Source organism: Agromyces sp. Root81, assembly GCF_001429165.1.
In the GTDB taxonomy this organism is placed as follows: Bacteria; Actinomycetota; Actinomycetes; order Actinomycetales; family Microbacteriaceae; genus Agromyces.
On sequence record NZ_LMIR01000002.1, the window covers coordinates 501,566 to 550,787 of the forward strand.

The window sequence follows — 49,222 nt, forward strand, 5'->3', positions numbered from 1 at the left end:
GCGCCCCACTCCACGACGACCACCGACCGTTCGAAGTCGAGGTCGAGGTCGTCGAGGAGCGCTGCGCTGCCGAGACGGTAGGCGTCGACGTGCACGAGCGGAGCGCCGCCCACGAGACTGGGATGCGTGCGCGCGAGCACGAACGTCGGGCTCTGCACCGGGCCGCGCACGCCGAGGCCGCCGGCGAGGCCACGGGTGAGGGTGGTCTTGCCCGCGCCGAGCGGCCCCGTGAGCACGACCACGTCGCCCGCGCGCAGCACGGCGCCGAGCTCACGGCCGAACGCCTCCATCGCCTCGGTGTCGGGCGCCTCGAAGCGCATCACTCGCCGCCCACGTAACGCCTCGGCACGCGCGCCCCGATGCGGGTGACGATCTCGTAGCCGATCGTGCCGGCGGCGTCGCCCCAGTCGTCGGCCGAGGGCGCACCCGTCTCTGGGTCGCCGAACAGCACGACTTCGTCGCCCGTCTCGACGCGGGCGTCGCCGACGTCGACCACGAACTGGTCCATGGCGATGCGGCCGACGACCGGGCGACGCGCACCCGCGATCCAGACCTCGGCGCGGCCCGACGCCTGCCTCGGGATGCCGTCGGCATAGCCGAGGGGCACGAGCGCGAGCGTCGTCGGACGCTCGGCGCGCCAGGTGTGCCCGTACGAGACGCCGGTCCCGGCTTCGATGCGCCGCGTCGCCGCGACCCGGCCGCGCAACGTCATCGCCGGACGCAGCCCCAGGTCGGCGGCGGTGGTCCCGTCGCCGAACGGAGGAATGCCGTAGGCGCCGATGCCGATCCGCACGAGGTCGAAGCGCGCGGCGGGGACCCGCAGTGCGCCCGCCGTCGAGGCGAGGTGCCGCACCTCGGGGTCGAGTCCGGCCGACGCGACCTGCTCGAGACCGCGTTCGAAGGCCTCGAGCTGACGTGCGTCCTCGTCGGAGGAGGTGTTGGCGAGGTGGCTGAACACGCCGCGCACGCGGATGCGCCCGTCGCGCTCCAGCTCCACGGCACGCGCGACCGCCCGGCCCCACGCCTCGGGGGCGACACCGCTGCGGCTGAGCCCGGTATCGAGCTTGAGGTGCACGGCGGCGACCCGGTCGACGGATGCCGCGGCGGCCGCGATCACCTCGAGCTGGTCGAACGACGAGACGCCGAGATCGATGTCACGGTCGATCGCGGGTGCGAAGTCGGCTCCCGGGTCGTGCAGCCACGCGAGGAGCGGTGCGTCGATGCCGGCGCCGCGCACCTCGAGCGCCTCGAAGATGTCGGCGACGCCGAGCCAGTCGGCGCCGCCTGCGAGCGCGGCCCGCGCCACCGGAACGGCGCCGTGCCCGTAGGCGTTCGCCTTCACCACGGCCATGGTGCGAGCCGGCGCCACCGTCGCCGCGAGCGTGCGGATGTTGTCGCGCACGGCGTCGAGATCGACGACCGCCTCGCGGAACGGCGACGCAGCGGCATCCGGCAATGTGCTCACGATGCGTCCCCGGTGCCGGTCTCGAGCACGACGAAGGCGCTCGCGATGCCGGCGTCGTGGCTCATCGTGAGGTGCACGCGGTCGATGCCGAGGCTGCTCGTGAGGTCGGCGATCGCGCCCGACAGCTCGAAGTCGGGGTTCCCGTGCTCGTCCTGCACGATGCGCATGTCGTGCCACCGGATCACGGGGTTGCCGCCGAGCGCCTTGATGAGCGCCTCCTTCGCGGCGAACCGTGCCGCGAGCGACCGCACCGGCCGCTCGCGTTCGCTCTCGGCGAACAGGCGCTCGCGGAGCGCGGGAGTGCGGGTCAGCGACCGCTCGAACCGGGCGATGTCCACGACATCGATGCCGATTCCCGCGATCACGGCGCCGCCTCCCGCACCCGCGCGCTCACTCGACCGTGACCGACTTCGCGAGGTTGCGCGGCTGGTCGACGTCGAGGCCCTTCGCCTGCGAGAGCTCCATCGCGAAGATCTGGAGCGGCACGACCGCGAGCAGCGGCTCGAAGAGCGGCGCAGCGAGCGGGATGCGCAGCACCTCGTCGGCGAACGGCAGCACTGCGGCGTCGCCGGCCTCGGCGATCGCGATCACCCGAGCACCGCGAGCGCGGATCTCCTGGATGTTCGAGACGACCTTCGGGTGCAGGGTCGCAGAGCCGCGCGGGCTCGGCACGACCACGAACACGGGCTGACCCGGCTCGATGAGCGCGATCGGGCCGTGCTTGAGCTCGCCGGCGGCGAAGCCCTCGGCGTGGATGTAGGCGAGCTCCTTGAGCTTCAGGGCCCCCTCGAGCGCGATCGGGTAGCCGACGTGACGGCCGAGGAAGAGCACCGAGCGGGTGTCGGCCATCCAGTGCGCGAGCTGCGCGACCTTCTCGGACTCGGCCAGCACGAGCTCGAGCTTCTCGGGCACCGCCTGCAGCTCGTGGAGCTGCTCCGCGATCTCGCCCGCCGACAGCGTGCCGCGCACGCGTGCGAGGTGCAGGCCGAAGAGGTAGAGCGCTGCGATCTGCGCGACGAACGCCTTGGTCGATGCCACGGCGACCTCGGGGCCGGCGTGCGTGTAGACGACCGCGTCGGACTCACGAGGGATCGTGGCGCCCTGCGTGTTGCAGATCGAGATCGTGCGCGCACCCTGCTCGCGGGCGTACTTCACGGCCATGAGCGTGTCCATGGTCTCGCCCGACTGGCTGATCGAGACCACGAGCGTGTGGTCGTCGAGCACCGGCTCGCGGTAGCGGAACTCGTGGCTGAGCTCGATCTCGACGGGCACGCGCGCCCACTGCTCGATCGCGTACTTCGCGACCATGCCCGCGTAGGAGGCGGTGCCGCAGGCCACGATCGTGATGCGACGGATGTCTCGGAGCTCGTCATCGCCGAACGACGCGAGTTCGGGGATCACCACGGCGTCGTCGACGACGCGGCCGAGGAGGGTCTTCGCGACCGCCTCGGGCTGCTCTGCGACCTCCTTGCGCATGAACGAGGACCAGCCGCCCTTCTCCGCGGCGGAGGCGTCCCACGCCACGTCGAACGGCTCGACCTCGACGGGCTGTCCGTCGAAGTCGGTGACGACGACGTCGCCCGCGGTGATCGTCACGATCTGGTCCTGGCCGATCGCCAGGGCGCGCTTCGTGTACTCGACGAAGGCCGCGACATCCGAACCCAGGAAGTTCTCGCCGTCGCCGAGGCCGATCACGAGCGGGGAGTTGCGACGGGCTCCGACGACGACGCCGGGCTCCGAGCGGTGCACGGCCAGCAGCGTGAAGGCGCCGTCGAGCCGCGACACGGTGTTGCGGAATGCCTCGCGGAGGTCGCCGGTCGACCGGTACTCCTTGCCGAGGAGCACTGCGGCGACCTCGGTGTCGGTCTCGCTCTCGAAGGTGTAGCCGTCAGCGAGGAGCTCGGCCTTCAGTTCGGAGAAGTTCTCGATGATGCCGTTGTGGATGAGGGCGAGTCGGCCCTCGTCTCCGAGGTGCGGGTGGGCGTTGACGTCGGTCGGACCGCCGTGCGTCGCCCACCGGGTGTGGCCGATGCCGGTGCCGCCCCGGTGCAGCGGGTTCGCCTCGAGTTCGTCGGCGAGCACCTGGAGCTTGCCGGCGCGCTTGGCCGTCTCCATGACGCCGTCGTCATCGACGATCGCCACTCCCGCTGAGTCGTAGCCACGGTACTCGAGGCGGCGAAGGCCTCCCATAAGGACGTCGAGGCTGTTCCGCTCTCCGACATATCCGACGATTCCACACATGGGTGCGATTCTACTGGCGCGCTGCTGGGTGCCCGCTCCGTCTGACTACACTGGCACGGTGCCCGATCCGCAGAGCCCGTCGTCGCACGCGGCGCAGATCTCCCCGTTCATCGAACTCGATCGGGCCGACTGGGCCGCGCTCGCGCCGTCGATGCCGTCGCCGCTGCGGGAGACCGAGATCGTGCAACTGCGCGGCCTCGGCGAGCCGCTCGACCCGCGCGAGGTCGCCGAGGTCTACCTGCCGCTCAGCCGGCTGCTGAACCTCTACGTCGGCGGCACGAAGTCGCTGCACAAGGTCACGAGCGAGTTCCTGCGCGAGCGTTTCGAGTCCACACCGTTCGTCATCGGGGTCGCCGGCTCGGTCGCCGTCGGCAAATCGACGATCGCGCGCCTGCTGCGCGAGCTGCTCGCGCGATGGGAGCACACGCCGCGTGTGGAGCTCATCACGACCGATGGATTCCTCTTCCCCAACGCCGAGCTCGAGCGCCGCGGCCTCATGGCGCGCAAGGGATTCCCCGAGTCCTACGACCGGCGGGCGCTGCTCCGCTTCGTGAGCGAGGTCAAGGCCGGGGCATCCGAAGTCCGAGCGCCCTTCTACTCGCATCTCGCCTACGACATCGTCCCCGACGCGCAGATCACCGTTCGCCGGCCCGACGTGCTCATCGTCGAGGGGCTCAACGTGCTGCAGCCGCCCGGCCCCGGACACCGCCTCGCGGTCAGCGATCTCTTCGACTTCACCATCTACGTCGACGCACGCACGAGCGACATCGCCCGGTGGTACGAGGAGCGGTTCCTGAAGCTCCAGCGCGGGGCTTTCGCGAACCCGCGCTCGTACTTCCACCGCTTCGCGAGCCTCACCGAGGCCGAGGCGAGAAACCGTTCGCGCGAGATCTGGCACTCGATCAACGAGCCGAACCTGCTGCAGAACATCCGTCCGACGCGCTCACGGGCATCACTCGTCCTGCGCAAGAGTTCCGATCACACGGTCTCGAGCGTCCTGCTCCGCAAGCTCTGAACGCGGAACATCCCCTCCCGGGCGCAGCGGCGCCAGGAAGGGGATGCTTCGTCGTCAGACGGTGGTGAGACGCTCGCGCACGACGGCGGCGAGTGCCTCGGCGTGCCGCTCGGCGACATCCTGTTCGGCGGCCTCGACCATCACCCGAACCATCGGCTCGGTGCCCGAGGGGCGCAGCAGCACCCGGCCGGTGTCGCCGAGCTCGGCCTCGACCGCTGCGACCGCTGCGGCGATCTCAGTGTCGGCTGCGAGGGCGTGGTGGTCGACACCGCGCACGTTCACGAGCACCTGCGGGTAGACCGTCATCACCGAGGCGAGCTCGGCGATGGTCTTGCCGGTGCGCGCCATCTCGGCTGCGAGGTGGAGCCCGGTCAGCACGCCGTCGCCGGTCGTGGCGAACTCGCTCATGATGACGTGACCCGACTGCTCCCCGCCGAGGGCGAGGCCCTCGGCTGCGAGTGCCTCGAGCACATAGCGGTCGCCCACCTTCGTCTCGACGACGCGGATGCCGTGCTCGGCCATCGCACGGCGCAGGCCGAGGTTCGACATGACCGTGACGACGAGGGTGTCGTCGGTGAGCGTGCCGCGCTCCTTCATCGAGACGGCGAGGATCGCCATGATGCGATCGCCGTCGATGATGTCGCCGTCGGCATCGACCGCGAGGCAGCGGTCGGCGTCGCCGTCGTGGGCGATGCCGAGGTCGGCACCGTGCTCGACGACGGCGGCCTGGAGCTTCTCGAGGTGGGTCGAGCCCACGCCGTCGTTGATGTTCATGCCGTCGGGGTCGGCCCCGATGACGATGACCTCGGCGCCCGCATCCTTGAAGGTCTCGGGCGAGACGCCCGCTGCGGCGCCATGGGCGCAGTCGAGCACGACCTTCAGCCCCTCGAGGCGGTGCGGCAATGTGCCGAGCAGGTGCACGACGTAGCGGTCCTCGGCGTCGGCGAAGCGGCGGATGCGGCCGACGCCGTCGCCGACCGGAGCGAGCTTCTGCTTGCCGAGGAAGGACTCGATGCGGTCCTCGACCTCGTCGGGCAGCTTGGTGCCGCCGAAGGAGAAGAACTTGATGCCGTTGTCGGGCGCCGGGTTGTGCGACGCCGAGATCATCACACCGAAGTCGGCGCGGATCGAGTCGATGAGGAACGCCGTCGCGGGGGTCGGGATGACCCCGGCGTCGAGCACGTCGACACCGGAGCTCGCGAGGCCGGCCGAGACGGCAGCGGTGATGAACTCACCGGAGACGCGCGGATCGCGCGCCACGACGGCGACCGGGCGCCGTCCGGCGGCGCGAAGCTCGTCGGCGTGGCGCCCCTGCGTGAGGACGGCAGCAGCCGCCTGGGCGAGGCCCAGGGCCAGGTCAGCCGTGAGTTCACGGTTGGCCAGGCCCCGGACCCCGTCGGTTCCGAAAAGCCGAGGCATGTACGGAGAACCGGACGCTGGGATCAGCGCTTCGAGAACTGCGGCGCCTTGCGGGCCTTCTTGAGACCGGCCTTCTTGCGCTCGATGACGCGAGCGTCACGCGTGAGGAAGCCCGACTTCTTGAGCGTCGCGCGGTTGTTCTCGCGGTCGATCTCGTTCAGCGCACGAGCGATCGCGAGGCGCAGCGCGCCCGCCTGGCCCGAGGGGCCGCCGCCCGTGATCTTCGCGACCACGTCGTACGAGCCGATGAGCTCGAGCACCGTGAACGGGTCGGTGATGAGCTGCTGGTGCAGCTTGTTGGGGAAGTAGGCCGCGAACTCGCGTCCGTTGACGGTGATGCTGCCGGCGCCGGGAACGAGGCGCACGCGGGCGATGGCCTGCTTGCGACGGCCGACGGCCGCGCCCGACACGTTGAGCACGGGGCGGGGGGTGCTGGGAGCTGCCTCGGGGGCACTCTCGGTGGTGTAGCTCTCGGGAGCCGCTTCGATCTGGTCTGCGATCTTCGCCATGGTGGTGTGAATCCTTATTTCGAGAACGTCGAGGGTGCCGGAATTACTGGGCGACCTGGGTGAGGGTGTACGGCTTCGGCTGCTGAGCCGCGTGCGGGTGCTCCGGTCCGGTGTAGACCTTCAGCTTCTTGAGCTGGGCCCGACCGAGCGAGTTCTTCGGGAGCATGCCGCGGATCGCCTTCTCGACGGCGCGGACGGGGTTCTTCTCGAGGAGCTCGGCGTAGCCGACTGCCTTGAGGCCACCCGGGTACCCGGAGTGGCGGTAGGCCTTCTTCTGCTCGAGCTTCTGGCCGGTGAGGGCCACCTTGTCGGCGTTGACGATGATGACGAAGTCACCGGTGTCGACGTGGTTCGCGAAGATCGCCTTGTGCTTGCCGCGCAGCAGGGCTGCGGTGTGGCTCGCGAGGCGACCGAGAACGATATCGGTTGCGTCGATGACGACCCAGTCGTGCTGGATGTCGGACGGCTTGGGAGTGAAAGTGCGCGTCACGGAAGTGCTGCTTTCTGATCGAGTGAGGGGTTCGTGAATCCCACTCCGGTGGGTGTTCGCCCGCGATGCGTTCGAACGCCCTGGTGGAGGGCTCAACTTCGGATGCCGCCGCAGAGGACGGCACCAAAGGGCAAGCTTAGCGGGTCGGGACCCGAGCGTCCAATCGGCGTCGTGTCACTCCCCCGCGCCCGGTTCGCCCCGTTCGGCCGGATCCTCCTGATCTTCCGGCTCGAGCTGCACGCGCAGCTCACGTCGCGCGCGAGTCTGGGCGGCGCGGATCTCGAGTTCGTGGTCGTCGGGGTAGCCGACCTCCGTCAGCACGAGCCCCTTCGCCGGCATGACCATGAAGGCGCTCGTGCGCTGCGCCGCTCGAAGCAGCGCGGCCGGCGCATCGGCATCGAGACGCCCCTCCCCGACCGCGACGGCCGCGCCGATCAGCGCGCGCACCATCGAGTGGCAGAAGGCGTCGGCCTGCAGCGACGCGACGAGCACGCCGCCCGCGTCGCGCCGCCATCGGTACGACTGCAGGGTGCGGATCGTCGTGGCCTCGGCACGCGGCTTGCAGAACGCGGCGAAGTCGTGGAGGCCGAGCAGCGTCTGCGCCGCGACATCCATCCGTTCCGCGTCGAGGGTGCGCGGATACCAGACCGTGCGCAGACGATCGAGCGGATCCCGCACGGCGGCGGAGTCCGCGATGCGGTACTCGTATCGTCGCCACACCGCCGAGAAGCGCGCGTCGAAGCCGTCGGGCGCGATCGCGGCGCCGGTCACCACGACATCGGCGTCGGATGCCCCGATCACACCGGTCAGGCGTCGAAGCAGCACCGCGGCTGGATCGCCGGCCCCCGGTTCGGTCGGATGGCCGCGCCGGGCCCGGGTAACCGCCGAGAGCGCGGATGGCGGGACGTCGAAGTGCGCCACCTGCCCCAGCGCATGGACGCCGGCATCGGTGCGCCCCGCGACCGTCAGCCGCGGGACCGTGCCGGTTCGCCGGAAGAGGATCTCGAGGGCGTCCTCGATGACGCCCTGGACGGTGCGCTGACCCGGCTGCCGGCTCCATCCCTTGAAGTCGGTGCCGTCGTACGCGATCGAGAGTCGCACGCGAACCGCGCGGTCGCCGGCGTCCGTGGGAACGGCCGAGTCGGCACCGGGGCCGAGCGACACGACGGATTCGGGTTCGACCATGCCCTCAAGCCTACGATCGAGCAGGGGACGAGGTCGCCGCGTCCCGCACCTCGGCGGGCGTCGCCGCGGCCCGGGTGCGCGGCCCGGGGCCGCCCACGATGAGTGCGACCACCGCGACGGTCACGAGCGCCCAGCCCAGCAGGCCGTTCTGCCACGGAACGTAGCCGAGTACGAGCAGCACGCCGACACCGGCCACGGCGCACGCGCTCCAGAGCAGCACCGCAGCGAGCGGGGTTCTGCGCTCGACCGGTTTCGGCCACCGCGACTCGATGCGCGGCACGACCACGCAGCATCCGGCCACCACGACCGCGATGGCGAGGATCCAGAGCGGACGCGTCGCCCACCACGCCGGCGACAGCACCGGCGGATAGGACAGGCCGGACGCGAGGTGCAACGCGGTCACGACCGCCATCGCGAACGTGTGCCAGAGGTAGATGACCATGCCGTACACGCCGAAGACGAACACCGCGCCGAGCATCGGCCGCCACTGCATCATGCGCCGGATGAGCGGTTGCACGAGCGCGAACAGGCAGGCCTGGCCGAGTGCGAGGGCGAGGATCGCCAGCGTCGGAGGGTTGAGGTTGTCGAGCATGTCGTGCGAGTACCCGAACCAGGTCACGAGCACCCCGATGACGCCGTACGACCCGACCGCGACGAGCGCGAGCACGAGTCGCGACCGACGCGCGAACCAGCCGTCGCGCAGCCCGAAGCCCAACTGCTGGGCGAACAGCCAGACGAAGATCCAGTTGAGCGCGCCGACCGGCGCGCCGAACCCGCGAACGAGGATGTCCACCGCGACCACCACGGCGGCGAGGCCGAGGTACGTGGGCCACGGCGCGTGCCGGTGCAGCCACGACATCGTCGGCACGAACGCCGTGCAGATCAGGTAGACGGGGATGAACCAGAGCGGCTCGGCGAGGCGCACCGCGAAGGTGCGGACGAACTCGGCGTCGACCCCCGCGAGGAGCATGAGCGCGAGCACCGCGCCGACCGCCGCGACGAGCACGACCACGGGCTGCGCCAGACGGATGGCGCGGATCCGGATGTAATGCGACACGGTCTCGCCGTGTCCGCGGAGCCGCCGCCACTGGGTGATCGACGCGAACCCGCCGCAGATGAAGAAGACGGGCATGATCATGAGCGGCCACGTCGCCCAGGCGAGCGGCTCGAAGCCGTCGAGCGCGTTGAACGCCCGCAGCGGGTCGCCGCCGATGCCCATCTGCAGTGCGTGCAGCAGCACCACGATCGGCAGGCAGAAGGCTCGAGCGAAATCGATCGAGAGATCCCGGTCGACCGGGATGCGCACGGCGGCCACGCTGCTCCTCTTCGAGCACCGTTGACTGCGGCGCCGAGAACAGATTCTGGCACAACGCGAACGGCCGCGGTACGCCAGCACCCGGGGCTGTGCGATTCGCATGTCGCCGAGGCATCCGCGGCGCGCGGCGACCCGCCTCAGACCACGATCGTGTAACCGGTCTCGGTGGTCGCCGCGCGGAATCCCATCCGCTCGTAGAGGGCGAACGCCCCCGTCGGGTTCGCGGCGTCCACCTCGAGCGTCGAGTACTCGAGTCCGTCGGCTCCTGCGGCGATGAGATGGGCCGCCAAGAGGGCTTTCGCGATGCCGCGGCCGCGGTGACCGCGCACCACGCCGACCAGCGGAACGTGCACGCTCGAGAACCCCTGCCCATCCCAGTCGTCTTCATTCACCTCAGCCAGCACGAACCCCACGACACGATCGCTCGCCTCGTCGACGGCGACGACGGAGAGGTCCGCGCGGAACACGGCGCTCGAGACGAAGGCGCGCCATTCCTTTTCCGATCTCGGCTGGCTGCCCCAGTGATCGCGGAACGCGTCGTTCCTGGCTGCTCTCACCTCGTCGACCCGCGTTGCCTGGGGAATACGCGACGCCCCATGCCACAGCACGGCCGTCGGCATCGAGCGCAACGATCGAGTCGCGCTCGCGGTCGACGAACGACATCCCGAGGTCGTCGGCGAGCTCTTCTCGCGGGACCGTGTCTTCGGGATGGTCGGCGGCCGCCATGGCCGCTTCGAGCTCCGCGATCCGGTCGAGTTCGTCGTCACGGACCGGACGCCACGCGTGCACGTCGGGATGAGCAAGGGTCGGGAGCGTCTCGGGAGCCGTGATGCGCTCGAAGAGCGGCGACAGTTCGTGCTCGGTCACGGTTCCAGCCGAGACGGCGGCTTCGCGGCGGAGACGGCGAAGGGCCCCGGTGCGATGCACCGGGGCCCTTCGTGATCGAACAAGAGGCTACTTGGCCTCGGCGGCCTCCGCCTCGTCGGCGGCGACCTCGGTCGTCTCCTCGGCGGCAGCGTCGCTCGCCTCGACCTCGGTCGTCTCCTCGACGACCTCGGCCGGAGCCTCCTCGGCGACGGGCGCCTCGGCAGCGGCGGGCTTCGCAGCGCGCTTCTTCGGGGTCACGGGCTCGAGCACGAGCTCGATGACGGCCATGGGAGCGTTGTCGCCCTTGCGGTTTCCGATCTTCGTGATGCGGGTGTAGCCGCCCTCACGGTCGACGACCTGGGGGGCGATGACCGTGAACAGCTCGTGCACGACGGTCTTGTCGCCGATGACGGCGAGCACGCGACGGCGCGCGTGCAGGTCGCCGCGCTTGCCGAACGTCACCAGACGCTCGGCCAGCGGACGGAGGCGCTTGGCCTTCGTCTCGGTGGTGGTGATGCGCTTGTGCGTGAACAGCGCTGCAGCGAGGTTCGCGAGCATCAACCGCTCGTGGGCGGGGCCGCCTCCGAGGCGGGGGCCCTTCGTGGGCTTCGGCATGGTTCGTTCTCTCCAGTAGGTGGGGGTTGGTGGGCGACCGCGAGGTCTGCCTAGTTCTCGTCGTCGAAGCCCGTGTAGAAGTGGGCGCCGTCGAATCCGGGGACGGAGTCCTTCAGCGACAGGCCCATTTCGGTGAGCTTGTCCTTGACCTCATCCACCGACTTCTGACCGAAGTTGCGGATGTTCATGAGCTGCGACTCCGACAGGGCGACGAGCTCGGACACCGTGTTGATGCCCTCGCGCTTGAGGCAGTTGTAGCTGCGCACCGAGAGGTCGAGGTCTTCGATCGGGATCGAGAGCTCGCTGGAGAGCACGGCGTCGACCGGCGCGGGGCCGATCTCGATACCCTCGGCAGCGGTGTTCAGCTCGCGGGCGAGGCCGAACAGCTCGGTCAGCGTGCGGCCGGCCGAGGCGATCGCGTCGCGCGGCGTGATGGCCGGCTTCGACTCGACGTCGACCACGAGGCGGTCGAAGTCGGTGCGCTCGCCGGCACGGGTGGCCTCGACGCGGTAGGTGACCTTCAGGACCGGCGAGTAGATCGAGTCGACCGGGATCTGGCCGGCCTCGGAGTACTCGTTGCGGTTCTGGCTGGCCGAGACGTAGCCGCGGCCACGCTCGATCGTGAGCTCGAGCTCGAACTTCGCCGAGTCGTTGAGTGTCGCGATGACCAGCTCGGGGTTGTGCACCTCGACGCCCGCGGGAGCGGAGATGTCGGCGGCGGTGACCTCACCGGCACCCTGCTTGCGCAGGTACGCGGTGATCGGCTCGTCGTGCTCGCTGGAGACGACCAGGTTCTTGATGTTGAGGATGATCTCGGTGACATCCTCCTTCACGCCCGGAACGGTCGAGAACTCGTGGAGCACGCCGTCGATGCGGATGCTCGTCACGGCTGCGCCGGGGATCGAGGAGAGGAGGGTGCGACGGAGCGAGTTGCCCAGGGTGTAACCGAAGCCCGGCTCGAGGGGCTCGATCACGAAACGCGAACGGAACTCCGAGATGTTCTCTTCGGTGAGCGTCGGGCGCTGTGCGATCAGCACTGTTGATTCCTTTCGGCAGGGTGTCCGCTATATGACACCTGCGAGTACGAGGATCTTGAGTTGTGTGAGAGAACGGATGTCCCGGCGATCGAGGAGAGCCCGGCTGAGCCGGACCGCTCCTCGATCACCGGGAGGGAATCAGACGCGGCGACGCTTGGGCGGGCGGCATCCGTTGTGCGCCTGGGGCGTCACATCGTTGATGCTGCCGACCTCGAGGCCTGCGGCCTGGAGCGAGCGGATCGCGGTCTCACGGCCGGAGCCGGGGCCCTTGACGAAGACGTCGACCTTCTTCATGCCGTGCTCCTGCGCCTGGCGCGCAGCCGACTCGGCGGCGAGCTGCGCGGCGAACGGGGTCGACTTGCGCGAGCCCTTGAAGCCGACGCCACCGGAGGAGGCCCAGCTGATCACTGCACCGTTGGTGTCGGTGATCGAGACGATCGTGTTGTTGAACGTCGACTTGATGTGGGCCTGGCCCACGGCGATGTTCTTCTTTTCCTTCTTGCGCGGCTTGCGAGTAGCCGCCTTGGGTGCTGCCATGATTTCTCCTGAATCCTAGGGGCGCTGGATCACCGGGCCGAGGCCTAGCGAGCCTTCTTCTTGCCGGCCACGGTGCGCTTCGGGCCCTTGCGGGTGCGAGCGTTGGTCTTGGTGCGCTGGCCTCGGACCGGGAGACCGCGACGGTGGCGGATGCCCTCGTAGGAGCCGATCTCGACCTTGCGGCGGATGTCGGCGGCCACCTCACGGCGGAGGTCACCCTCGACCTTGAAGTTGCCTTCGATGTAATCGCGGAGGGCGACGAGCTGCTCGTCGCTGAGGTCCTTCACGCGGATGTTTCCGTCGATGCCGGTCTCGGCGAGCGTGGTGAGCGCTCGCGTGCGGCCGACGCCGTAGATGTAAGTCAGTGCGATCTCCACGCGCTTCTCGCGCGGGATGTCGACTCCTGCCAGACGTGCCATGTTTGGCTTCTCCTGTTTCGAAGTGGAGGTGTGGAACAACGCCGGTGCCCGGGCCTCCGACCCGAGGTGTCCCCGCGGCATCCGATGATGCCGGCGGTTCTGGCGCTGCCGATGTATTCAGTTGTGGGATGCAGGCGCCTAGCGCCCTTGTCTGGTGACTAGCCCTGGCGCTGCTTGTGGCGCGGGTTCGACTTGCAGATGACCATGACGCGGCCGTGGCGGCGAATCACCTTGCAGTGGTCGCAGATGGGCTTGACGCTGGGGTTGACCTTCACGATTGTTCCTTGATGTCGCTGTCCTCGTACCCGCGGGACGCCGCGGGCCGTTACTTTCCGAACAGCCCTTACTTGTAGCGGTAGACGATGCGGCCGCGCGTCAGGTCGTATGGGCTCAGCTCGACGATCACGCGGTCTCCGGGGAGGATGCGGATGTAGTGCTGGCGCATCTTTCCCGAGATGTGCGCGAGGACCTTGTGACCGTTCGTGAGTTCCACCCGGAACATCGCGTTCGGGAGGGCCTCGGTGACCGAGCCTTCAATCTCGATGACGCCGTCTTTCTTGGCCATAGCCTCACTATCGCTTGGAGTTTGGGATGCTGGTCGTGCGATGGTTCCGCTCGCCGAGCCCGTGGAACCGTGAGGAATCACGGTTCGTCAGGCATGCCGAAGCAGGCGTGCAGAACACCAAGGGTCAACTCTAGGTGATTCCGACCGTTTTCGCCAGTCGGGCCCGTATTCGCCGCGCTACGACGATGCACCGCCGGCGTCGAGGCGCTCGGCGGCGGCCGTCTCGGCCGCAGCCCTGGCCTCGGCGGCTCCCTCAGACGCCATGGCAGCCCGCGCGAGCTCCTTCGCGTCGCTCAGGCGGTAGCGCGAGAGCGAGGCGCGCACGTCGGCGAGCGCCGACGGCGACATCGACAGGCTGGTGGCGCCGAGGCCGACGAGCACGACCGCCAGCAGCGGGTCGGCTGCGGCCTCGCCGCAGATGCCGACGGGCTTGCCGAGCGCTGCGCCCGCGGCCCCGACATCGGCGATCAGGCGGAGCACCGCTGGGTGCCAGGGGTCCTGCAGTGCCGCGACGGTGCCGAGCAGCCGGTCGGCGGCCATCGTGTACTGGGTGAGATCGTTCGTGCCGATCGAGGCGAAGTCGCACACGGCGAGGACCCGGTCGGCGATGAGCGCGGCCGACGGCGTCTCGACCATCACCCCGGCGACGGCGACGCCGAGCTCCTTCGCGAGTGCGGTGAAGTACCGGGCCTCCTCCACCGTGGCGATCATCGGCGCCATGACCTCGAGTTCGGCGGCGGTCGCGGCATCCGCAGCCGCGAGCGCGGTGAGCTGCTCCCGCAGGATCGCCTCGGTACGCCGAAGGGCGCGGATGCCCCGGAGTCCGAGCGCGGGGTTGGCCTCTGGTGCGTCGTTGAGGAAGGCGAGCGGCTTGTCGGCTCCGGCATCGAGCACTCGCACCACGACCTTCCGGCCGGCGAACGCCGTGAGCAGGCGCGTGTACTGCACCTGCTGTTCGCGCACGCTCGGCGCGACCTCCGCATCGAGGAACAGGAACTCGGTTCGGAACAGTCCGACGCCCTCTGCGCCGAGTCGCAACGCCTCGGCGGCGCCGTCGGCCGAGCCGAGGTTCGCCAGCAGCGGCACCGGTGTGCCGTCGGCGAGGGCGCCGGGCCTGAGCGGTGCGGCGGCCCGGGCGGCGCGCTCGGCGATCCTCGCCCGCGCCGCGGCGAGCTCCTGGTCGGTGGGCGCGGCGACGACGAGCCCGTGCGCCGCGTCGACGATCACGGTGTCGCCGTCGGCGAGGCCGGCGGCATCCGCTGCACCGACGACGGCGACGATCGACTTCTCGCGCGCGAGGATCGCCGTGTGCGAGGTCGGTCCCCCGTCGATCGTGACGAGCGCCTGCACCTGGTCGAGGTCGAGCATCGCCGTGTCGGCGGGCGCGAGGTCGCGGGCCACGAGCACGAACGGATGCCCCGGGTCGGGCACTCCCGGCTCGGGCAGCTTCAGCAGGTGGGCGATGACGCGCTGCGCGATGTCGTCGAGATCGGCGGCCCGCTCCCCCAGGTACCCGCCCATGCCGGCGAGCACGTCGCGGTAGTACGCGAACGCCTCGAACACCGCGCGTTCGGCGGTCCTGCCCGTCGCGAGCCTCGTCGTCACGTCATCGATGATGCTCGGATCCTCGGCCATCATGGCCTGCGCCTCGAGCACGTCCTTCGCCGCACCACCGGCCTTCGCGCCGCGGCGTGCGAGTTCGGCGGCCACGACCGAGAGCGAGGCCCTCGCCCGTTCCCCCTCGCGGTCGGGATCGAGATGGCTCGGCCGGTCGACGGGCTCGGGGAGCGGGTCAGCCATCCGCACGACCGATCCGACCGCAACGCCCTGGCCGATCCCAGCGCCCGTGATCTCCCCCATCAGCGCCGCCCGCTCACCGGTGCGCGCAGCTCGGATGCCGGTCCGATTCGGACTGTGCGTTCCTGCATGTGCCCGGCCTCCGTCGCGAGTATCCGTCGCTTTCACCCTAGCCGTCCCATGGGCAGCGGCCGAGTCGATCGGCGCGGGGCGCAGCCGCCTGAGGGCGCGACCCATCCCGTACATGCCACGGTGTTCGCACGGGCACTGAAGCCGCTCGAGCGCGAGCGCCCCTCAGGCGCCCGCTACTCGATGGGAACGGGTCGCACACCGAACGGTGCGAGGCCGGCCGCCCCGCCGTCTGGCGCGGTCAGCACCCAGACCCCAGCGGCGTGCACCGCCACCGAGTGCTCCCAGTGCGCGGAGTCCGAGCCGTCGGACGTGGTGACCGTCCACTCGTCGTCGCGCGTGAACGTGTCGATCGATCCACCCACGATCATGGGCTCGATGGCGACGACGAGACCGGGCTTCACGGCAGGGCCGCGACGATCGACGCGGTAGTTGAAGACCGGCGGCTCCTCGTGCATCGAGCGGCCGATGCCGTGACCGACGTAGTCCGTGAGGATGCCGTAGTCGCCCTCGCTCCGCACGTACTCCTCCATCACCGCGCCGACCTCGTTGAGATGCCGCGCGCGAGCGAGCGTGGCGATGCCGAGCCACAGGGCCTGCTCCGTGACCCTGCTGAGCTCCTCCCGCGACGCCACCACGTCGGGACGCGCTGCGTCGGGCAGCACGACGGTGAACGCCGAGTCGCCGTTCCAGCCGTCGACCTCCGCACCGCCGTCGACCGAGACGATGTCACCGGCACGGAACGGACGATCGCCCGGAATGCCGTGCACGACGTCGTCGTCGACCGAGACGCACAGCGTGTGCCGGTACCCGGGGACGAGCTGGAAGTTCGGGACCCCGCCGGCCTCGCGGATCACGCGTTCGGCCGCGGCGTCGAGCTCCAGCGGGGTCGCGCCGGGCACGAGCAGGCTGCGCACCTCGGCGAGGGCCGATGCGGTCACCTCACCGGCCGCCCGCATCGAGCGGAGCTCGGCGGGCGACTTGTAGATCGAACGTCGGAACACCGAAACGGCTCAGGCGGAGACGGCGTCGCCGGCGTCGGGGGCGAGTCCGCGCTCTGCGAGCGCCGAGAAGATCCGCCGGGTGACCTCGTCGAGCGTGCCGACGCCGTCGATGCGCACGACGACGCCGCGTTCGCGGTACACGTCGAGGATCGGGGCGGTCTCGCGCTCGTAGATCGCCAGCCGGTTCGCGATGACCTCTTCGGTGTCGTCGGTGCGTCCCTGCTGGGCGGCCCGCTGCCGCAGGCGCGCGATGCTCTCGTCGCGGGGCACCTCCAGCTCGATCACGGCGTCGAGCGCCTCGCCGCGGGCGGTGAGGAACGCGTCGAGGTCGTCGACCTGCCCTCGGTTGCGCGGGTACCCGTCGAGGACGAAGCCGCTCGCGGCATCCGCCTGCTCGAGGCGATCGCGCACGAGTTCGCTCGTGAGCTCGTCGGGGACGAGGTCACCGGCCTCGATGATCGACTGGACCCGCTTGCCGAGCTCGGTGCCGCCCGAGACATTCGCTCGGAAGATGTCGCCGGTGGCGACCTGGGGCACTCCGAACGCCTCCGCGACGAGCACGCCCTGCGTTCCCTTGCCGGAGCCCTGGGGCCCGACGATCAGAAAGCGAGCTGAGCCGGTTGCGGAAGCCGTCATCGGAGAAGTCCTTCGTAGTGTCGCTGCTGGAGTTGGGCGTCGATCTGCTTGACCGTCTCGAGACCGACACCGACGATGATCAGGATCGAAGCGCCGCCGAACGGGAAGTTCTGGTCGGCGCCGACCATCGCGAATGCGATGAGCGGGATCAGGGCGATGAGACCGAGGTAGAACGAGCCCGGGAGCGTGATACGGGTGAGCACGTAGTCGAGGTACTCGGCGGTCGGCCGGCCGGCGCGGATGCCGGGGATGAAGCCGCCGTACTTCTTCATGTTCTCCGACACCTCGTCGGGGTTGAAGGTGATCGCGACGTAGAAGTACGTGAAGCCGACGATGAGCAGGAAGTACATCAGCATGTACAGCGGGTGGCCGCCCTGCGTCAGGTTGTTCGTGATCCACACGACCCACGGCTGCGGCGTCTCGCCGGCCGCCGGGGTGTTGAACTGCGCGATGAGCGCGGGCAGGTAGAGCAGCGACGAGGCGAAGATGACCGGCACGACGCCCGCCATGTTGACCTTGATCGGGATGTACGTGTTGTTGCCGCCGTACGTCCGCCTGCCGACCATGCGCTTGGCGTACTGCACTGGGATGCGCCGTTGCGACTGTTCGACGAAGACGACGGCGACGACGACGAGGAGTCCGATGCCGAGCACGATCGCGAAGACGTCCCAGCCGCGGGCGATGCCGATGGCCCAGAGCGAGCCGGGGAACGTCGCGGCGATCGACGTGAAGATGAGGAGCGACATGCCGTTGCCGATGCCGCGCTCGGTGATGAGCTCGCCCATCCACATGATGAGGCCGGTGCCGGCGGTCATGGTGATCACCATGAGGAGGATCGCGTACCAGGCGTCGTTCGTGATGAGCTGCGAGCACTCGGGGGCGCTCGACGGGAACAGCGCGCCGGAGCGGGCGACCGTGATCAGCGTGGTCGACTGGAGCACGCCGAGCGCGATCGTGAGGTAGCGGGTGTACTGGGTGAGGCGGCTCTGGCCGGCCTGGCCCTCTTTGTACAGCGTCTCGAAGTGAGGGATCACGACGCGGAGCAGCTGCACGATGATCGACGCGGTGATGTAGGGCATGATGCCCAGCGCGAAGATCGAAAGCTGGAGCAGGGCGCCGCCCGAGAACAGGTTGACGAGGTCGTAGAGCCCGGCCGCGTTCGATTGGTTGGCCGCGAGGCAGGCCTGCACGTTGCCGAAGTCCACGAATGGCGCGGGAATGAACGACCCCAGCCGGAAGAGGGCGACGATGCCCAGCGTGAACCCGAGCTTGCGGCGAAGATCCGGCGTGCGGAAGATCCGCCCGATGGCGTTGAACACTCGTCCTCCTGTTGCTCCGTGTGGAGTCAGTCCATATGCGGCTCGAGCCAGTCGAGACCCCCGTGAATCATACGCGAGGTCCCGACTGGCTCGAACAATCGGTGCTGTTTCCGGTCTTACTTGACCGAGCCGCCAGCGGCGACGATCTTCTGCTCGGCCGAGCCGGAGACCTTGTCGACCGCGACGTTGAGCTTCACCTGGATGTCACCGTTGCCGAGAACCTTGACGCGCTCGTTCTTGCGAACGGCGCCCTTCTCGACGAGGTCGGCGATCGTGACGTCGCCGCCCTTCGGGTACAGCTCGGCGAGCTTGTCCAGGTTCACGACCTGGAACTCGACGCGGAACGGGTTCTTGAAGCCGCGCAGCTTCGGCGCACGCATGTGGTACGGAAGCTGGCCACCCTCGAAACCGGGGCGGATGTTGTTGCGAGCCTTCGAGCCCTTGGTGCCTCGACCGGCCGTCTTGCCCTTCGAACCCTCACCGCGTCCGACGCGGGTCTTGTCCTTCTTGGCACCCGGAGCCGGGCGGAGGTGGTGGACCTTCAGCACCTGCTCGCGCTTCTCCGCGACGTCCGCCTTGGGGGCTGCCTTCTTCGCGGGGGCCTTCTTCGCCGGAGCCTTGGGGGCTTCGGCCGCGTCGGCCTTCGCTGCAGCAGCCTTTGCGGGCGCCTTCTTCTCGGCGGCGGCCTTGGGGGCTGCCTTCGCGGCGGCGGGCTTGTCGGCCGTCTTCTTCGCCGGAGCCTTCTTGGGGGCTTCGGCGGCGACGTCCTTCTTCTCGTCAGCCATTAGTCAATCTCCTCAACCTTCACGAGGTGCGCGACGGTGTTCACGTAGCCGCGGTTCTGCGGGTTGTCCTCGCGAACGACCGACTGGCCGATGCGCTTGAGTCCGAGGCTGCGCAGCGTGTCGCGCTGGTACTGCTTCTCGCTCACCTTGGACTTGATCTGGGTCACCTTCAGCTGCTTGGCCATCAGGCACCTGCCTTCGCTGCTGCGGCGGCCTCGGCCGCCTGTGCCTCGGCACGCAGCAGACGGGCCGGAGCGACCTCGTCGTAGGCGAGGCCACGACGGGCAGCGACTGCGCGCGGCTCTTCGAGCTGCTGCAGGGCCGCGACCGTGGCGTGCACGATGTTGATGGTGTTCGACGAACCGAGCGACTTGCTCAGGACGTCGTGGATGCCGGCGCACTCGAGCACCGCACGCACGGGACCACCGGCGATGACACCGGTACCGGCCGAAGCGGGGCGGAGCAGGACGACGCCGGCTGCAGCCTCACCCTGGACGGGGTGCGGGATGGTGGCGCCGACGCGAGGAACGCGGAAGAAGTTCTTCTTCGCCTCCTCGACGCCCTTCGAGATCGCGGTCGGGACCTCGCGCGCCTTGCCGTAGCCGACGCCGACGAGTCCGTTGCCATCGCCCACGACGACGAGCGCCGTGAAGCTGAAGCGACGGCCGCCCTTGACGACCTTCGACACGCGGTTGATGGTCACGACGCGCTCGAGGAACTGGCTCTTCTCGGCGTCGCGGCCACCGCGGTCGCGGCCGCCCTGGTTCCGGTCACGACCGCCGCCACGACGGTTGTCGCGCTCGTTGCGAGCCGGCTCCGAAGCTGCTGCCGTCTCGACGGGTGCCTCTGCGGTCACCTCGGTCTCCTTCGTAGTGTTCTCGCTCACAGGTTGAGCCCTGCCTCTCGCGCTCCATCGGCGATCGCTGCGACGCGACCGGCGTACTTGTTGCCGCCGCGGTCGAAGACGACGGACTCGATGCCGGCCTTCTTCGCACGCTCTGCGACGAGCTCGCCGACCTTCTTGGCCTTGGCGGTCTTGTCACCGTCGAATCCACGGAGGTCTGCCTCCATGGTCGAGGCGCTGGCGACCGTGAGGCCCTTGCTGTCGTCGACGACCTGCACGAACACGTGACGGGCCGAACGGGTGACGACGAGGCGCGGGCGCAGCTCGGTGCCGACGACCTTCTTGCGAAGGCGGGTGTGGCGGCGCGAACGCGCAGCCGTCTTGGTCTTCACAGCCATGATTACTTACCTGACTTTCCGGCCTTGCGACGCACGACCTCGCCGGCGTAGCGGATGCCCTTGCCCTTGTACGGCTCGGGCTTCTTGATCTTGCGGATGTTCGCGGCGGTCTCGCCGACGGCCTGCTTGTCGATGCCCGCGACCGTGATCTTGTTGTTGCCCTCGACGGTCAGCGTGATGCCGGCCGGCGCCTCGACGACGACGGGGTGCGAGAAACCGAGCGCGAGTTCGAGGGACGAGCCCTTCTGCGCGACGCGGTAACCGGTGCCGACGATCTCGAGTGCCTTCGAGTAGCCCTGGGTGACGCCGATGATCTGGTTGGCGATCAGGGTGCGCGTGAGGCCGTGGAGCGAACGCGAGGTGCGCTCGTCGTCGGGGCGGGTGACGAGAACCTGGTTCTCTTCGAGCTTGACCTCGATGGGGGCGGCGACGGTGAGCGCGAGCTCACCCTTCGGGCCCTTGACCGAAACGGCCTGGCCGTCGATCTTGACGTCGACGCCCGCGGGGATGTCGATGGGGAGTCGTCCGATTCGTGACATGGAACTACCACACGTAGGCGAGGACTTCTCCGCCTACGCCCTTCTTCTCGGCCTGACGGTCGGTGAGCAGACCGCTGGAGGTGGACAGGATGGCAACGCCGAGGCCGCCGAGCACCTTGGGGAGCTCCGTCGACTTCGCGTAGACGCGGAGGCCGGGCTTGGAGACGCGCTTGATGCCAGCGATCGAACGCTCGCGGTTGGGGCCGAACTTCAGCTGCAGCGTGAGCGTCTTGCCCACGCGAGCCTCGGTCAGCTCGAAGTCCGCGATGTAGCCCTCCTTCTTCAAGATCTCGGCGATGTTCGCCTTTAGCTTGGAGTTGGGCATCGACACGGAGTCGTGGTGTGCGGAGTTCGCGTTCCGCAGACGGGTCAGCATGTCAGCGACCGGGTCGGTCATCGTCATGACGAGTGTTTCCTTACGTTCACCAGGTTTCAGCGCCCGTTACACGAGCGATGACCTGTGGTGTCGGTTTCCCACGGATGCGGGAGACCGGGTCGGATGCTGCGGGCGCGAGCCCGCAGCATCCGGGGTTCAGTTGGCGGACTCGGCCGCCTTGAAGGGGAAGCCGAGCTGCTTGAGCAGCGCGCGACCCTCTTCATCGGTCTTGGCGGTGGTCACCACAGTGATGTCCATGCCGCGGACGCGGTCGATCTTGTCCTGGTCGATCTCGTGGAACATCGACTGCTCCGTGAGACCGAAGGTGTAGTTTCCGGTGCCGTCGAACTGCTTGTCCGAGAGACCGCGGAAGTCGCGGATACGGGGCAGTGCGAGCGAGAGCAGGCGGTCGAGGAACTCCCACATGCGGTCGCCGCGAAGCGTGACGTGGGCACCGATCGGCTGACCCTCGCGCAGCTTGAACTGCGCGATGGACTTGCGAGCCTTGGTGACCTGCGGCTTCTGGCCGGTGATCTTGGTGAGGTCGGCGATCGCGCCGTCGATGACCTTGCCATCGCGCGCGGCCTCGCCGACGCCCATGTTCACGACGATCTTCACGAGACCCGGAACCTGGTGCACGTTGGTGTAGCCGTGCTCCTCGGTGAGGGCCTTCGAGATCTCGTCCCGGTACTTGGTCTTCAGTCGCGGCTGGATTTTGCCAGCCTGCGTAGCCGTGTCGGTCATTACAGGTCCTTACCTGACTTCTTGGCGTAGCGGACGCGGACGGTCTTCTCGACACCGTCCTTCGTCACGGTTTCGATGCGGAAACCGACGCGGGTCGGCTTCTTCGACTCGGGGTCGACGAGCGCGACGTTCGAAACGTGGATCGGGGCCTCGACGGTCTCGATGCCGCCGGTCTTCGTGCCGCGCTGCGTCTGGCCGACGCGAACGTGCTTCGTCACGAAGTTGATGCCTTCGACGACGACGCGGTTCTCGGCGACGAGCACCTCGAGGACCTTGCCCTGCTTGCCGCGATCTCCGCCGCGAGCCTGGCTGCGGCCCGAGATGACCTGAACGAGGTCACCCTTCTTGATGTTGGCCATGACTAGATAACCTCCGGTGCCAGCGAGATGATCTTCATGAACTTCTTGTCGCGAAGCTCGCGACCGACCGGTCCGAAGATACGGGTGCCGCGGGGGTCACCATCGTTCTTCAGGATCACTGCGGCGTTCTCGTCGAACTTGATGTAGGAGCCGTCGGGACGACGGGTCTCCTTGACGGTGCGGACGATGACGGCCTTGACCACATCGCCCTTCTTGACGTTGCCGCCGGGGATCGCGTCCTTGACGGTCGCGACGATGGTGTCACCGAGGCCGGCGTACCGGCGCTTCGAGCCACCGAGCACGCGGATCGTGAGCAGCTCCTTGGCGCCGGTGTTGTCGGCGACCTTGACTCGTGATTCCTGCTGAAGCACTTTGAAACTCCTTCTTTCAAGTAAGCCCGAGGCTTACTTGGCCTTCTCGACGATCTCGACGAGGCGCCAGCGCTTCGTGGCGGAGAGGGGACGGGTCTCGCTGATCACGACGAGGTCGCCGATGCCGGCGGTGTTGGTCTCGTCGTGCGCCTTGACCTTCGAGGTACGGCGCATGACCTTGCCGTACAGCGGGTGCTTCACGCGGTCCTCGACCTCGACGACGATGGTCTTGTCCATCTTGTCGCTGACGACGTAGCCGCGACGAACCTTGCGGTAGCCGCGGACGAGCTCGGCCGCGGTGTCGACCTCGGCCGAAGCCTTCTTGGTCTCAGCCATGATCAGGCCTCCTTCGTCTCTTCGACCTCGGCTGCAGCATCAGCGGATGCCTCGGCCTTGGCCTTCTTCGTCTTCTTCTCGGCCTTGGCCGGAACCTCGACCGGCGCGGGCGTTGCCCGGATGCCGAGTTCGCGCTCGCGGATGACCGTGTAGATGCGCGCGATGTCGCGCTTGACCGCCCGGAGGCGGCCGTGGCTTTCGAGCTGACCGGTGGCCGACTGGAAGCGCAGGTTGAACAGCTCTTCCTTGGCCTTCTTCAGCTCATCGACGAGTCGCTCGTCTTCGAAAGTGTCGAGCTCGGCGGGGCTGAGCTCCTTGGTGCCGACGGCCATTATGCGTCGCCCTCCTCGCGCTTGATGATGCGTGCCTTGAGGGGCAGCTTGTGAATGGCACGGGTCATTGCCTCGCGAGCGAGTTCCTCGGAGACGCCGGAGACCTCGAAGAGGACTCGACCCGGCTTGACGTTCGCGACCCACCACTCGGGCGAACCCTTACCGGAACCCATGCGGGTTTCGGCCGGCTTCTTCGTGAGCGGACGGTCGGGGTAGATGTTGATCCACACCTTGCCGCCGCGCTTGATGTGACGCGTCATGGCGATACGAGCGGACTCGATCTGACGGTTCGTCACGTACGCGGGGGTCAACGCCTGGATGCCGAACTCACCGAAGGTGACCTTCGTGCCGCCGGTGGCGTGGCCCGAACGGCCGGGGTGGTGCTGCTTGCGGTACTTGACTCGACGGGGAATCAACATGGTTATGCCTCAACTCCTGCTGCCACCGGCTCCTGCGCCTTCGGCGCACGACGGGGACGGTCACTGCGCTCGGGGCGCGACGACTTCTGGTTGGCCTGCTCGCGGGCGAGCTCCTTGTTGGTGATGTCGCCCTTGTAGATCCAGACCTTCACGCCGATGCGGCCGAAGGTGGTCTTCGCCTCGTAGAAGCCGTAGTCGATGTTCGCGCGCAGGGTGTGCAGGGGCACACGGCCTTCGCGGTAGAACTCCGAACGGCTCATCTCGGCGCCGCCGAGGCGGCCGGAGACCTGGATGCGGACGCCCTTGGCGCCGGCGCGCTGAGCACCCTGCAGGCCCTTGCGCATCGCGCGGCGGAATGCCACACGAGCGGAGAGCTGCTCGGCGATGCCCTGAGCGACGAGCTGAGCGTCGGCCTCGGGGTTCTTCACCTCGAGGATGTTCAGCTGGATCTGCTTGCCGCTGAGCTTCTCGAGGTCGGCGCGGATGCGCTCGGCCTCGGCGCCGCGGCGGCCGATCACGATGCCGGGACGTGCCGTGTGGATGTCCACGCGGACGCGGTCACGGGTGCGCTCGATCTCGATGCGCGAGACACCGGCGCGGTCCAGCGACGTCTGGAGCAGTCGACGGATCTTGATGTCTTCTGCAAGGTAGTCGGCGTAGCGCTGACCGGGCTTCGTCGAGTCGGAGAACCACCGCGACACATGGTCGGTGGTGATGCCGAGACGGAAGCCGTACGGGTTGACCTTCTGACCCATTACTTCGTACCCTCCTCGGGCGTGGCGAGCACGACGGTGATGTGGCTCGTTCGCTTGTTGATGCGGAAGGCACGACCCTGAGCACGCGGCTGGAATCGCTTGAGGGTGGTGCCCTCATCGACGAATGCGCTGCTGATGTAAAGGTCCTGCTCGTCCAGGTAGGTGTTCGTTGCATCGGCCTTGACGCGAGCGTTCGCGATGGCCGAGGCGACGAGCTTGTACACCGGCTCGCTCGCACCCTGGGGTGCGAACTTCAGGATGGCGAGTGCCTCCTGTGCCTGCTTGCCGCGGATCATGTTGACGACGCGGCGGGCCTTCATGGGGGTGACGCGGATGTGTCGCACGCGTGCGATCGACTCCACCATTTCTTCTCCTCCTTCACGTCACCGCTTAGCGGCGACGGCCCTTCTTGTCGTCCTTCACGTGTCCACGGAAGGTGCGGGTGGGTGCGAACTCGCCGAGCTTGTGACCCACCATGGTCTCGGTGACGAACACCGGGATGTGCTTGCGACCGTCGTGCACCGCGATGGTGTGACCCAGCATCGCCGGGATGATCATCGATCGGCGCGACCAGGTCTTGATGACGTTCTTGCTGCCGGCCTCGTTCGCCGTGATCACCTTGCGAAGCAGGTGGTCATCGACGAAGGGGCCCTTCTTCAGACTGCGTGGCATCTTCTACAACTCCTACTTGCGCTTCTTGCCGACGTTGCGACGGCGAACGATGAGCTTGTCGCTGGGAAGATCGCGCTTACGCGTGCGGCCTTCCTTCTGACCCCAGGGGCTGACGGGGTGACGTCCACCGGACGTCTTGCCCTCGCCACCACCGTGCGGGTGGTCGACCGGGTTCATGGCGACACCGCGGACGGTCGGGCGGACGCCCTTCCAGCGCATACGGCCGGCCTTGCCCCAGTTGATGTTCGACTGCTCGGCGTTGCCGACCTCGCCGACGGTCGCGCGGCAGCGCGCGTCGACGTTGCGGATCTCACCGGAGGGCAGACGCAGCTGGGCGTAGGGGCCGTCCTTCGCAACGAGGCGAACGGATGCACCGGCCGAGCGGGCCATCTTGGCACCGCCACCGGGACGCAGCTCGATGGCGTGCACCACGGTACCGGTGGGGATGTTCTTCAGCGGCAGGTTGTTGCCCGGCTTGATGTCGGCGTTGGGGCCCGACTCGACGATGTCGCCCTGGCCGAGCTTGTTCGGAGCCAGGATGTATCGCTTGGTGCCGTCGACGAAGTGCAGCAGCGCGATGCGCGCGGTGCGGTTGGGGTCGTACTCGATGTGAGCGACCTTGGCGTTGACGCCGTCCTTGTCGTTGCGCTTGAAGTCGATCACGCGGTACTGGCGCTTGTGGCCACCACCGATGTGACGGGTCGTGATGCGACCCTGGTTGTTGCGACCACCGGTCTTCGACAGCGGGCGGAGCAGCGACTTCTCGGGCGTCGAGCGCGTGATCTCCGCGAAGTCGGCGACCGACGAACCGCGACGACCAGGGGTCGTGGGCTTGTACTTACGAATAGCCATTCTTATTCCTCTGCTCCCTAGCCGACAGCCGTGAAGATGTCGATCGAGCCGGACTTGAGGGTGACGATCGCGCGCTTGGTGTCCTTGCGCTTGCCCATGCCGAACCGGGTACGGCGGGTCTTGCCCTGACGGTTCAGGGTGTTGATCGACGCCACCTGGACGTTGAAGATCTTCTCGATGGCGAGCTTGATCTCGGTCTTGTTCGAGCGGGGGTCCACGATGAACGTGTACTTGCCCTCGTCGATCAGGCCGTAGCTCTTCTCCGAGACGACGGGCGCGATGATGATGTCGCGCGGGTCCTTGTTGTTCGCGGCGGCGGTCATGCCGAGACCTCTTCCTTCTTCGCCGACTTCGAGGCCACGAACGCCTCGAGTGCGGCGGTGCTGAAGACGATGTCGTCCGAGACGAGCACGTCGTATGCGTTCAGCTGGTCGACGCGCAGCACGTGCACGGTCGGGATGTTGCGGACGGCGCGCTGCGACATCTCTTCACCCGGTGCGAGCACGATGAGGAAGCGCTTGGCCGGAGCGATCGCGCCGAGCAGCGCGATGGCGTCCTTGGTCTTCGGCGTCTCGCTGGCCGCGAAGCCGGTGACCGCGTGGACGCGGCCGCCGCGTGCGCGGTCGGAGAGCGAGCCGAGGAGGGCCGCTGCGATCATCTTCTTGGGGGTGCGCTGCGAGTAGTCACGCGGCTGCGGGCCGTGGACGACGCCACCGCCGGTCATCTGAGGAGCGCGGATCGAACCCTGACGGGCGCGGCCGGTGCCCTTCTGCTTGAACGGCTTGCGACCTGCGCCGGAAACCTCGCCGCGGGTCTTGGTCTTGTGCGTTCCCTGGCGCGCTGCTGCGAGCTGGGCGACGACGACCTGGTGGATGAGCGGGACGTTGGTCTGCACGTCGAAGAGTTCGGCGGGCAGCTCGACCGAGCCGGACTTCTTGCCGGTCACGTCGAGCACGTCAATGGTGTTGGCGGTAGCCATGGACTACGCCCCCTTCACTGCGTTGCGGACGAAAACGAGACGGCCGCGAGCACCGGGAACCGCGCCCTTGACGAGCAGCAGGCCCTTCTCAGCGTCGACGGCGTGCACGCGGAGGTTGAGCACGGTCACGCGCTCGCCACCCATGCGACCGGCCATGCGCATGCCCTTGAAGACACGGCTGGGGGTCGAGGAAGCACCGATCGAGCCGGGCTTGCGGTGGTTACGGTGCGAACCGTGCGAAGCGGACACACCCTTGAAGTTGTGGCGCTTCATGACACCGGCGAAGCCCTTGCCCTTGCTCGTGCCGACGACGTCGACGAGCTGGCCGGCTTCGAAGGTGGCGTCGACGGTGAGCTCCTGGCCGCGCTCGTACGAGGCGGCGTCGGCCGTGCGCACCTCGGTGAGGTGGCGACGCGGGGTCACTCCAGCCTCACGGAAGTGACCGGCGGCGGGCTGGTTCACCTTGCGCGGGTCGATGGCGCCTGCCGCGATCTGCACGGCCTGGTAGCCGTCCTTCTCGGGGGTGCGAACCTGGGTGACCACGTTCGGGGCGATCTCGATGACGGTGACCGGAACGAGCTTGTTGTTCTCGTCCCACACCTGGGTCATGCCGAGCTTGGTGCCGAGCAGACCCTTCACGTTCTTGGTAGCGGAAGACATCTGTTACCTCAGAGCTTGATCTCGATGTTGACGTCGGCCGGCAGGTCGAGTCGCATGAGCGAGTCGACGGCCTTGGGCGTCGGGTCCACGATGTCGATGAGGCGCTTGTGGGTGCGCATCTCGAAGTGCTCGCGGCTGTCCTTGTACTTGTGGGGCGAGCGGATGACGCACACCACGTTCTTCTCCGTCGGAAGCGGCACGGGGCCGACGACCGTGGCGCCCGCGCGGGTCACCGTGTCGACGATCTTGCGCGCCGAGGTGTCGATGACCTCGTGGTCATACGACTTCAGTCGAATGCGGATCTTCTGTCCCGCCATTGCTGACTCTCTCTCTGTCAAGGCGTCTTACCCCTTCCGAGGGCATCGGACGCCGCGTAGCTACTCCGTGTGAAGCACCACTGTTCTTCTGTCAAAGGCCGGTGATCGAGCCTGTCGAAACCACCCGCCCGGATGACCCGGGGCGGTGCTCTCGACACGCTCGACCTTCGAGCCCAACCGACGCGCACGCTGACGAGCCTGTGTCTGTGCAGGCACAGGCCATGGCGTTGTGGTTGTCGGTTTGTCTGTTCTCCTGCCTGCGGCCTAGCCTGACCCCCGTGTTCACCGGGTGGCTATGCACTGCCTGACAGTGATCCGATCAGCGCGCACGAGTGCACGCGTTCGAAATGTTGAACTCAACGAGTTTGCCACAATGAGGGCCTACGTGCAACCCGGGCGTGTCGCGCCCGGTGCAGTTCACAGCGAGGTCGCAGGAGACGGTCGTCCCGGGCCCGCGGCATCCGTGATGGAATCGGAGGTACGACCAGTCTGGAGGCGGACATGACCGAGCACGCGCACCAGGTGAGCGACCGGATCGGACCGGGCAGCGTCTCGGTCACCCGTACGGGCGAGCGCACCTTCGAGGGCATGAACGAGCGCGGTTCGACGGTGCGCATCGGGCCAGTGGAGGCCGAGGGCCACTTCACGCCGGGCGAGCTCTTGAAGCTCGCACTCGCAGGATGCGCCGCAATGAGCGCGGACCGGGTCGCCGCTCGTCGCCTCGGCGACGACTTCGCGATGACGGTGTGGGCGCACGGCACCTCCGACTCGGACAACCGGTACTCGCGCGTCGACGAGGAACTGCTGCTCGACCTCTCCTCGCTCGACGACGCCGAGCGTGCGAAGCTCATCGGGCTCATGGTCAAGGCGATCGACCGCTCCTGCACGGTGGCACGCAGCGTGCACGACAGCATCGACCTCGAGACGACGATCGACGGCACGCCCGTCTGACGCTCCTAGAGGCGACGACCTCAGCCGACGCCGGCGTAGAAGGGCTCGAGTCCCGTCAGGAGATCGTCGATCAACGCGGCGACAGCGCCCACCTCCCTCAGGTGGATCACCTTCTGCGTCGTCGTCGGCTTGTCGAGGGTGTAGGTGAGTTCGGTATACGGATGCTTCGACATCCCCACGTAGACGCAGTACGGCAGCGCCTCGGCCCGGGTGTAGGTCACGTCGATGAAGAGCTTGCCTCGCGTCGCCGAGAAGACCAGTTCCACGGCGCGATGCGCCGCCTCCGCCTCGGTCAGATTGTTGACCGCGACCGTCCAGCTGGAGAGCCGAAGAGGAATCAGGTCCTTGCCGAGCGGATTGAGGAATCGGGGGAGCAGGCCGAAGACGGCCTCGGCGTCGTGGCCGGCTGCGATCGTCGTGTGGACGCTGCTCGCCTCGTCGTACGTCCATCGGCCTGACGCTCTCGACAGTTGAATCTGCTCGAGCGTGTAGCCGGTGGCCGCGTTCTCGTACGTGAGGGAGAGCGACTCGCCGGTGATGCCATTGACCGCGGCGAACAGCACGGTGTCGTCGAACGCCACGTCCTGTGCCATGTCGTGCTCGTCGATGAACGCGTTGGAGTCGACACTCCATCCGCCGTCGACCTGGATGCCTCGTGTCGTGCCGATCTTCGTCACCGAGTTCCTTCGAGTCCGTCCCGCTGCCGCGACCGTCCCGGCAGGGTAGCCATGATGGCACACATCGCGACCGGGCTGTCTGAGGCAGATCAGGATTCCGAGGTCGGTGGAGAACCTCGCCCTGATGGCCGGGTACAGCTAGTCGCGGTCGCCCCGCGAGCACGCGATGTTGCGCTCGGCCGCGACACCCGGTGCGACCACGCCCGCTCCGACGACGAGGGCGATCACCGCGGCCATGGCACCGAGCACGACAGATGGACGCGCCCGCAGCCCGTGCGTCGGCGTGCGGAACGGGTCCTCGATGTACCGCTTCGAGAGACCGGCGACGAGGAACGAGAACGCGACGAGCAGCACCATCAGCCACGGCGGGCTCGGCACGCCCGTGATGTACGGCACGAACATGAAGATCGGCCAGTGCCAGAGGTAGAGCGAGTAGGACACGTCACCCATCCACTGCACCGGAGGCAGCGCGGCGAGCCTCGCCGGCGACCACGCGACGACCGGCATGCCCGCCCAGATCACCGCGAGCGTTCCGACGACCGGCAGGAGCACCACGAATCCGGGGAACACGTCCGGCGAGTGGAAGGTCACGATGGGCACGACGATGAGCACGAGTCCGACGAGCGACGCGGCGCCGCGCAGCCCGTCTCGACCACGGAGCGGTGTCGCTGCGAGGAGGGCGAGCAGGCCGCCGACTCCGAACTCCCACGTGCGCGTGAACGTGGAGAAGTACGCGAGGGCTGGCTCATGGGCCGTCAGCACGATGCAGTGCACGAATGAGGCCGTGGTCACGGCGCCGAGCACAAGCAGGAGCACACGCCGCGACCCGACTCCCCTGCGGCCCGCGAACCAGATGGCGACGATGAGCAGCAACGGCCAGAACAGATAGAACTGCTCCTCCACGGAGAGCGACCAGAAGTGCTGCACCGGCGTCGACTCGAGGTCGGCCCGGCGCGGGATCTGCGAGTCGATCGCGAGCTGCCAGTTCTCGTAGTAGAGCGCGCTCGCGACGATCTCCCTGAACCAGGATCGCCATTCGCGCTGCGGAACGAGCGCGATGGTGAGCACCGAGACCACGGCGAGCACGATCAGTGCGGCCGGGAGGATGCGCCGGGCCCTGCGGAGGTAGAAGGTGCGGAGTGAGATGCTCCCCCGCGTCTCCGCGTCGCGGAGCAGGAGCCCGGTGATGAGGAATCCGGAGACGACGAAGAAGACGTCGACGCCCATGTAGCCGGCAGGTGCCACAGCGGGCCAGCCGTGATGGAGCACGACTGCTCCGACGGCGAGCGCCCGAAGAGCCTGGATCTCTGGGCGAACCGTCGATCGAACGAATGGCCGAGGTGGAGCTGCCATCGGTTCCAGCGTAGAACCGTATGCGCGGCGGCGGAAGCGCCTAGATCGGGGGTACGCGAAAGGGGCCGCGTGGGTACGCGAAAGGGGCCGGGCCCAGCGGTGCCTGCCGCCCCGACCATGCCGTGGGTACGCGAAAGGGGCCGGGCCCCAGCGGTGCCTGCCGCCCCGACCCTGCCGGGGTACGCGAAAGGGGCCGGGCCCAGCGGTGCCTGCCGCCCCGACCCTGCCGGGGTACGCGAAAGGGGCCGGGCCCAGCGGCGCCTGCCGCCCCGACCATGCCGTGGGTACGCGAAAGGGGCCGGGCCCCAGCGGTGCCTGCCGCCCCGACCATGCCGTGGGTACGCGAAAGGGGCCGGGCCCAGCGGTGCCTGCCGCCCCGACCATGCCGTGGGTACGCGAAAGGGGCCGGGCCCAGCGGTGCCTGCCGCCCCGACCCTGCCGGGGTACGCGAAAGGGGCCGGGCCCGAAGGCCCGACCCCTGTCGGTGATCAGTAGGTGAACCTACTTGACGATCTTGGTGACCGTACCGGCACCCACGGTGCGTCCACCCTCACGGATGGCGAAGCCGAGGCCCTCCTCCATGGCGATCGGCTGGATGAGCTCGACCGTCATGTCGGTGGTGTCGCCGGGCATGACCATCTCGGTGCCCTCGGGCAGCGTGATGACGCCGGTGACGTCGGTGGTGCGGAAGTAGAACTGCGGACGGTAGTTCGCGTAGAACGGGTTGTGACGCCCGCCTTCCTCCTTGGAGAGGATGTACGCGGTGCCCTCGAAGTTCGTGTGCGGGGTGACCGAGCCGGGTGCGACGACGACCTGGCCGCGCTCCACGTCTTCGCGCTTGGTGCCGCGAAGGAGCAGACCGCAGTTCTCGCCGGCCCATGCCTCGTCGAGCTGCTTGTGGAACATCTCGATGCCGGTGACCGTGGTCTTCTGCGTTGGGCGGATGCCGACGATCTCGACCTCGGAGTTGATCTTCAGCGTGCCACGCTCGGCGCGGCCCGTGACGACGGTTCCACGACCGGTGATCGTGAAGACGTCCTCGACCGGCATGAGGAAGGGCTTGTCCTTGTCGCGCACGGGGTCGGGGATCGACTCGTCGACGGCGTCCATGAGGTCGAGGACCGACTGGACCCACTTCTCGTCGCCCTCGAGCGCCTTGAGGCCCGAGACCTGCACGACGGGAGCGTTGTCGCCGTCGAAGCCCTGGCTCGAGAGCAGCTCGCGAACCTCGAGTTCGACGAGCTCCAGGATCTCCTCGTCGTCGACCATGTCGGACTTGTTCAGCGCGACGAGCAGGTAGGGGACGCCGACCTGCTTGGCGAGCAGCACGTGCTCACGCGTCTGAGCCATCGGGCCGTCGGTCGCCGCGACCACGAGGATCGCGCCGTCCATCTGAGCAGCACCGGTGATCATGTTCTTGATGTAGTCGGCGTGACCCGGGGCGTCGACGTGCGCGTAGTGGCGCTTCGGCGTCTCGTACTCGACGTGCGAGATGTTGATCGTGATGCCGCGCTGGCGCTCCTCGGGAGCGGAGTCGATCGACGCGAAGTCGCGCTGCACGTTGGTGGCCGACGGGAACTTGTCGGCGAGCACCTTCGAGATCGCTGCGGTGAGCGTGGTCTTGCCGTGGTCGACGTGACCGATCGTTCCGATGTTGACGTGCGGCTTGGTCCGCTCGAACTTGGCCTTAGCCACTGTGGGTCCTCCTCAGGACTCGTGTAGAGCCGCCGGGCGCTGGATTGCGACCGGAGGTCTACGGGGGTTGTGTTGATATGTTACGCGAACCGGCAGGTTCGTGCGTATCGGACTATTCGCCCTTGTTCTTCTGGACGATCTCGTCGGCCACAGCCTTCGGGACCTCCGCGTAGCTCTCGAACTCCATCGAGTACACCGCACGACCAGAGGTCTTCGACCGAAGGTCGCCGATGTAACCGAACATCTCCGAGAGCGGGACGTGCGCACGCACGACCTTCACGCCGGCGGCATCCTCCATCGACTGGATCTGACCGCGACGCGAGTTCAGGTCGCCGATGACGTCGCCCATGTACTCCTCAGGAGTACGGACCTCGACGGACATCAGCGGTTCGAGCAGAACGGGGTTCGCCTTGCGAGCGGCTTCCTTGAAGCCCATCGAGCCGGCGATCTTGAACGCCATCTCCGAGGAGTCGACGTCGTGGGCGGCACCGTCGAGCAGGCTCGCCTTCACGCCGACCATCGGGTAGCCCGCGAGGATGCCGTACTGCATGGCGTCCTGGAACCCGGCGTCGACCGAGGGGATGTACTCGCGCGGAACGCGGCCACCGGTGACCTTGTTCTCGAACTCGTAGATCTTGTCGCCTTCGATCTCGAGCGGCTCGAGCGCGAACTGGATCTTCGCGAACTGGCCGGAACCACCGGTCTGCTTCTTGTGGGTGTAGTCGTGCTTCTCGACCGCGCGCTTGATCGTCTCGCGGTACGCGACCTGGGGCTTGCCCACGTTGGCCTCGACGTTGAACTCGCGCTTCATGCGGTCGACCAGGATGTCGAGGTGGAGCTCGCCCATTCCCTTGATGACCGTCTGACCGGTCTCCTGGTTCTGCTCGGTGCGGAAGGTCGGGTCCTCTTCGGCGAGCTTCTGGATCGCCGTGCCGAGCTTCTCCTGGTCGGCCTTGGTCTTCGGCTCGATGGCGACCTCGATGACGGGCTCGGGGAAGGTCATCGACTCGAGGACGACCTGGTTGGCCGGGTCGCAGAGGGTGTCACCGGTGGTGGTGTCCTTCAGACCGATGACCGCGTAGATGTTGCCGGCGGTGACCGACTCGATCGGGATCTCCTTGTTGGCGTGCATCTGGAAGATCTTGCCGATGCGCTCCTTCTTGCCCTTGGTCGAGTTGATGACCTGGGCACCCGAGTCGAGACGACCCGAGTAGACGCGCACGTAGGTGAGGCGACCGAAGAACGGGTGCACCGCGACCTTGAACGCGAGAGCGGTGAAGGGCTCCGTGGCGTCGGCGTGACGCATGACGACCTTCTCTTCGTCGCGAGCGTCGTGCGCCTCGATGGCGGGGACGTCGAGCGGCGAGGGGAGGTAGTCGATGACGGCGTCGAGCATCGGCTGGACACCGCGGTTCTTGAACGCGGAACCGCAGAGCACGGGGTAGATCTCGGAGTTGACGGTGAGCTTGCGGATCGCAGCCTTGATCTCGGCGACGGTCAGCTCTTCGCCACCGAAGTACTTCTCCATGAGCTCGTCGCTCGTCTCGGCGACGGTCTCGAGCAGCGCGGTGCGGTACTCGGCGGCCTTGTCGACGAGGTCGGCGGGGATCTCCTCGATGGCGTACTTGGCGCCCATCTCGACGTCACCCTTCGCGTCGCCGCGCCAGGTGAGTGCACGCATCTCGACCAGGTCGACGACGCCCTCGAAGGAGGACTCCGAACCGATCGGGAGCTGCAGCACGAGGGGCTTCGCGCCGAGGCGGTTGATGATGGTGTCGACCGTGAAGTAGAAGTCGGCGCCCAGCTTGTCCATCTTGTTGACGAAGCAGATGCGGGGCACGTTGTACTTGTCGGCCTGGCGCCAGACGGTCTCGGACTGGGGCTCGACGCCCTCCTTGCCGTCGAAGACGGCGACCGCACCATCGAGCACGCGGAGCGAGCGCTCGACCTCGACCGTGAAGTCCACGTGGCCGGGGGTGTCGATGATGTTGATCTGGTTCTTGTTCCAGTAGCAGGTCACGGCGGCAGACGTGATCGTGATGCCGCGTTCCTTCTCCTGCTCCATCCAGTCGGTCGTCGAGGCGCCGTCGTGGGTCTCGCCGATCTTGTGGTTGACGCCCGTGTAGAACAGGATGCGCTCGGTCGTGGTGGTCTTGCCGGCATCGATGTGCGCCATGATGCCGATGTTGCGGACCTTGTTCAGGTCGGTGAGCACGTCTTGTGCCACGGGGGTTCCTCCGGAGATTCAGGAAGGGAAAGGGGGTGGGAGCGGATGCCGCGACCCGAGGCCGCGGCATCCGCTCTGCCTGCTACCAGCGGTAGTGGGCGAAGGCGCGGTTCGACTCGGCCATCTTGTGGGTGTCTTCGCGGCGCTTGACCGCGGCACCCAGGCCGTTCGAGGCGTCGAGGATCTCGTTGGTGAGACGCTCGGTCATCGTCTTCTCGCGACGAGCCTTGGCGTAGCTGGTGAGCCAGCGGAGGGCCAGGGTGTTGGCGCGGTGAGGCTTGACCTCGACGGGGACCTGGTAGGTCGAACCGCCGACGCGGCGCGAACGCACCTCGAGGGTCGGGCGCACGTTGTCGAGCGCCTTCTTCAGCGTGGCGACGGCGTCCTGGCCGTTCTTCTCGGCGACGTTCGAGAGCGCTTCGTACACGATGCGCTGCGCGAGGTCCTTCTTGCCGTCGACGAGGATCTTGTTGACGAGCTGGCTGACGACGGGCGAACCGTAAACCGGGTCGGCGACGACGGGGCGCTTCGGAGCGGGTCCCTTGCGAGGCATTACTTCTTCTCCATCTTCGCGCCGTAGCGGCTACGGGCCTGCTTGCGGTTCTTCACGGCCTGCGTGTCGAGCGCGCCGCGGATGATCTTGTAGCGCACACCGGGGAGGTCCTTCACACGACCGCCGCGGACGAGCACCATCGAGTGCTCCTGGAGGTTGTGGCCCTCACCGGGGATGTAGGCGGTGACCTCGGTGCCGTTGGAGAGCTTCACACGAGCGACCTTGCGGAGCGCGGAGTTCGGCTTCTTCGGGGTGGTGGTGTACACACGCGTGCACACGCCGCGCTGCTGGGGGTTCGCCTTCAGGGCGGGAGCCTTGGTCTTGGTGACCTTCGGCGAGCGGCCCTTGCGGACCAACTGCTGAATGGTTGGCACTGCTTCTCCTTGTTGGTGCTGCACGGTGACAGCGTTTGATGGAATTCACATCACGACCCACCGGCACCGCAGAGTTGCAGCGCCTTGGTTGATGGGTATGCCGTGGGGGCGAATCGCCCGATGTGTGCGTCTCGTCTCGGCCCGTTCCGAGCCTGCGAAACAGGCACGGTTCGAGCGCGCGGCAACGCGCACACCCGATCAATGGTAATGCGCCGTAACCTCGCGGTCAAATGGCGACGGATGCGGCGGGGCCGTAGCCCCTCCTCCGACCCGTCAGCTCGGCCAACCGGGCGAGTCAAGTTCGCGGTCGAGGTCGGCGAGCAGGTCCTCGATCTGCGGCTCGACGAGACGCTCGACGGCGTTGCCGATGCGATAGCGGTGCTGGGCGAGTTCGACGCAGATGCGCCGGCCGAGCTGTTTCGCGAAGTCGTCGGCGAGGCGCACCTCCTCGCGGAGCGCTTCCTTCTCTTCAGGCGTGAACGGCCGTGGTGCGGGCTCGGCCGCCTCCGCCGCGGCATCCGCTTCGAGCCCGGACAGAGTGAAGAGGAACGGCTGGTCGGGCACCGGCTCCGGGTCGACGTCGAGACCGAGGAACTCGGGCTCGAGGCCCTCCCCCGCCCGGTACGGACGCCGGGCCTTGCGCTCCTCGGCGAGCCGGATCTCACGGTGCAGCATCGGGAGGTTGCGCGCCGTGTAGTCGTCGACGGCGAGGTCGATGATGCCCTTCATGCGCATCGAGAACGCGTGCTGCACGGGGTGCGGCACGTCGACGTCGAGCCCGGCCGCCGTGAGGATCGGGGAACCGAAGCAGCGGGTGCAGAGCCGCACGCGGGCACGATGCGTGCCAGGTCGCCACCGGGGCAGCCACGCCAGCCACCGGTCGACCTCGTGGCTCACGCGCGCCTCGATCGATCCCTGCATCAGGTTCACGATACTGCGGGGGCACGGTCCTCGTCACCGAATGGCGAGCGGATGGCGCACGGATGGCGCGCCGAAAGGCGCCTCACTCCTCTTCATCGCGCTCCCACGGCCAGCGCGGGCGCTCCATGCCGGAATCGCGACCGCGCGCGACGAGCACGGCGAAGGCCGCGGTCACCGCGGCGAGTGCCGGCACGAGCAGTCCGAACCATCCGATGCCGAACCCGAGCCCGAACAGCAGCGCGGCGAGCAACGAGCTCGCCTCGCTCGCGAGGGCGTAGCCGATCACCGAGACGACGACCAGCGCGATCCAGGCCCACACCGCGGAGAGGATGACGCTCGGCCAGATCCGGTCGGGCCGGCGCAGCGTGACGGCGAGCGTCAGCAGGACCGCGATGACGGATGCCCCGATCGCCGCCGGTGCCACGAAGAGCCCGGCCTCGGGGTCGACGATGACCTCGACGCCGGTGAGGAGGCTCACGAAGCCGAACGCGCACACGACGAGTGCAAAATCGAGCGCCGCGGCGAGGGCCGCCACGATCCAGGCGGTGCGGCGTGGGTCCATGACTTCGAGCGTACGCCGCAGCGATCGGTGGATCAGCGGCGGGGTGCGTGCGAAGCGGCACGCTCCAGCGCCCACATGCGTCGGGCGAGTCCACCGAGCGGGGCTCGGAGCGCCGCCTCGCGCGCATCGGGGTCGATCACCCCGGACTCGACGAGTCGATCGAGGGCCGAGGCGAGGTCGCCGCCGACACCCTGCCGCGCGCGCTCGTCGAGCGCCGAAAGGGCGACGACCACCGCGTCGTGAGGCGACCTCGCCGATGTGCTGACGCCGTGCTTCGACGCACGTCTCGCCACGACGACGCTCACGATGCAGGCCAGTGTCATCACGACGAGGGCCGCGAACACGAACCACCGTCCGGGTGCCGATGTGTACACCGCGGCGGCGGCGACCAGCCCGGCGGCGACGACACCGAGCACCGCCTCGAAGACGGCGAGCATCGCCTCCTGCGCGGTCGGGGCGGGGCCGCCGGTCGCAACCCGTCGCCACTCCCCCATCCGGAGTACCGTGTGGGCCAGCGCGAACGCGGCGGTCAGCGCGTAGAGCCAGGGTTCCGCCGCGTCGAGTTCCACTGCGAGGAGCACGGGCAGCGGCAGGACCATCGGGGCGAGCAGCACACCAAGGGAGCCACCGATCGAGCACAGCTGGTTCGCGAAGAGCCCGACTCGAGCTCGACCGCGGCGGCCTCGAGCGGTGCCCGCACGTGCGGCATCCCCTCGAAGGCGGCCGCCTCGAGTGCCGGCCAGCCGAAGCTCGCGGAGCCGCCAGCCACGCGCTCCGCGTAGGCCCGAGCCGGAGGAAGGGCGGGCCCGGTCGTCGCCGACTCGTCGCGAGCGGTCACGCGGCTCGTCTCCTCTTCATCACGGTTCGCACCCTACCCATTGAATGAATCTCACCCCTGCTCGTCGCCGTGGCGGCGAATCTCAGCAACGGATCAGCGCTCGCCTGCGAAGTTCCGGAGCGCTTCCGCTGGGATGTCGGCCAAGTTCGAGTTGATCATGAACACGCCGTCGACGTCCGAGTCCTCCATCGGGCGTTCGAGGTCGAGGCGGTCGCCCGACGATGAGCGCGCGACGAGTCGAACACTGTCGAAGCCATCGGGAATCGTTTCGCCGACTGCGCTGAGGGCCGCGGCGAGCTCGTCAGGCGGGAGCGTCTCACCTGTCATTCCGAGCTCGACGAACAGGTAGCGGGAGAAACCGTCGAGACCGTCCTCGACGAACACATCGTCGAAGGCCGATGACGAATCGCGAACCGCGTGCTCGACCGCCTCGAGCCCATCCGCTGCACCAGGACCACCGCACGCCGTCATCGTCAGCATGACGGTGAGCAGCACGCCCCCGACGACCGACCTCCGCCTCGTCACACCTCGAACCCGACTCACCGTCGGATCGGATGGACCGGCCGCCGCGTCATGGTCGGTCATCCGCACCGGCGAGTTCGGCCCTGAGTGTCTGATGCGCCGGAGCCGACTCGACCCATTCCGCCGCGTCGATGATGCGGTCGAAGAGCTCGAGCATGAGGGGCTCGAGGGCGAGCAGCACCGTCGAGAGGCTCACGAGCACGACTTCCGCGCTGCCGGGCACGGTCAGCCAGTAGTCGGCGGTCAACGACTCGACGGACGACTCGTCGGTGACGTCCGCCTCACGGCGCACGATGCGCCGCAGCACGATCGAATCGCCCTTCGCGAATGCGACTCCTCCGTCAGCGCCGAACGCCCGCCACGAGGCATCCGCGTCGGCGCCGGCATGCAGCGCGGCGACCACGCGCTCGACGAGCACCGCCGGAGCGGGGTCGGCACCGAACGCCCGCGGCAGCACGTACTCGCTGAGCGTCGACGCGAACGCGACTCCGGCGTCGTTCGCGAGCGAGAGGTGGTACTGCGTCGCGCCCTGCTCGATCGCAGCGTCCAGCGCCTGCGTCAGGCGTGCACGATGCTCGGCGCGCGCCTGCGCGAGGTCGTCACGGCGTCCGTAGTGCGTTCGCACGAAGCGCGCGATCTCGGCGGCGCGTTCCTCCGCATCGGCGTCCATCGGCGCGACCCACCATTCCCCGGGCAGGGTGAACTGCAGGCGAGGATGTCCCATCATTCAGCCCTCGCTCGCGAAGGCCCTGACCGCGCTCGCGGTGATGTGCGCCCTGGTCGGGCTGACCATGTACGTCTCACTGAACCCGAGCGACTCGAGCGCTGTGTCGACGTCGAGCCGATCGCCCGACGCCGAGCGCGCGACCACATGCACACTGTCGTACTCCTCGGGCAGCACGTCGCCGACGGTGTCGAGCGTTTCGGTGACGCCGTCGACCGGGAGCTCGTCGCCCGACGCGACCAGAACCAGGAGCACATGCCTCGAGAAGCCGTCGATTCCCTCATCGGCACGCACCTCGTCGAGCCCTGCAGGCGCGTCACGAATCGCCGCCTCCACGGCCTCCAGGGGACTCTGCGGGGCAGCGCCGGCGCACCCCGTCAACGCGACAAGAACACCGAGCATCACGGGGCCGAGCGGCCTCGAGGCGAACCGCTTCACCGTGTGGCGACCTCGATCCTTGGACGCAGGCTGTCGATCCGGCAGCGCGAACGAGAGTCGTGCGCGCTCCGCGGCGCGACTCAAGACTGGTCCGCGTACACGCGGAGCGACTCGACTGGGATGCTTGCCATCTTGGGGTCGATCATGAAGACCCCGTCGAGGCCCGAGGCCTCCAACGGCTCCTCGAGATCGAGCATGTCACCCGACGATCCCCGCGCGATGAGTCGCACGCTCTCGTACCCGTCGGGCACCGTCTCGCCGATCGCTCGCAGAGCATCTTCGAGGGCGTCGGCGGCGAGCGTCTCATCGGTCAAGCCGAGCTCGACGAACAGGTAGCGCGAGAAACCGTCGAGACCCTCCTCGACGAACACCTCGTCGAAGGCCGATGACGATTCGCGTACCGCTTGCTTGACCGTCTCCAGCCCGCCTCCAGGACCGGGCCGCGCGCACGCCGACATCGTCAAGACGACGGAGAGCATCACGCCTCCGATGACCAACCCACGAATGTTCTTCAGCACACCTCGCACTTTACTCACTGAACGCATACTGCTCCTGCTCGACGACCTCACCGAAGAACTCCGAGAAGCCGTCATCGATTGTCGGATCCGCCGACAACAAGTCCTGTGCGGTCTGCTCGTAGGCCGCATTGTTGTGCGGCTGTGCATCGTAGGGCTGGCCGGTCGTTGGATTCGTACCGGCCGGCACGGGCACAGAATACGTTGACCACGTATCGGTATCGGGCGGGCGGGCGGTGAGGTCGAGCGTGTGCACGACGTCGCCGTCGTGCTGCATCGAGACGACCTCCGTCTTCGGCGGGATCGCCATGTCGTCGATCGGCGCCCCGTACGCGAGCACCGCTTGAAAATTGAACTCGCTCGATCGGTTCGCAGCGAGGTGGCCGGCCAGGATGCCGCCCTGGCTGAAACCGACGAGCATGACCGGGTCGCTGGGCTGGATCCCCGCCTGCCGCATGGCCTCCATGACGGCACGTTCGTACTGGGTTCGCACCTCTGGGAAGAGCCGGAGAACGATATTGGTATCGAGGTCGTTGACTGCGCCGTCGCCGTTCATGTCCTCACCGAAGAAGACACCTGCGGCCTGCCAATCCTGCGTGCTCGGCAGCGTCACGACGTACCGCGGCGGTTCGCCCTCGATCCGTTTGATGTCGACGACGGTCTGCGACTCGCCACCCATCATGTCTGCGAACCCCTCGGCGGCAACGAAGTCGTCGAGACTGTCCATGCGCTCGACATCATTGGCGCGCTGCCAAGCGGCGAGCGACTGGCGATCGTTCTCATCAGGCGCGAACTCGCCTACTTCGGGGGTCGGGGCGAAGATCTCGATCGCGACCCGCCATGCGAGGACCGCTCCGAGGAACGTCACCGCGCTGAGCACCAGCGCCCAGAAGAGCGGACTGCTGAGGATCAGCACGGCAAGCGTGACGACCGTCGCGAGGATCAGTGCGAGGGCCGCCGTGACGATGAGCACCAGCGCCACCGTGATCGCGAGCACGCCGGCGATGATCGCGACAGCGATGAACGCCAGCACCGCCGCGGCGACCACGACGATCACGAGCGCCGCGAGCGCGATCGCTGCGACCACGAGTGCGGCGACGACTGCGAGCCCGAGCAGCACGAGCGCTGCGACGACCACGAGCACCGCGGCGATGAGCACGAGGACTGCCGCGACGACGGCGAGGATGGCGCCGACCACCGCGGCGGCGATCGCGAGGAGCACCTGCCCGACCGCTTCGAAGAAGTCGCCGATCGAGCTCCAGAGGTCGTCCCAGAACGAGTCGTTCAGGTCACTGCCCTCGACGACGGAGCGGATGCGCCCGATGGCGACTTCAGCGGCACGGTCCCTGGCGGCCAGCGCATCCGCGTGGCGCTGCTCCGCCGCGGCGCCGGCGGCCGAGAATCCCTCTGCGGCCGTCGCGAGTCCGCTGATCGATCGCTCGAGCGTGCGCGTCTCGCTCGCCTCGGCATCGGGGGCGAGACCTCGGAGCTCCTCGCGCAGCGCGCTCGCACGACGCGATGCCGCCTGCTCATCGGCCGCGGCATCCGCTGCATCGCGTTCGGCGCGCTCCGCCTCCTCCTGTGCCGCCTCGAGCGCGGCCGCGAAGTCGACGAGGGCGTCGCCGGTCTCCGCGTAGCGGCGTTCTGCGCCGCCGATCTCCGACGCGAGTCGAGCGGCATCCTCGCGCACCCGGTCGATGGCGAGACTCACCATCGCCCCAGGGCGGGCGATCTCCTCAAGGTCGGCGACCGCGGTGCGGATCGCCGTCGCCGTCTCGCGATAGTGCTGACCCGTGCGACGCAGGACGACGGGGTCCCCGGGGATGGCACCCATCAGGCACCGCCTTCGGATGTCGCGAGCGACCGATCGAGGTCGTTGAACGCCTGCTCGATGTCGCCGAGCGCGCCGGCGAGCTTCTCGAGGTTGTCGGCGAAGTCGCGCCGACGGTCGTCCCACGTCGAGGCGAACCGCTCGACCGTGTCGGCGAGTCCGTCGTGGCCGCAGGCGGAGGCCGCCGCGTGCGCAGTGTCGTCTGACGCGTCGAACGTGCGCTTCACTGTGCGCGCCTGGGTCGCCGCGTCACTGACGACGGTCAGGTCGAGCCGGATGAGGTCGGACATGTTCGCTCCTTGGGCGACGTCGTTCATGGCCGGATACGGCACGAGCGGGGAAGGACGAAAGGCCCTTCCCCGCACGAAGCTCACTCAGCGGCTCAGTTGCCGGCGAGTGCCTGGTCGGTGTCCTTGATCGCCTGCATCATCTTGCGCAGGGACTCGCCCATGTCGCTGATGCCCTCGATCGCCTTCTCGAGACCCGTGGTCAGCTCGTTGTAGCCCTCACCGAACTTGCCCACTTGCCCGACGCGTGCTGCGTCTTGAAGTCGTCGCCGAGGAGACGGTCGACATCGTCCTTCAGACGGCGAAGCACGTCGCCGATCTCCTCACGACCGCTGTCGAGCTTGCCGGCCATCGACTCCATCTCGCCGTAAGACGCCTTGAAATCCGCCATCATCAACCCAATCACTCAAACCTTCGCCACCCGGAACCGGGCGGCCATCACGAGACTACGACAACCCGCCGGCGCAGAGAATGGGGAGGACTCCCCATCGGCGCGGTGACGTGCGTCCCTGCCCCGAGGCGTACCGCGCCGAGGTTCCACACCGAGGGCTACACGAGGTATCGGGCCGCGACCCATCCGGTCGCGCGGAGCCGTTTCACCGACGAAGCCGGGAGGATCCCGCGGCGCGCGATCTCGGCGACCGCGGCCGCAAATGCTGCGTCCAGCCCGTCGAACGACGCCGAGGTCAGACGTGACAGCTGCTCATTCACCCGATCCTGGGCGTCCTCGCTCGCGCTCAGGAGTTCCATCCGCTCGCCGGCGCCGGCGCGCGCACCCGACGGGGGGTGAAGCCTGCCGCCCGATACACCGCGGCTCGCCTCCTTCTGCGCGGCGATCGCCAACGGCACCGCGACGGCGCAGAGCACGACAGCGGCGACCAGGGCAACCATGCCGGCGGCTTCGGCCTCGCCGAGAACGCGGAACGTCATGCCGATCACGGCCGCGACGCCCATGACGGCGGCCGTCCACACGAACCCGGCACGCATGACGGCCGCTGAGTTGGCTCGCTGCGCACGCAGTTCGTCGCGTTCGCGGCGTGCGAAGGCGACACCGACACCGAGCAGCACGAGCGCCACCCCGACGCTGATCACCACGGTGGGCGCGACCACGTGGATCTGGTCGAGCTCGGTTCCACCCGTGAGTCGGCCTGCGCCCGCCGCCGCACCCATCGCCCAGGCCGCGGCGAACACTGCGATGAGGTCAGGCCCGGGTGTCACGGTTCTCGCAGGTTTCGTACTCCCGCCCAGCAGCGCCCGTTCGAGCGGCGCGACTCGCGCATCGAACGCGCGGTCGACACCCCGCACACTGTCAGCCACAGCTGGATCGGCCGAGTCGAGCACCGCCTCTTGTACGCGGCGGGCCACCTGACGCGGCGAATCGCCTGAATCGAGCGGCATCGTCCGTGCCAGCGTTGTCGCGGCCTCGAGCAGGTCGTTCATTCCCCCTCCAGTCTGACCGAAGCGACGACCTGATCCGCATGCGCCATCAACACGGTGGCGAAGGACACGCGATCGGCGATGGCGGTCGCCACCAGGAGCGAGTCGCCGCGCCGGAACGCAAAGTTGAATCGTGCCCCCGACCGACCTTCCTCGGATGAATCGGTGATGATCGCCGCACGACGACCGGCGCCCCAGTAGTCGTTCGTCACGGTTTCGACAGCCGGGTGGAGCACCGCGGTCTCGTCGGCGACGACCGAAAGGCCCTTCCCCGCTCGAAGCTCACTCAGCGGCTCAGTTGCCGGCGAGCGCCTGGTCGGTGTCCTTGATCGCCTGCATCATCTTGCGCAGGGACTCGCCCATGTCGCTGATGCCCTCGATCGCCTTCTCGAGACCCGTGGTCAGCTCGTTGTAGCCCTCACCGAACTTGCCCNGGATCGCCTGCATCATCTTGCGCAGGGACTCGCCCATGTCGCTGATGCCCTCGATCGCCTTCTCGAGACCCGTGGTCAGCTCGTTGTAGCCCTCACCGAACTTGCCCGACGCGTGCTGCGTCTTGAAGTCATCGCCGAGGAGACGGTCGACATCGTCCTTCAGACGGCGAAGCACGTCGCCGATCTCCTCACGACCACTGTCGAGCTTGCCGGCCATCGACTCCATCTCGCCGTAAGACGCCTTGAAATCCGCCATCATCAACCCAATCACTCAAACCTTCGCCACCCGGAACCGGGCGGCCATCANCTTGCCCGACGCGTGCTGCGTCTTGAAGTCGTCGCCGAGGAGACGGTCGACATCGTCCTTCAGACGGCGAAGCACGTCGCCGATCTCCTCACGACCACTGTCGAGCTTGCCGGCCATCGACTCCATCTCGCCGTAAGACGCCTTGAAATCCGCCATCATCAACCCAATCACTCAAACCTTCGCCACCCGGAACCGGGCGGCCATCATGAGACTATGGCAACCCGCCGCACCTCGAGAATGGGGAGGACTCCCCATCCGGTCATCGCCAGTCGGCTCGCGAGCGAACACGCTCCAGGGCCGAGTCGAACTCCTCCGCCGTCAGCGAGCCGCGGTCGTGGAGCAGCGCGATCGCCTCGAGCTCGGCCGCGAGCAGCGCCGCGCGCTCGTCTCGGGTGCTCGCTTGGTAGACCTGCCTGCGCCACTGCAGGAGCCCCTGATCGACCGCCGCTTGGAACTCGGGCGTCGCCGCGACATCCGCGGGCACGCCGATGCGAGGCTTGCGCCCCGCGGCCCACATCGGTCGTTCGCGATCGTGCCGGAAGGCTGCCACGGCCAGGATGACGCTTCCGACCGTCGACACGAACTGCAGCACGAGCCCGACGATCGCCTCGGGGTACGCGACCACGTCCTGGATCGCGCCGAGGACGATGAAGACGCCGACCGCCCAGATCGCGGCGACGAACACGAACATCGGAGCCCCGAAGTTGCCTCCGCGGTAGAGCGGATTCGAGGTGCGCCTCGGTTCGAGCCAGATGAACAGCGCCAAGGCGACGGCCATGAGGATGCCAGACGGGAGTGCTCCGACGAGCGGATCGAACGCGCGGCCGTTCCGCCCGGTCATGATCAGGGCGGGAGCCGCGAGAGCCAGCACGAACGCGATGACGCTGACCCAGGTGTATGCGCGCGAGACCTTCGTCGGTGCTTCGTCCGCGGTCCCGGGTCGTAGGCGGCCGTACTCGGCCATTTCGATGCCCAGCCTGGCGTTGGGATATGCGGCCGCTGCCTCGGGGTGCGCGTTGAGCACCGCGAGTTGCGGCACAGCTGCGATCGCCTCGCCTGCGGAGAGCGTCTCGGGCAACTCGGCCACGGCTGCCGCCACGGCGGCCTTCGCGTCGGCGGTGAGCCTGCTCGGATCGCTCATGCGTCGGCCTCCCGTTGACCGGAGAGCACAGCTGGGTCGAGACCGCCGATGAGTCGGTCCGTGTCGCCGAGCCGTTGGGACAGCGCTCGCGGATCCGCGTCGATCGTGACGAGGTACACGAGCCACTCGCCGGAGACCGCGAGCCATTCTCCCTTCGCCATGATCCCGGGCGTCGCCGTCCCATCGGCTCCGCCGGAGTCCGATCCGGTGAACGGGAGCAGGGAGAGCCGGCGCACGGCGCTGTCGAAATCCGTCACCTCGAGTGCGTCGACGGCGGGTTCGATCACGGCCCGTTCGAGTTCGGGAAGCATCTCTGCTGCGACGGCACCATCGTGACCGTGCTGCTGCATGAATACGTCGACCCAGCCGGCGGGATCGCCGTCGATCGGGAAGTACCAGAAACGGGCGGAGACGTCCTCGCTCGAGTACCCTGCGATCGCGAGGGCGTGATCACGAATGGCCTCGACATACGGCTCGGCACCATCCCGGGCACGGGTCGTCTCGTCGGCGAGCCATTCGGCCCACTCGGCCGGTCCGTCCCACGGCTCGCGCGACCATTCGACGGGAACCCTGATCCACCGTTCGGTGTCGTACGGGATCTGCACGATGGTCATGCGGCGGGCACCCAGGTGAACGTGGACATGATCGCCTCGCCGATGAAGACCAGCCCCTTGGCCAGCTCCGTCGAATCCGGATCGTCGACGGAGAGCACGGTGTACTGGAAGAGGAGCGCCTTTCGACCGTCGCCTCCGGGCACCGGCACGAGGTAGATGAGCTCGTCGGTGATGATCAGCGCCGACTCGTCGCGAAGCTCAGACCGACGACGGATGAGGCGCATGTCGACGTCGGCCGGTGGCACCTCGACGGGCGCGGACTTCGCGAGGCGTGAGACCGCCGTGTCCCAGCTGACTCCGTCGGGGATGACGAACGGCGACACGGCGAGCATCGCCGGCATCGGTGCACCTGGTTCACGCTCGGGCGCGAGATACACCTCGAACACCCCACGCTCGCGGAGGGCGGACTTGAGCGTGCTGAGCATCGTGCGGAACTGCAGCACGAGGTCGGGTCGGCCGGCGCTCTTCATGGCCGCGATGGCTGGAGCGGCGGCGTCGTTGCCGACGAGGGCGGCGGGCGGCAGCTTCGTCCAGCCGGGCGGGCACAGCAGGCTGTACGACACCCTCGCGGTGCGTTCTCCGGTCAGCTCCTCACGGAGCGAGGCCATGTGTTCTCCTCTTGGTCTGGACGACGCTGTTATCGACCCTTGACCCAGTCGACGGCGTCTCCGATGAAGTCCGGCATGTCGGGAAGCGGGACCTCGACCCCTTGCAGTCCTTGATACGTGCCGTAACCAGCATTCCAGACGTTCACGCCCTGGCCCACCATGCCCGGCATGCCACTGTACTGCGCCGCCCAGGTCGCTGCGCGCTCGCCCGCGGGGAGCATACCCGCGCCCGGCCACCCCGAGGCGAGGCGCTGGGAGAGCGTGAACGCCTGCCCGTCGACGATCGAGCCGCCGCTGCGGATCGCATTCCACGCGTTCGTCGCCCAGCCGCCGCGGTTGGCTGCCAGGAAGGCGTCGGCCAGCCCAGGAGCGGCAAGCTCGCGAGCACCCCTGTTCCCGGCGAACCGACCCGCACCCGTCACGGTCTGCAGATCCCGAATGATGGCGTTCCGACCGACAGCGAGGAACCCCTGCGATGCGTTGTTCAAGCCGAGCGCACCGCGGAACGCCGAACCGGAGCCTCGGAGCAGACCGAGCGAACGGACCCCCGGTCCGACGGCTTTGGCGAACGCACCGAGGAAGGGGACGACACTCAGGGTGTCGAACGCGATATCGGTCCAACTCACACGCTTCGAACCGCAGGCCATCATGACCACGTGGGCGACGAGCGCGACGATGCCGGCGACTGCCGCGACCGCGAGCGTGATCGGGCCGCCGATGACCAGCGCCGCGATGACCGCGACCGTGCCGATGACCGTCGCGACGGTCGCGATCTGGTCGAGCGCGTCCTCCCACCAGGAGTCGTTGATGCCCGACGCGTCGATGGCGTCCTCCATGCCGCTCACCGCGGCGTCGTACGCGGACTCCCAGTTCGCGAATCCGCTGTCGAACGAGGTCCAAAGCTCGTCGAGCGACGATTCCGCTGCCGACGACGCGCTCCGCGCATCTGCGAGATTCGACGACGCGACATCCTTCTGCGAGTCAGTCGCCTCCGTCTCCCAGAGCCAGGTCGTGTCGTAGTCGTCGACCTTGCTCTTGGCGGCGCGCTCCTCGTCGAGCGCGTCCTCGTGCGCCTGGTGCGCTGCGATGATCTGCTCGACGAGCGGGTCGACCGTGCTGGTGCGCGCCGTGCGGAGTGCGCTCGCATAGGTCACGAGCACTGGGCCGGACTTCTCGTACCGAGCGCCGACCTTTCGGAGGTCGCCGTGCAGTTCCCGAGCGGACTCGCGCACCTTGTCGAGGCTCTCAGCCGTGTACTTCTCGTCATCACCGAGCTTCTTGAGCTCGTCGGCAGTCGCGGACATCCGCTCGCCGATGTCGATGTAGTGACGACCGGCCTTCTCGATCTCGTCGGCGGAGCCGTCGAGCACGCGCGCGGGGACGCCCTTCGGCGACGTCAGTCCGACACCGTATGTCATGAGGTCTCTCCGGAAGTCGCGAGCTGCTTGTCGGTCTCGGTGAACTGGTCCACGATGGCCTGCAGGTGGTCGCGGATGTTCGTCAGCCCGTCGAGGATGACCTCGCGGTTGCCGTCCCACCCGCCCTCGAAGTCGCCCACCTTGCGCTCGAGCTGGGTGCGACCGTGCGGACGACCGACGGCGTCCTTCACGTCGTCCGTCGTGTCGCCGATGTTCTCGAATTCGGTGACGAAGGTGCTCAGGTCCTTCGTCATCGATGTGAGGTCATCGAAGTCCAGGTCGATATCCGGCCCCGCCATGCTGCGTTCCTTCCATTGCGGAGAGGCGGGACGCCTGATCGACGCCCCGACTCACTGGGATGCTCAGTTGCCGGCGAGCGCCTGGTCGGTGTCCTGGATCGCCTGCATCATCTTGCGCAGGGACTCGCCCATGTCGCTGATGCCCTCGATCGCCTTCTCGAGACCCGTGGTCAGCTCGTTGTAGCCCTCACCGA

Annotated in this window: 66 protein-coding genes and 1 pseudogene (1 of these 67 only partly in view); 2 read left to right on the top strand and 65 right to left on the bottom strand. The window is 68.0% G+C overall.

Going from position 1 to position 49,222, the window contains the following annotated elements; translation table 11 throughout:
• The 4 genes in view from tsaE to glmS are tightly spaced (at most 25 nt apart) and all read right to left on the bottom strand, a layout consistent with a single transcriptional unit that may run on beyond the window.
• Positions 1-320: the 5' portion of a tRNA (adenosine(37)-N6)-threonylcarbamoyltransferase complex ATPase subunit type 1 TsaE gene (gene tsaE / locus ASE14_RS07255; protein WP_056652901.1), read on the bottom strand. Its footprint begins 193 nt before the window's first position; only the first 320 of its 513 coding nucleotides appear in the window; its start codon is at positions 318-320; the stop codon falls past the left edge of the window.
• Entirely contained in the window at positions 320-1,465 is a 1,146-nt protein-coding gene (alr, locus tag ASE14_RS07260) for an alanine racemase (protein ID WP_082600298.1), read from the bottom strand. The genes tsaE and alr overlap by 1 nt, the downstream gene beginning before the upstream one ends.
• Positions 1,462-1,830, bottom strand: a complete 369-nt coding sequence (locus tag ASE14_RS07265; protein WP_056652906.1) for a holo-ACP synthase — start codon at positions 1,828-1,830, stop codon at positions 1,462-1,464. Before ASE14_RS07265 ends, alr begins: the two co-directional genes overlap by 4 nt.
• Positions 1,831-1,855: 25 nt before the next feature.
• Positions 1,856-3,706, bottom strand: a complete 1,851-nt coding sequence (gene glmS / locus ASE14_RS07270; protein ID WP_056652909.1) for a glutamine--fructose-6-phosphate transaminase (isomerizing) — start codon at positions 3,704-3,706, stop codon at positions 1,856-1,858.
• Between glmS and coaA the strand changes: the two genes are divergently transcribed.
• Entirely contained in the window at positions 3,705-4,721 is a 1,017-nt protein-coding gene (gene coaA / locus ASE14_RS07275; protein WP_082600300.1) for a type I pantothenate kinase, read from the top strand. The genes glmS and coaA overlap by 2 nt on opposite strands.
• A gap of 54 nt (positions 4,722-4,775) precedes the next feature.
• On the opposite strand, the gene glmM is transcribed toward coaA, so the two are convergent.
• From glmM to rpsJ, 36 genes are all read right to left on the bottom strand, one after another.
• Positions 4,776-6,140, bottom strand: a complete 1,365-nt coding sequence (glmM, locus tag ASE14_RS07280) for a phosphoglucosamine mutase (RefSeq protein ID WP_056652916.1) — start codon at positions 6,138-6,140, stop codon at positions 4,776-4,778.
• Positions 6,141-6,163: 23 nt separating this feature from the next.
• On the bottom strand, positions 6,164-6,649 hold the full coding sequence (gene rpsI, locus ASE14_RS07285) for a 30S ribosomal protein S9 (protein ID WP_056652919.1): 486 nt from the start codon (positions 6,647-6,649) through the stop codon (positions 6,164-6,166).
• Between the two features lie 43 nt (positions 6,650-6,692).
• Positions 6,693-7,139, bottom strand: coding sequence for a 50S ribosomal protein L13 (gene rplM, locus ASE14_RS07290; RefSeq protein ID WP_056652922.1), 447 nt, complete (start codon positions 7,137-7,139; stop codon positions 6,693-6,695).
• A gap of 174 nt (positions 7,140-7,313) precedes the next feature.
• Complete coding sequence (gene truA, locus ASE14_RS07295; RefSeq protein WP_082600302.1) at positions 7,314-8,324, bottom strand: tRNA pseudouridine(38-40) synthase TruA; 1,011 nt, start codon at positions 8,322-8,324, stop codon at positions 7,314-7,316.
• Positions 8,325-8,334: 10 nt separating this feature from the next.
• Positions 8,335-9,639: an acyltransferase gene (locus ASE14_RS07300; protein WP_056652925.1), complete on the bottom strand. Its 1,305-nt coding sequence runs from the start codon at positions 9,637-9,639 to the stop codon at positions 8,335-8,337.
• Between the two features lie 137 nt (positions 9,640-9,776).
• Positions 9,777-10,196 (bottom strand): GNAT family N-acetyltransferase, encoded by a 420-nt coding sequence (locus ASE14_RS21095; protein WP_235511137.1) that lies wholly within the window; start codon positions 10,194-10,196, stop codon positions 9,777-9,779.
• A gap of 397 nt (positions 10,197-10,593) precedes the next feature.
• Positions 10,594-11,121 (bottom strand): 50S ribosomal protein L17, encoded by a 528-nt coding sequence (gene rplQ, locus ASE14_RS07315; protein ID WP_056652933.1) that lies wholly within the window; start codon positions 11,119-11,121, stop codon positions 10,594-10,596.
• A gap of 50 nt (positions 11,122-11,171) precedes the next feature.
• Complete coding sequence (locus ASE14_RS07320; protein ID WP_022893850.1) at positions 11,172-12,158, bottom strand: DNA-directed RNA polymerase subunit alpha; 987 nt, start codon at positions 12,156-12,158, stop codon at positions 11,172-11,174.
• Positions 12,159-12,296: 138 nt separating this feature from the next.
• Positions 12,297-12,695 carry a 30S ribosomal protein S11 gene (gene rpsK / locus ASE14_RS07325; protein ID WP_022889749.1) on the bottom strand — a complete coding sequence of 133 codons (399 nt, stop codon included), beginning with the start codon at positions 12,693-12,695 and terminating at the stop codon, positions 12,297-12,299.
• A 44-nt stretch (positions 12,696-12,739) separates the two neighbouring features.
• Complete coding sequence (rpsM, locus tag ASE14_RS07330) at positions 12,740-13,114, bottom strand: 30S ribosomal protein S13 (protein WP_056652937.1); 375 nt, start codon at positions 13,112-13,114, stop codon at positions 12,740-12,742.
• Between the two features lie 158 nt (positions 13,115-13,272).
• Entirely contained in the window at positions 13,273-13,389 is a 117-nt protein-coding gene (gene rpmJ, locus ASE14_RS19955; RefSeq protein WP_005050492.1) for a 50S ribosomal protein L36, read from the bottom strand.
• Positions 13,390-13,457: 68 nt separating this feature from the next.
• A complete protein-coding gene (gene infA / locus ASE14_RS07335) occupies positions 13,458-13,679 on the bottom strand; it encodes a translation initiation factor IF-1 (protein ID WP_022893854.1) in 222 nt (73 codons plus the stop codon).
• A gap of 177 nt (positions 13,680-13,856) precedes the next feature.
• Complete coding sequence (ptsP, locus tag ASE14_RS07340; protein ID WP_056652940.1) at positions 13,857-15,539, bottom strand: phosphoenolpyruvate--protein phosphotransferase; 1,683 nt, start codon at positions 15,537-15,539, stop codon at positions 13,857-13,859.
• 242 nt (positions 15,540-15,781) lie between these two features.
• On the bottom strand, positions 15,782-16,609 hold the full coding sequence (map, locus tag ASE14_RS07345; protein ID WP_082600306.1) for a type I methionyl aminopeptidase: 828 nt from the start codon (positions 16,607-16,609) through the stop codon (positions 15,782-15,784).
• A 9-nt stretch (positions 16,610-16,618) separates the two neighbouring features.
• Complete coding sequence (locus ASE14_RS07350) at positions 16,619-17,245, bottom strand: adenylate kinase (RefSeq protein ID WP_056652944.1); 627 nt, start codon at positions 17,243-17,245, stop codon at positions 16,619-16,621.
• Positions 17,242-18,564: a preprotein translocase subunit SecY gene (gene secY, locus ASE14_RS07355; RefSeq protein ID WP_056652947.1), complete on the bottom strand. Its 1,323-nt coding sequence runs from the start codon at positions 18,562-18,564 to the stop codon at positions 17,242-17,244. The genes ASE14_RS07350 and secY overlap by 4 nt, the downstream gene beginning before the upstream one ends.
• Positions 18,565-18,680: 116 nt before the next feature.
• Positions 18,681-19,349: a 50S ribosomal protein L15 gene (rplO, locus tag ASE14_RS21100; protein ID WP_082600307.1), complete on the bottom strand. Its 669-nt coding sequence runs from the start codon at positions 19,347-19,349 to the stop codon at positions 18,681-18,683.
• On the bottom strand, positions 19,349-19,534 hold the full coding sequence (gene rpmD / locus ASE14_RS07365) for a 50S ribosomal protein L30 (protein ID WP_055860148.1): 186 nt from the start codon (positions 19,532-19,534) through the stop codon (positions 19,349-19,351). The genes rplO and rpmD overlap by 1 nt, the downstream gene beginning before the upstream one ends.
• Positions 19,534-20,235, bottom strand: coding sequence for a 30S ribosomal protein S5 (gene rpsE / locus ASE14_RS07370; protein WP_056652950.1), 702 nt, complete (start codon positions 20,233-20,235; stop codon positions 19,534-19,536). The genes rpmD and rpsE overlap by 1 nt, the downstream gene beginning before the upstream one ends.
• Complete coding sequence (gene rplR, locus ASE14_RS07375) at positions 20,232-20,591, bottom strand: 50S ribosomal protein L18 (RefSeq protein ID WP_056652955.1); 360 nt, start codon at positions 20,589-20,591, stop codon at positions 20,232-20,234. The genes rpsE and rplR overlap by 4 nt, the downstream gene beginning before the upstream one ends.
• Before the next feature lie 2 nt (positions 20,592-20,593).
• Complete coding sequence (rplF, locus tag ASE14_RS07380; protein ID WP_056652958.1) at positions 20,594-21,130, bottom strand: 50S ribosomal protein L6; 537 nt, start codon at positions 21,128-21,130, stop codon at positions 20,594-20,596.
• A 4-nt stretch (positions 21,131-21,134) separates the two neighbouring features.
• Positions 21,135-21,533: a 30S ribosomal protein S8 gene (gene rpsH / locus ASE14_RS07385; protein ID WP_056652961.1), complete on the bottom strand. Its 399-nt coding sequence runs from the start codon at positions 21,531-21,533 to the stop codon at positions 21,135-21,137.
• A gap of 129 nt (positions 21,534-21,662) precedes the next feature.
• Complete coding sequence (gene rplE, locus ASE14_RS07390) at positions 21,663-22,250, bottom strand: 50S ribosomal protein L5 (RefSeq protein WP_056652964.1); 588 nt, start codon at positions 22,248-22,250, stop codon at positions 21,663-21,665.
• Positions 22,250-22,609, bottom strand: coding sequence for a 50S ribosomal protein L24 (gene rplX / locus ASE14_RS07395; RefSeq protein WP_056652967.1), 360 nt, complete (start codon positions 22,607-22,609; stop codon positions 22,250-22,252). The genes rplE and rplX overlap by 1 nt, the downstream gene beginning before the upstream one ends.
• 2 nt (positions 22,610-22,611) lie before the next feature.
• Positions 22,612-22,980, bottom strand: coding sequence for a 50S ribosomal protein L14 (rplN, locus tag ASE14_RS07400; RefSeq protein WP_056652970.1), 369 nt, complete (start codon positions 22,978-22,980; stop codon positions 22,612-22,614).
• A gap of 33 nt (positions 22,981-23,013) precedes the next feature.
• Positions 23,014-23,316 (bottom strand): 30S ribosomal protein S17, encoded by a 303-nt coding sequence (gene rpsQ / locus ASE14_RS07405; protein WP_056652974.1) that lies wholly within the window; start codon positions 23,314-23,316, stop codon positions 23,014-23,016.
• 2 nt (positions 23,317-23,318) lie between these two features.
• Entirely contained in the window at positions 23,319-23,648 is a 330-nt protein-coding gene (rpmC, locus tag ASE14_RS07410; RefSeq protein ID WP_056652978.1) for a 50S ribosomal protein L29, read from the bottom strand.
• Positions 23,648-24,067, bottom strand: coding sequence for a 50S ribosomal protein L16 (gene rplP / locus ASE14_RS07415; RefSeq protein ID WP_056010870.1), 420 nt, complete (start codon positions 24,065-24,067; stop codon positions 23,648-23,650). Before rplP ends, rpmC begins: the two co-directional genes overlap by 1 nt.
• A 2-nt stretch (positions 24,068-24,069) precedes the next feature.
• Positions 24,070-24,822 carry a 30S ribosomal protein S3 gene (gene rpsC / locus ASE14_RS07420; RefSeq protein WP_056010873.1) on the bottom strand — a complete coding sequence of 251 codons (753 nt, stop codon included), beginning with the start codon at positions 24,820-24,822 and terminating at the stop codon, positions 24,070-24,072.
• Positions 24,822-25,187: a 50S ribosomal protein L22 gene (gene rplV, locus ASE14_RS07425; protein WP_056652981.1), complete on the bottom strand. Its 366-nt coding sequence runs from the start codon at positions 25,185-25,187 to the stop codon at positions 24,822-24,824. Before rplV ends, rpsC begins: the two co-directional genes overlap by 1 nt.
• Before the next feature lie 25 nt (positions 25,188-25,212).
• Entirely contained in the window at positions 25,213-25,494 is a 282-nt protein-coding gene (gene rpsS / locus ASE14_RS07430; protein ID WP_056010880.1) for a 30S ribosomal protein S19, read from the bottom strand.
• Positions 25,495-25,506: 12 nt separating this feature from the next.
• Positions 25,507-26,346 carry a 50S ribosomal protein L2 gene (gene rplB, locus ASE14_RS07435; protein ID WP_056652984.1) on the bottom strand — a complete coding sequence of 280 codons (840 nt, stop codon included), beginning with the start codon at positions 26,344-26,346 and terminating at the stop codon, positions 25,507-25,509.
• Between the two features lie 17 nt (positions 26,347-26,363).
• Positions 26,364-26,669, bottom strand: coding sequence for a 50S ribosomal protein L23 (gene rplW / locus ASE14_RS07440; protein ID WP_056010886.1), 306 nt, complete (start codon positions 26,667-26,669; stop codon positions 26,364-26,366).
• Positions 26,666-27,325 (bottom strand): 50S ribosomal protein L4, encoded by a 660-nt coding sequence (rplD, locus tag ASE14_RS07445; protein ID WP_056652987.1) that lies wholly within the window; start codon positions 27,323-27,325, stop codon positions 26,666-26,668. Before rplD ends, rplW begins: the two co-directional genes overlap by 4 nt.
• A gap of 3 nt (positions 27,326-27,328) precedes the next feature.
• Positions 27,329-27,985 (bottom strand): 50S ribosomal protein L3, encoded by a 657-nt coding sequence (gene rplC / locus ASE14_RS07450; protein ID WP_056652990.1) that lies wholly within the window; start codon positions 27,983-27,985, stop codon positions 27,329-27,331.
• Between the two features lie 8 nt (positions 27,986-27,993).
• Positions 27,994-28,302 carry a 30S ribosomal protein S10 gene (gene rpsJ, locus ASE14_RS07455; RefSeq protein ID WP_017201594.1) on the bottom strand — a complete coding sequence of 103 codons (309 nt, stop codon included), beginning with the start codon at positions 28,300-28,302 and terminating at the stop codon, positions 27,994-27,996.
• Positions 28,303-28,803: 501 nt separating this feature from the next.
• Between rpsJ and ASE14_RS07460 the strand changes: the two genes are divergently transcribed.
• Complete coding sequence (locus tag ASE14_RS07460) at positions 28,804-29,253, top strand: OsmC family protein (protein WP_056652993.1); 450 nt, start codon at positions 28,804-28,806, stop codon at positions 29,251-29,253.
• Positions 29,254-29,273: 20 nt separating this feature from the next.
• Here the strand turns inward: ASE14_RS07460 and ASE14_RS07465 are convergent, their stop codons facing one another.
• The 25 genes and pseudogenes from ASE14_RS07465 to ASE14_RS07585 form a co-directional block, all read right to left on the bottom strand.
• On the bottom strand, positions 29,274-29,930 hold the full coding sequence (locus ASE14_RS07465) for a hypothetical protein (RefSeq protein WP_056652995.1): 657 nt from the start codon (positions 29,928-29,930) through the stop codon (positions 29,274-29,276).
• Positions 29,931-30,068: 138 nt separating this feature from the next.
• Positions 30,069-31,283, bottom strand: a complete 1,215-nt coding sequence (locus tag ASE14_RS07470; protein ID WP_082600309.1) for an acyltransferase — start codon at positions 31,281-31,283, stop codon at positions 30,069-30,071.
• A gap of 501 nt (positions 31,284-31,784) precedes the next feature.
• Positions 31,785-32,978, bottom strand: coding sequence for an elongation factor Tu (tuf, locus tag ASE14_RS07475; RefSeq protein WP_056653001.1), 1,194 nt, complete (start codon positions 32,976-32,978; stop codon positions 31,785-31,787).
• 112 nt (positions 32,979-33,090) lie between these two features.
• The gene (gene fusA / locus ASE14_RS07480; RefSeq protein ID WP_056653004.1) at positions 33,091-35,205 is read right to left on the bottom strand and encodes an elongation factor G; all 2,115 of its coding nucleotides are present in this window, start codon (positions 35,203-35,205) and stop codon (positions 33,091-33,093) included.
• An 82-nt stretch (positions 35,206-35,287) separates the two neighbouring features.
• Complete coding sequence (rpsG, locus tag ASE14_RS07485) at positions 35,288-35,758, bottom strand: 30S ribosomal protein S7 (RefSeq protein WP_056010907.1); 471 nt, start codon at positions 35,756-35,758, stop codon at positions 35,288-35,290.
• Positions 35,758-36,132, bottom strand: a complete 375-nt coding sequence (gene rpsL, locus ASE14_RS07490) for a 30S ribosomal protein S12 (RefSeq protein WP_022889720.1) — start codon at positions 36,130-36,132, stop codon at positions 35,758-35,760. Before rpsL ends, rpsG begins: the two co-directional genes overlap by 1 nt.
• A gap of 273 nt (positions 36,133-36,405) precedes the next feature.
• Positions 36,406-37,053 (bottom strand): hypothetical protein, encoded by a 648-nt coding sequence (locus ASE14_RS07495; protein ID WP_056655974.1) that lies wholly within the window; start codon positions 37,051-37,053, stop codon positions 36,406-36,408.
• Between the two features lie 82 nt (positions 37,054-37,135).
• Positions 37,136-37,615 carry a DUF6121 family protein gene (locus ASE14_RS20400; protein ID WP_056653007.1) on the bottom strand — a complete coding sequence of 160 codons (480 nt, stop codon included), beginning with the start codon at positions 37,613-37,615 and terminating at the stop codon, positions 37,136-37,138.
• Positions 37,616-37,647: 32 nt separating this feature from the next.
• Positions 37,648-38,229 (bottom strand): hypothetical protein, encoded by a 582-nt coding sequence (locus ASE14_RS20405; RefSeq protein WP_056653010.1) that lies wholly within the window; start codon positions 38,227-38,229, stop codon positions 37,648-37,650.
• A 317-nt stretch (positions 38,230-38,546) separates the two neighbouring features.
• Entirely contained in the window at positions 38,547-38,978 is a 432-nt protein-coding gene (locus ASE14_RS07510) for a hypothetical protein (protein ID WP_157372859.1), read from the bottom strand.
• Positions 38,979-39,024: 46 nt separating this feature from the next.
• Entirely contained in the window at positions 39,025-39,702 is a 678-nt protein-coding gene (locus ASE14_RS07515; RefSeq protein WP_157372860.1) for a hypothetical protein, read from the bottom strand.
• Positions 39,703-40,035 (bottom strand): hypothetical protein, encoded by a 333-nt coding sequence (locus tag ASE14_RS07520; RefSeq protein ID WP_157372861.1) that lies wholly within the window; start codon positions 40,033-40,035, stop codon positions 39,703-39,705. It abuts the gene before it with no gap.
• Between the two features lie 182 nt (positions 40,036-40,217).
• Positions 40,218-40,655: a hypothetical protein gene (locus ASE14_RS07525; protein WP_157372862.1), complete on the bottom strand. Its 438-nt coding sequence runs from the start codon at positions 40,653-40,655 to the stop codon at positions 40,218-40,220.
• 10 nt (positions 40,656-40,665) lie between these two features.
• The gene (locus ASE14_RS07530; protein ID WP_056653025.1) at positions 40,666-42,486 is read right to left on the bottom strand and encodes a hypothetical protein; all 1,821 of its coding nucleotides are present in this window, start codon (positions 42,484-42,486) and stop codon (positions 40,666-40,668) included.
• Positions 42,486-42,773, bottom strand: a complete 288-nt coding sequence (locus ASE14_RS07535) for a hypothetical protein (protein WP_056653028.1) — start codon at positions 42,771-42,773, stop codon at positions 42,486-42,488. The genes ASE14_RS07530 and ASE14_RS07535 overlap by 1 nt, the downstream gene beginning before the upstream one ends.
• 92 nt (positions 42,774-42,865) lie before the next feature.
• Positions 42,866-43,006, bottom strand: coding sequence for a hypothetical protein (locus tag ASE14_RS21105; protein WP_235511138.1), 141 nt, complete (start codon positions 43,004-43,006; stop codon positions 42,866-42,868).
• Positions 42,973-43,164, bottom strand: coding sequence for a hypothetical protein (locus ASE14_RS21110; RefSeq protein WP_235511139.1), 192 nt, complete (start codon positions 43,162-43,164; stop codon positions 42,973-42,975). Before ASE14_RS21110 ends, ASE14_RS21105 begins: the two co-directional genes overlap by 34 nt.
• A gap of 155 nt (positions 43,165-43,319) precedes the next feature.
• Positions 43,320-44,210 carry a hypothetical protein gene (locus tag ASE14_RS07545; RefSeq protein ID WP_056653034.1) on the bottom strand — a complete coding sequence of 297 codons (891 nt, stop codon included), beginning with the start codon at positions 44,208-44,210 and terminating at the stop codon, positions 43,320-43,322.
• On the bottom strand, positions 44,207-44,419 hold the full coding sequence (locus ASE14_RS07550) for a hypothetical protein (RefSeq protein ID WP_056653037.1): 213 nt from the start codon (positions 44,417-44,419) through the stop codon (positions 44,207-44,209). Before ASE14_RS07550 ends, ASE14_RS07545 begins: the two co-directional genes overlap by 4 nt.
• A 222-nt stretch (positions 44,420-44,641) precedes the next feature.
• Positions 44,642-44,900 (bottom strand): annotated as a pseudogene (locus ASE14_RS21115) (WXG100 family type VII secretion target); the annotation flags it as partial.
• A 307-nt stretch (positions 44,901-45,207) separates the two neighbouring features.
• The gene (locus ASE14_RS07565; protein ID WP_056653045.1) at positions 45,208-46,089 is read right to left on the bottom strand and encodes a hypothetical protein; all 882 of its coding nucleotides are present in this window, start codon (positions 46,087-46,089) and stop codon (positions 45,208-45,210) included.
• On the bottom strand, positions 46,086-46,703 hold the full coding sequence (locus ASE14_RS07570; RefSeq protein WP_056653049.1) for a hypothetical protein: 618 nt from the start codon (positions 46,701-46,703) through the stop codon (positions 46,086-46,088). The genes ASE14_RS07565 and ASE14_RS07570 overlap by 4 nt, the downstream gene beginning before the upstream one ends.
• Complete coding sequence (locus ASE14_RS07575; RefSeq protein WP_056653052.1) at positions 46,700-47,311, bottom strand: hypothetical protein; 612 nt, start codon at positions 47,309-47,311, stop codon at positions 46,700-46,702. The genes ASE14_RS07570 and ASE14_RS07575 overlap by 4 nt, the downstream gene beginning before the upstream one ends.
• Positions 47,312-47,340: 29 nt before the next feature.
• The gene (locus tag ASE14_RS07580) at positions 47,341-48,729 is read right to left on the bottom strand and encodes a hypothetical protein (RefSeq protein WP_056653055.1); all 1,389 of its coding nucleotides are present in this window, start codon (positions 48,727-48,729) and stop codon (positions 47,341-47,343) included.
• Complete coding sequence (locus ASE14_RS07585; protein ID WP_056653056.1) at positions 48,726-49,028, bottom strand: hypothetical protein; 303 nt, start codon at positions 49,026-49,028, stop codon at positions 48,726-48,728. Before ASE14_RS07585 ends, ASE14_RS07580 begins: the two co-directional genes overlap by 4 nt.
• Positions 49,029-49,222 lie beyond the last annotated feature (194 nt).

Bases quoted from the DNA above. Each gene is read 5' to 3' on its own strand.
- coaA (WP_082600300.1), top strand. From the start codon at position 3,705: ATGGGTGCGATTCTACTGGCGCGCTGCTGGGTGCCCGCTCCGTCTGAC.
- glmS (WP_056652909.1), bottom strand. From the start codon at position 3,706: ATGTGTGGAATCGTCGGATATGTCGGAGAGCGGAACAGCCTCGACGTC.
- glmM (WP_056652916.1), bottom strand. From the start codon at position 6,140: ATGCCTCGGCTTTTCGGAACCGACGGGGTCCGGGGCCTGGCCAACCGT.
- rpsI (WP_056652919.1), bottom strand. From the start codon at position 6,649: ATGGCGAAGATCGCAGACCAGATCGAAGCGGCTCCCGAGAGCTACACC.
- truA (WP_082600302.1), bottom strand. From the start codon at position 8,324: ATGGTCGAACCCGAATCCGTCGTGTCGCTCGGCCCCGGTGCCGACTCG.
- rplQ (WP_056652933.1), bottom strand. From the start codon at position 11,121: ATGCCGAAGCCCACGAAGGGCCCCCGCCTCGGAGGCGGCCCCGCCCAC.
- rpsK (WP_022889749.1), bottom strand. From the start codon at position 12,695: ATGGCAGCACCCAAGGCGGCTACTCGCAAGCCGCGCAAGAAGGAAAAG.
- rpsM (WP_056652937.1), bottom strand. From the start codon at position 13,114: ATGGCACGTCTGGCAGGAGTCGACATCCCGCGCGAGAAGCGCGTGGAG.
- infA (WP_022893854.1), bottom strand. From the start codon at position 13,679: ATGGCCAAGAAAGACGGCGTCATCGAGATTGAAGGCTCGGTCACCGAG.
- ptsP (WP_056652940.1), bottom strand. From the start codon at position 15,539: ATGGGGGAGATCACGGGCGCTGGGATCGGCCAGGGCGTTGCGGTCGGA.
- ASE14_RS07350 (WP_056652944.1), bottom strand. From the start codon at position 17,245: ATGACGGCTTCCGCAACCGGCTCAGCTCGCTTTCTGATCGTCGGGCCC.
- rplO (WP_082600307.1), bottom strand. From the start codon at position 19,349: ATGGCTGACGAGAAGAAGGACGTCGCCGCCGAAGCCCCCAAGAAGGCT.
- rpmD (WP_055860148.1), bottom strand. From the start codon at position 19,534: ATGGCCAAGCAGCTGAAGGTGACCCAGATCAAGTCCAAGGTGAGCGAG.
- rplR (WP_056652955.1), bottom strand. From the start codon at position 20,591: ATGGCTGTGAAGACCAAGACGGCTGCGCGTTCGCGCCGCCACACCCGC.
- rplF (WP_056652958.1), bottom strand. From the start codon at position 21,130: ATGTCACGAATCGGACGACTCCCCATCGACATCCCCGCGGGCGTCGAC.
- rpsH (WP_056652961.1), bottom strand. From the start codon at position 21,533: ATGACGATGACCGACCCGGTCGCTGACATGCTGACCCGTCTGCGGAAC.
- rplE (WP_056652964.1), bottom strand. From the start codon at position 22,250: ATGACCGACACGGCTACGCAGGCTGGCAAAATCCAGCCGCGACTGAAG.
- rplX (WP_056652967.1), bottom strand. From the start codon at position 22,609: ATGGCCAACATCAAGAAGGGTGACCTCGTTCAGGTCATCTCGGGCCGC.
- rpsQ (WP_056652974.1), bottom strand. From the start codon at position 23,316: ATGGCTGAGACCAAGAAGGCTTCGGCCGAGGTCGACACCGCGGCCGAG.
- rpmC (WP_056652978.1), bottom strand. From the start codon at position 23,648: ATGGCCGTCGGCACCAAGGAGCTCAGCCCCGCCGAGCTCGACACTTTC.
- rplP (WP_056010870.1), bottom strand. From the start codon at position 24,067: ATGTTGATTCCCCGTCGAGTCAAGTACCGCAAGCAGCACCACCCCGGC.
- rpsC (WP_056010873.1), bottom strand. From the start codon at position 24,822: ATGGGTCAGAAGGTCAACCCGTACGGCTTCCGTCTCGGCATCACCACC.
- rplV (WP_056652981.1), bottom strand. From the start codon at position 25,187: ATGGTGGAGTCGATCGCACGCGTGCGACACATCCGCGTCACCCCCATG.
- rpsS (WP_056010880.1), bottom strand. From the start codon at position 25,494: ATGCCACGCAGTCTGAAGAAGGGCCCCTTCGTCGATGACCACCTGCTT.
- rplB (WP_056652984.1), bottom strand. From the start codon at position 26,346: ATGGCTATTCGTAAGTACAAGCCCACGACCCCTGGTCGTCGCGGTTCG.
- rplW (WP_056010886.1), bottom strand. From the start codon at position 26,669: ATGACCGCCGCCGCGAACAACAAGGACCCGCGCGACATCATCATCGCG.
- rplD (WP_056652987.1), bottom strand. From the start codon at position 27,325: ATGGCTACCGCCAACACCATTGACGTGCTCGACGTGACCGGCAAGAAG.
- rplC (WP_056652990.1), bottom strand. From the start codon at position 27,985: ATGTCTTCCGCTACCAAGAACGTGAAGGGTCTGCTCGGCACCAAGCTC.
- rpsJ (WP_017201594.1), bottom strand. From the start codon at position 28,302: ATGGCGGGACAGAAGATCCGCATTCGACTGAAGTCGTATGACCACGAG.
- ASE14_RS07460 (WP_056652993.1), top strand. From the start codon at position 28,804: ATGACCGAGCACGCGCACCAGGTGAGCGACCGGATCGGACCGGGCAGC.
- ASE14_RS07470 (WP_082600309.1), bottom strand. From the start codon at position 31,283: ATGGCAGCTCCACCTCGGCCATTCGTTCGATCGACGGTTCGCCCAGAG.
- rpsG (WP_056010907.1), bottom strand. From the start codon at position 35,758: ATGCCTCGCAAGGGACCCGCTCCGAAGCGCCCCGTCGTCGCCGACCCG.
- ASE14_RS07495 (WP_056655974.1), bottom strand. From the start codon at position 37,053: ATGCAGGGATCGATCGAGGCGCGCGTGAGCCACGAGGTCGACCGGTGG.
- ASE14_RS20400 (WP_056653007.1), bottom strand. From the start codon at position 37,615: ATGGACCCACGCCGCACCGCCTGGATCGTGGCGGCCCTCGCCGCGGCG.
- ASE14_RS07515 (WP_157372860.1), bottom strand. From the start codon at position 39,702: ATGATGGGACATCCTCGCCTGCAGTTCACCCTGCCCGGGGAATGGTGG.
- ASE14_RS07530 (WP_056653025.1), bottom strand. From the start codon at position 42,486: ATGGGTGCCATCCCCGGGGACCCCGTCGTCCTGCGTCGCACGGGTCAG.
- ASE14_RS07535 (WP_056653028.1), bottom strand. From the start codon at position 42,773: ATGTCCGACCTCATCCGGCTCGACCTGACCGTCGTCAGTGACGCGGCG.
- ASE14_RS21110 (WP_235511139.1), bottom strand. From the start codon at position 43,164: ATGATGGCGGATTTCAAGGCGTCTTACGGCGAGATGGAGTCGATGGCC.
- ASE14_RS07545 (WP_056653034.1), bottom strand. From the start codon at position 44,210: ATGAACGACCTGCTCGAGGCCGCGACAACGCTGGCACGGACGATGCCG.
- ASE14_RS07565 (WP_056653045.1), bottom strand. From the start codon at position 46,089: ATGAGCGATCCGAGCAGGCTCACCGCCGACGCGAAGGCCGCCGTGGCG.
- ASE14_RS07570 (WP_056653049.1), bottom strand. From the start codon at position 46,703: ATGACCATCGTGCAGATCCCGTACGACACCGAACGGTGGATCAGGGTT.
- ASE14_RS07575 (WP_056653052.1), bottom strand. From the start codon at position 47,311: ATGGCCTCGCTCCGTGAGGAGCTGACCGGAGAACGCACCGCGAGGGTG.
- ASE14_RS07580 (WP_056653055.1), bottom strand. From the start codon at position 48,729: ATGACATACGGTGTCGGACTGACGTCGCCGAAGGGCGTCCCCGCGCGC.
- ASE14_RS07585 (WP_056653056.1), bottom strand. From the start codon at position 49,028: ATGGCGGGGCCGGATATCGACCTGGACTTCGATGACCTCACATCGATG.